The organism is Streptomyces sp. NPDC005492, from assembly GCF_040605995.1.
GTDB lineage: Bacteria > Actinomycetota > Actinomycetes > Streptomycetales > Streptomycetaceae > Streptomyces.
Genome location: NZ_JBEXDX010000010.1, coordinates 169,878 through 227,548 on the forward strand (window position 1 = coordinate 169,878; position 57,671 = coordinate 227,548).

Annotated in this window: 51 protein-coding genes and 2 tRNA genes (2 of these 53 cut by a window edge); 9 read left to right on the forward strand and 44 right to left on the reverse strand. The window is 69.6% G+C overall.

Features of this window, described 5'->3' with window-relative positions; translation table 11 throughout:
• The 4 genes from ABZT04_RS16800 to ABZT04_RS16815 form a co-directional block, all read right to left on the reverse strand.
• Positions 1-35, reverse strand: partial view of an LCP family protein gene (locus tag ABZT04_RS16800; RefSeq protein WP_356057074.1) — the beginning only. The gene continues 1,639 nt to the left of window position 1, outside the view; 35 of the gene's 1,674 nt are visible here — the first part of the coding sequence; its start codon is at positions 33-35; its stop codon lies off the left edge, out of view.
• 16 nt (positions 36-51) lie between these two features.
• Complete coding sequence (nadD, locus tag ABZT04_RS16805; RefSeq protein ID WP_356057076.1) at positions 52-717, reverse strand: nicotinate-nucleotide adenylyltransferase; 666 nt, start codon at positions 715-717, stop codon at positions 52-54.
• A 60-nt stretch (positions 718-777) separates the two neighbouring features.
• Positions 778-933 carry a hypothetical protein gene (locus tag ABZT04_RS16810; protein WP_356057078.1) on the reverse strand — a complete coding sequence of 52 codons (156 nt, stop codon included), beginning with the start codon at positions 931-933 and terminating at the stop codon, positions 778-780.
• Between the two features lie 132 nt (positions 934-1,065).
• Positions 1,066-1,227 (reverse strand): hypothetical protein, encoded by a 162-nt coding sequence (locus tag ABZT04_RS16815; protein ID WP_356057080.1) that lies wholly within the window; start codon positions 1,225-1,227, stop codon positions 1,066-1,068.
• A 101-nt stretch (positions 1,228-1,328) separates the two neighbouring features.
• Between ABZT04_RS16815 and ABZT04_RS16820 the strand changes: the two genes are divergently transcribed.
• On the forward strand, positions 1,329-2,456 hold the full coding sequence (locus tag ABZT04_RS16820) for a M48 family metallopeptidase (RefSeq protein ID WP_356057082.1): 1,128 nt from the start codon (positions 1,329-1,331) through the stop codon (positions 2,454-2,456).
• Positions 2,457-2,487: 31 nt separating this feature from the next.
• Here the strand turns inward: ABZT04_RS16820 and ABZT04_RS16825 are convergent, their stop codons facing one another.
• The 18 genes from ABZT04_RS16825 to ABZT04_RS16910 form a co-directional block, all read right to left on the reverse strand.
• On the reverse strand, positions 2,488-3,567 hold the full coding sequence (locus tag ABZT04_RS16825) for a hypothetical protein (protein WP_356057084.1): 1,080 nt from the start codon (positions 3,565-3,567) through the stop codon (positions 2,488-2,490).
• Positions 3,568-3,656: 89 nt separating this feature from the next.
• The gene (locus ABZT04_RS16830; protein ID WP_356057086.1) at positions 3,657-4,235 is read right to left on the reverse strand and encodes a hypothetical protein; all 579 of its coding nucleotides are present in this window, start codon (positions 4,233-4,235) and stop codon (positions 3,657-3,659) included.
• A 121-nt stretch (positions 4,236-4,356) separates the two neighbouring features.
• Positions 4,357-5,643 carry a glutamate-5-semialdehyde dehydrogenase gene (locus tag ABZT04_RS16835; RefSeq protein ID WP_356057089.1) on the reverse strand — a complete coding sequence of 429 codons (1,287 nt, stop codon included), beginning with the start codon at positions 5,641-5,643 and terminating at the stop codon, positions 4,357-4,359.
• A gap of 70 nt (positions 5,644-5,713) precedes the next feature.
• Positions 5,714-6,181: a hypothetical protein gene (locus ABZT04_RS16840; RefSeq protein ID WP_356057091.1), complete on the reverse strand. Its 468-nt coding sequence runs from the start codon at positions 6,179-6,181 to the stop codon at positions 5,714-5,716.
• Positions 6,182-6,318: 137 nt separating this feature from the next.
• Positions 6,319-7,425, reverse strand: a complete 1,107-nt coding sequence (gene proB, locus ABZT04_RS16845) for a glutamate 5-kinase (RefSeq protein WP_356057093.1) — start codon at positions 7,423-7,425, stop codon at positions 6,319-6,321.
• Between the two features lie 518 nt (positions 7,426-7,943).
• On the reverse strand, positions 7,944-9,146 hold the full coding sequence (locus tag ABZT04_RS16850) for a glycosyltransferase family 2 protein (RefSeq protein WP_356057096.1): 1,203 nt from the start codon (positions 9,144-9,146) through the stop codon (positions 7,944-7,946).
• 186 nt (positions 9,147-9,332) lie between these two features.
• On the reverse strand, positions 9,333-11,411 hold the full coding sequence (locus ABZT04_RS16855) for a hypothetical protein (RefSeq protein ID WP_356057098.1): 2,079 nt from the start codon (positions 11,409-11,411) through the stop codon (positions 9,333-9,335).
• Between the two features lie 59 nt (positions 11,412-11,470).
• A complete protein-coding gene (locus ABZT04_RS16860) occupies positions 11,471-12,964 on the reverse strand; it encodes a bifunctional cytidylyltransferase/SDR family oxidoreductase (RefSeq protein ID WP_356057100.1) in 1,494 nt (497 codons plus the stop codon).
• A gap of 149 nt (positions 12,965-13,113) precedes the next feature.
• Entirely contained in the window at positions 13,114-14,277 is a 1,164-nt protein-coding gene (locus ABZT04_RS16865) for a hypothetical protein (RefSeq protein ID WP_356057102.1), read from the reverse strand.
• Positions 14,278-14,390: 113 nt separating this feature from the next.
• Positions 14,391-15,941, reverse strand: a complete 1,551-nt coding sequence (locus tag ABZT04_RS16870) for an alkaline phosphatase D family protein (RefSeq protein ID WP_356057105.1) — start codon at positions 15,939-15,941, stop codon at positions 14,391-14,393.
• A gap of 196 nt (positions 15,942-16,137) precedes the next feature.
• On the reverse strand, positions 16,138-17,574 hold the full coding sequence (gene obgE / locus ABZT04_RS16875; RefSeq protein WP_356057107.1) for a GTPase ObgE: 1,437 nt from the start codon (positions 17,572-17,574) through the stop codon (positions 16,138-16,140).
• 104 nt (positions 17,575-17,678) lie between these two features.
• Positions 17,679-17,933: a 50S ribosomal protein L27 gene (rpmA, locus tag ABZT04_RS16880; RefSeq protein WP_019063244.1), complete on the reverse strand. Its 255-nt coding sequence runs from the start codon at positions 17,931-17,933 to the stop codon at positions 17,679-17,681.
• A gap of 14 nt (positions 17,934-17,947) precedes the next feature.
• On the reverse strand, positions 17,948-18,268 hold the full coding sequence (rplU, locus tag ABZT04_RS16885) for a 50S ribosomal protein L21 (protein WP_067245664.1): 321 nt from the start codon (positions 18,266-18,268) through the stop codon (positions 17,948-17,950).
• Positions 18,269-18,498: 230 nt separating this feature from the next.
• Complete coding sequence (locus tag ABZT04_RS16890; RefSeq protein ID WP_356057110.1) at positions 18,499-22,449, reverse strand: Rne/Rng family ribonuclease; 3,951 nt, start codon at positions 22,447-22,449, stop codon at positions 18,499-18,501.
• Between the two features lie 264 nt (positions 22,450-22,713).
• Positions 22,714-23,481, reverse strand: coding sequence for a TIGR03936 family radical SAM-associated protein (locus ABZT04_RS16895; RefSeq protein ID WP_356057113.1), 768 nt, complete (start codon positions 23,479-23,481; stop codon positions 22,714-22,716).
• 46 nt (positions 23,482-23,527) lie between these two features.
• On the reverse strand, positions 23,528-24,709 hold the full coding sequence (locus tag ABZT04_RS16900) for a hypothetical protein (protein ID WP_356057116.1): 1,182 nt from the start codon (positions 24,707-24,709) through the stop codon (positions 23,528-23,530).
• Between the two features lie 43 nt (positions 24,710-24,752).
• Entirely contained in the window at positions 24,753-25,232 is a 480-nt protein-coding gene (locus ABZT04_RS16905; RefSeq protein ID WP_356057119.1) for a GNAT family N-acetyltransferase, read from the reverse strand.
• A gap of 19 nt (positions 25,233-25,251) precedes the next feature.
• On the reverse strand, positions 25,252-25,863 hold the full coding sequence (locus ABZT04_RS16910) for a helix-turn-helix domain-containing protein (RefSeq protein ID WP_356057122.1): 612 nt from the start codon (positions 25,861-25,863) through the stop codon (positions 25,252-25,254).
• 121 nt (positions 25,864-25,984) lie between these two features.
• On the opposite strand from ABZT04_RS16910, the gene ABZT04_RS16915 reads away from it, so the two are divergent.
• Positions 25,985-26,533, forward strand: a complete 549-nt coding sequence (locus ABZT04_RS16915) for an isochorismatase family cysteine hydrolase (RefSeq protein ID WP_356057124.1) — start codon at positions 25,985-25,987, stop codon at positions 26,531-26,533.
• A gap of 113 nt (positions 26,534-26,646) precedes the next feature.
• The gene (locus ABZT04_RS16920) at positions 26,647-27,480 is read left to right on the forward strand and encodes a hypothetical protein (RefSeq protein ID WP_356057126.1); all 834 of its coding nucleotides are present in this window, start codon (positions 26,647-26,649) and stop codon (positions 27,478-27,480) included.
• A gap of 23 nt (positions 27,481-27,503) precedes the next feature.
• Here ABZT04_RS16920 and ABZT04_RS16925 read toward each other — a convergent pair whose 3' ends face one another.
• On the reverse strand, positions 27,504-28,241 hold the full coding sequence (locus tag ABZT04_RS16925; RefSeq protein WP_356057130.1) for an NAD(P)H-binding protein: 738 nt from the start codon (positions 28,239-28,241) through the stop codon (positions 27,504-27,506).
• A 168-nt stretch (positions 28,242-28,409) separates the two neighbouring features.
• On the opposite strand from ABZT04_RS16925, the gene ABZT04_RS16930 reads away from it, so the two are divergent.
• Positions 28,410-28,886 (forward strand): Rrf2 family transcriptional regulator, encoded by a 477-nt coding sequence (locus tag ABZT04_RS16930; protein WP_356057260.1) that lies wholly within the window; start codon positions 28,410-28,412, stop codon positions 28,884-28,886.
• Between the two features lie 91 nt (positions 28,887-28,977).
• Positions 28,978-29,673 (forward strand): DUF899 family protein, encoded by a 696-nt coding sequence (locus ABZT04_RS16935; RefSeq protein WP_356057132.1) that lies wholly within the window; start codon positions 28,978-28,980, stop codon positions 29,671-29,673.
• 9 nt (positions 29,674-29,682) lie between these two features.
• Here ABZT04_RS16935 and ABZT04_RS16940 read toward each other — a convergent pair whose 3' ends face one another.
• The 16 genes from ABZT04_RS16940 to ABZT04_RS17015 form a co-directional block, all read right to left on the reverse strand.
• Positions 29,683-31,632 (reverse strand): TIGR03960 family B12-binding radical SAM protein, encoded by a 1,950-nt coding sequence (locus ABZT04_RS16940; protein WP_356057134.1) that lies wholly within the window; start codon positions 31,630-31,632, stop codon positions 29,683-29,685.
• A 70-nt stretch (positions 31,633-31,702) separates the two neighbouring features.
• Positions 31,703-33,214 (reverse strand): CYTH and CHAD domain-containing protein, encoded by a 1,512-nt coding sequence (locus ABZT04_RS16945; RefSeq protein WP_356057136.1) that lies wholly within the window; start codon positions 33,212-33,214, stop codon positions 31,703-31,705.
• A gap of 88 nt (positions 33,215-33,302) precedes the next feature.
• Positions 33,303-34,499, reverse strand: a complete 1,197-nt coding sequence (rodA, locus tag ABZT04_RS16950) for a rod shape-determining protein RodA (RefSeq protein WP_356057138.1) — start codon at positions 34,497-34,499, stop codon at positions 33,303-33,305.
• A complete protein-coding gene (mrdA, locus tag ABZT04_RS16955; RefSeq protein WP_356057140.1) occupies positions 34,496-36,760 on the reverse strand; it encodes a penicillin-binding protein 2 in 2,265 nt (754 codons plus the stop codon). Before mrdA ends, rodA begins: the two co-directional genes overlap by 4 nt.
• A gap of 95 nt (positions 36,761-36,855) precedes the next feature.
• Positions 36,856-37,524: a rod shape-determining protein MreD gene (mreD, locus tag ABZT04_RS16960; protein ID WP_356057142.1), complete on the reverse strand. Its 669-nt coding sequence runs from the start codon at positions 37,522-37,524 to the stop codon at positions 36,856-36,858.
• A gap of 12 nt (positions 37,525-37,536) precedes the next feature.
• Positions 37,537-38,478: a rod shape-determining protein MreC gene (gene mreC / locus ABZT04_RS16965; RefSeq protein ID WP_356057144.1), complete on the reverse strand. Its 942-nt coding sequence runs from the start codon at positions 38,476-38,478 to the stop codon at positions 37,537-37,539.
• A gap of 163 nt (positions 38,479-38,641) precedes the next feature.
• Complete coding sequence (locus ABZT04_RS16970) at positions 38,642-39,661, reverse strand: rod shape-determining protein (RefSeq protein ID WP_033328053.1); 1,020 nt, start codon at positions 39,659-39,661, stop codon at positions 38,642-38,644.
• A 277-nt stretch (positions 39,662-39,938) separates the two neighbouring features.
• Positions 39,939-40,352, reverse strand: a complete 414-nt coding sequence (ndk, locus tag ABZT04_RS16975; RefSeq protein WP_356057146.1) for a nucleoside-diphosphate kinase — start codon at positions 40,350-40,352, stop codon at positions 39,939-39,941.
• An 82-nt stretch (positions 40,353-40,434) separates the two neighbouring features.
• Positions 40,435-40,791 carry a DUF4233 domain-containing protein gene (locus tag ABZT04_RS16980; RefSeq protein ID WP_356057148.1) on the reverse strand — a complete coding sequence of 119 codons (357 nt, stop codon included), beginning with the start codon at positions 40,789-40,791 and terminating at the stop codon, positions 40,435-40,437.
• A 6-nt stretch (positions 40,792-40,797) separates the two neighbouring features.
• Complete coding sequence (locus ABZT04_RS16985; RefSeq protein WP_356057150.1) at positions 40,798-42,285, reverse strand: folylpolyglutamate synthase/dihydrofolate synthase family protein; 1,488 nt, start codon at positions 42,283-42,285, stop codon at positions 40,798-40,800.
• Between the two features lie 108 nt (positions 42,286-42,393).
• Positions 42,394-45,018 (reverse strand): valine--tRNA ligase, encoded by a 2,625-nt coding sequence (locus tag ABZT04_RS16990; RefSeq protein WP_356057152.1) that lies wholly within the window; start codon positions 45,016-45,018, stop codon positions 42,394-42,396.
• Positions 45,019-45,137: 119 nt separating this feature from the next.
• Positions 45,138-46,424 carry an ATP-dependent Clp protease ATP-binding subunit ClpX gene (gene clpX, locus ABZT04_RS16995; RefSeq protein ID WP_019065572.1) on the reverse strand — a complete coding sequence of 429 codons (1,287 nt, stop codon included), beginning with the start codon at positions 46,422-46,424 and terminating at the stop codon, positions 45,138-45,140.
• A gap of 161 nt (positions 46,425-46,585) precedes the next feature.
• Positions 46,586-47,266 carry an ATP-dependent Clp protease proteolytic subunit gene (locus tag ABZT04_RS17000; protein WP_356057155.1) on the reverse strand — a complete coding sequence of 227 codons (681 nt, stop codon included), beginning with the start codon at positions 47,264-47,266 and terminating at the stop codon, positions 46,586-46,588.
• 49 nt (positions 47,267-47,315) lie between these two features.
• Complete coding sequence (locus tag ABZT04_RS17005; protein ID WP_356057262.1) at positions 47,316-47,918, reverse strand: ATP-dependent Clp protease proteolytic subunit; 603 nt, start codon at positions 47,916-47,918, stop codon at positions 47,316-47,318.
• Between the two features lie 240 nt (positions 47,919-48,158).
• Positions 48,159-49,538 (reverse strand): trigger factor, encoded by a 1,380-nt coding sequence (gene tig, locus ABZT04_RS17010; protein ID WP_356057157.1) that lies wholly within the window; start codon positions 49,536-49,538, stop codon positions 48,159-48,161.
• Between the two features lie 204 nt (positions 49,539-49,742).
• Positions 49,743-49,819, reverse strand: a tRNA-Pro gene (locus ABZT04_RS17015).
• A 153-nt stretch (positions 49,820-49,972) separates the two neighbouring features.
• On the opposite strand from ABZT04_RS17015, the gene ABZT04_RS17020 reads away from it, so the two are divergent.
• Positions 49,973-50,046: transfer RNA gene (locus ABZT04_RS17020), tRNA-Gly, on the forward strand.
• Positions 50,047-50,147: 101 nt separating this feature from the next.
• Here the strand turns inward: ABZT04_RS17020 and ABZT04_RS17025 are convergent.
• Positions 50,148-50,342 carry a hypothetical protein gene (locus ABZT04_RS17025; protein ID WP_026151384.1) on the reverse strand — a complete coding sequence of 65 codons (195 nt, stop codon included), beginning with the start codon at positions 50,340-50,342 and terminating at the stop codon, positions 50,148-50,150.
• Between the two features lie 305 nt (positions 50,343-50,647).
• Here ABZT04_RS17025 and ABZT04_RS17030 point away from each other — a divergent pair, with 305 nt between their 5' ends.
• A complete protein-coding gene (locus ABZT04_RS17030; RefSeq protein ID WP_356057159.1) occupies positions 50,648-51,787 on the forward strand; it encodes an acyltransferase family protein in 1,140 nt (379 codons plus the stop codon).
• Here the strand turns inward: ABZT04_RS17030 and ABZT04_RS17035 are convergent.
• Both ABZT04_RS17035 and ABZT04_RS17040 read right to left on the reverse strand, forming a co-directional pair.
• On the reverse strand, positions 51,784-52,239 hold the full coding sequence (locus ABZT04_RS17035) for an HD domain-containing protein (RefSeq protein WP_356057161.1): 456 nt from the start codon (positions 52,237-52,239) through the stop codon (positions 51,784-51,786). The two genes, ABZT04_RS17030 and ABZT04_RS17035, sit on opposite strands and share 4 nt — an antisense overlap.
• Complete coding sequence (locus ABZT04_RS17040; RefSeq protein WP_356057163.1) at positions 52,236-53,417, reverse strand: PP2C family protein-serine/threonine phosphatase; 1,182 nt, start codon at positions 53,415-53,417, stop codon at positions 52,236-52,238. The genes ABZT04_RS17035 and ABZT04_RS17040 overlap by 4 nt, the downstream gene beginning before the upstream one ends.
• 162 nt (positions 53,418-53,579) lie before the next feature.
• Here ABZT04_RS17040 and ABZT04_RS17045 point away from each other — a divergent pair, with 162 nt between their 5' ends.
• Positions 53,580-54,839 (forward strand): GNAT family N-acetyltransferase, encoded by a 1,260-nt coding sequence (locus tag ABZT04_RS17045; protein ID WP_356057165.1) that lies wholly within the window; start codon positions 53,580-53,582, stop codon positions 54,837-54,839.
• A gap of 19 nt (positions 54,840-54,858) precedes the next feature.
• Here ABZT04_RS17045 and ABZT04_RS17050 read toward each other — a convergent pair whose 3' ends face one another.
• Both ABZT04_RS17050 and ABZT04_RS17055 read right to left on the reverse strand, forming a co-directional pair.
• Positions 54,859-55,668, reverse strand: coding sequence for a DNA-formamidopyrimidine glycosylase family protein (locus ABZT04_RS17050; protein WP_356057167.1), 810 nt, complete (start codon positions 55,666-55,668; stop codon positions 54,859-54,861).
• A 67-nt stretch (positions 55,669-55,735) separates the two neighbouring features.
• Positions 55,736-56,221: a ribose-5-phosphate isomerase gene (locus tag ABZT04_RS17055; protein ID WP_356057169.1), complete on the reverse strand. Its 486-nt coding sequence runs from the start codon at positions 56,219-56,221 to the stop codon at positions 55,736-55,738.
• A 203-nt stretch (positions 56,222-56,424) separates the two neighbouring features.
• Between ABZT04_RS17055 and ABZT04_RS17060 the strand changes: the two genes are divergently transcribed.
• Positions 56,425-57,671, forward strand: the 5' portion of a protein-coding gene (locus ABZT04_RS17060) for an amino acid permease (protein ID WP_356057171.1). 184 nt of this gene lie beyond the right edge of the window; the window shows 1,247 of its 1,431 coding nt (coding positions 1-1,247); it begins with the start codon at positions 56,425-56,427; its stop codon lies off the right edge, out of view.

Genomic DNA, 57,671 nt, shown 5'->3' on the forward strand with positions numbered 1-57,671 from the left:
TGGTCGCCGTACCCGCCGTCGTATCGGTCGTTCACCGGTGCCCCTCTCGGCTCACTCGCCGCGGTACAGCTCGCGCTTGTCGATATAGCGCACGACTCCGTCGGGCACCAGGTACCAGACGGGATCGCCCTTGGCGACTCTCGCACGGCAGTCTGTTGAGGAGATGGCGAGCGCGGGAACCTCGACCAGCGAGACGCCGCCCTCCGGAAGACCCGGGTCGGTCAGGGTGTGGCCGGGCCGGGTGACCCCGATGAAGTGCGCGAGAGAGAACAGCTCCGCCGCGTCCCGCCAGGTCAGGATCTGGCCCAGGGCGTCGGCGCCGGTGATGAAGAAGAGGTCCGCGTCCGGGTTGAGCGCACGCAGGTCGCGCAGGGTGTCCGTGGTGTAGGTGGGGCCGCCGCGGTCGATGTCGATGCGGCTCACCGAGAACTGGGGGTTCTCGGCGGTCGCGATCACCGTCATCAGATAGCGGTCCTCGGCGAGCGCGACCTTGCGGTCGGTCTTCTGCCAGGGCTGCCCGGTCGGGACGAACACCACCTCGTCCAGGTGGAACTGCGCGGCGACCTCGCTGGCCGCCACGAGGTGTCCGTGGTGGATCGGGTCGAACGTCCCGCCCATGACGCCGAGCCGGCGCTTGCCGGGGTTCGACGGGCCGTTGTTGCGCGGGCCGTTGACCTTGTGGTGCACCGGACCGGTAGGCATGTCCTGCTCTCCCATGCGTGCAGACCCTACCGGCCCGATATGAAGGCCTCGTGAGCCACCGTGGACCCGGCCGGCCTAGCGGTCACGGTTGAAGCGGGTGGTGATCCACAGCAGGAGCATCAGGACGAGGAACGCGCCGCCACCGGTGATGATCGGCTGGAGACTCTCGTGGTTGCCACCGCCCTCGGCGGCAAGGGTGGCCAACTGGGCAGCAGTGCCGTGGATGCTCATCTTCAGCAGAACCTATCCGGTGTGGGCGGGATAAAGATGTCGGCCCATCGTAAGCGGGCGCCCCGACGGCGATCACGCCGACTCCGCCATTGGGAACCCGACCGGAACGCGACAGGGAACTCGACGGGCGTCTCAGTCGTCCTTCTGTTTGTACCCGCGCAGCAGGAACCACGCGGTCAGGATGCAGCCGAGGAACATCACGACCAGTACGACCTTGAGCAGGTCCCCCGACCCTTGCCGGGGGGCGGCGCTCGCGGCCTCTGCCAGCCAGGCGGCTGCGGAATGGGGCTCCATGCGTTGACTCCTTCGCTGTACTGCCCGTCAACGGTATCTCCGCCTAGGCTGGGCTCTGCTTCGGGGGCACTCAGGGCACTCACACGCACATGGGGGACCACATGTCCGAAGACGGCCACGAGCAGAACGGGCACGAGAACGTGCCGAGCAGGCAGCGCAGGCGCTTCCCGGGGATCTCCTCGCGTGCGTACGAGCACCCGGCCGACCGCTCCGCCCTGGTGGCGCTGCGCAAGCTGAGCGGGTTCGACACCGTGTTCAAGGCGCTCAGCGGGCTGCTGCCCGAGCGCAGTCTGCGGCTGCTGTTCCTGTCCGACTCGGTACGCGTGTCGGACCAGCAGTTCGCGCACCTCAACGACATGCTGCGGGACGCCTGTTACATCCTGGACCTGGAGAAGGTCCCGCCGATGTACGTCACCCAGGACCCGCAGCCCAACGCGATGTGCATCGGCCTGGACGAGCCGATCATCGTCGTCACCACCGGCCTGGTCGAGCTGCTCGACGAGGAGGAGATGCGGGCGGTCGTCGGCCACGAGGTGGGCCACGCCCTCTCCGGCCACTCGGTGTACCGCACGATCCTGCTGTTCCTGACCAGCCTGGCCCTGAAGGTCGCCTGGATCCCGCTGGGCAATCTCGCGATCCTGGCGATCGTGACGGCGCTGCGCGAGTGGTTCCGCAAGTCGGAGCTGTCCGCCGACCGCGCGGGTCTGCTGGTCGGCCAGGACCTGAAGGCCTCGATGCGCGGCCTGATGAAGATCGCGGGCGGCAACCACCTGCACGAGATGAATGTGGACGCGTTCCTCCAGCAGGCCGAGGAGTTCGAGTCGGGCGGCGACCTGCGCGACTCGGTGCTGAAGATCCTCAATGTGCTGCCCCGCTCCCACCCGTTCACCACCGTGCGGGCGGCCGAGCTCAAGAAGTGGGCGGAGTCCCGCGACTACCAGCGGATCATGGACGGCCACTACCCGCGGCGCAGCGAGGACAAGGACACCTCGGTCTCGGACTCGTTCCGCGAGTCGGCGGCGAGCTACGCCGGCAATGTGAAGAGCTCCAAGGACCCGCTGATGAAGCTGGTCAGCGACCTCGCCGGCGGCGCGGGCGACCTGGGCGGCCGGGTGCGGCGCGGTTTCGGCGGCTTCGCGAGTTCGAGCCCGCAGGACGGACCGCCGTCGGAGTCGGCCAACGGCACGGAGCAGCCGCCCACGGACACACCGCCGCGCGACGGGGACTGACCCGCACCGCTCTCACCGATCCACGCCGACCTCACACCTTCGGCTGTGCGCCGGCCGCCAGTGATCCGCACAGGGCCGTGGCGCTGTCGGTCGCGAAGGGGTCCGTGCCGGCCGGGCCGCCTTCCTTGGCGGTCTGGCCGGCGAGCAGCGGGTGCAGATGGGTCACGGAGTCCTCGGCGCAGGACAGGGGCCCGGCCTGGAGGTAGGAGACGACGAGCTGGGCCTGGTGCATGCGCAGGTCGTCGCGGTCGAAGCGGAAGTGCAGCTCGCGGCGGACGGTGAACAGGGAGACCTGAGCCTTGTCGCCGGAGCCCGCCGTGCCGGTCGCCCGGAGCGCGTAGACGAAGGTTCCGTCGGCGGTGACCTCAAGGGTGGCCGAGTCGACCTCGGTGGCCTCCAGGGTGGCCTGGACGCGGATCTTGCGGTCGGCCAGTTGGACGCGTGACGGGTCGAAGCGAACCAGCCATCCGGTGGGCTCGTGCCGGCCGTCGGCGGTCGGGTGCTCGAAACTCTGGTCGAACTGGTCGAGTTGGTCCGGGTCGACGAGGACACGCGCGGGGCGGATCTGTCCGCCAGTGAGCACGGCCGGGTAGAGCGAGGACTCCACGATGTAGTCCTTGGCGGTGCTCAGCGCGGCCACGAGCTGGCTGTCCGAGAAGTGCGCGGTGCGCCGCGCGGCCGGCAGCGGTATGCCCTCTCCGCCGATGCCGAACTGCGCGGCCGGAGAGTGCGCGTAGAGGAACTCGGCGTCGGCCGCCCCCGGCACCCTGCCCTGCGGGGAGAGCGGGATCACGGTCATCCGCAGCGGCTCGGCGGGCTGCTGGGCCGTGGGGGTGGTGTAGGGGTGCCGTACGCCCATGTAGATCGCGGTGCCGAAGGCGACGGCGATCAGCAGGACGAGGATCAGTGCCTGGCGGGAGAGGCCGCGGCGCAGGGCCGGGCGGCGGCGGACGGCGGGCGCGTGGTCGGCCATGCGCTCCTGGGCGGAGAACTCCTGGAGCCGGGCAGCGCGGACGAACGACTCGTCGAATACGACGGATCGATACTCGTCCTCACCACCACCGGGAGCGCCCTCGGGTGTCCCCTCAGGTGGGTCTCCTGGACCGCCCATACTTTCAGAGTAGGTCTCCGGAGCCTCCGGTAAACGCCCTGGTACACGACAAGTTCTGACAGGTTCTCACCGGGCCGGTCAGCGGTCGCTCAGGGTTTGCGCGGGGCGGCCGAGAGCGGTGGCTGGGAGTTGTCGGCGGAAGCGGAGGGTGCCACCGCCGTGCCCTGTTCAACGCCGGTGGAGGCCGGGGGCGGGACGCGGTCCCTGTTGCCCGAGGACGCGCCGCGGTAGACCGCCGAGAAAGCCAGGGCGACCATGCCGATGCCCATCACGAGGGCGAGCAGCCAGGCGACCGGCCGGTGCCAGCGGACCTGTTTGCCGTAGGTCCCCGGGGCGCCGTAGCGGCCCTCGACGAGGTCGGTGTCGTCCAGGTCGTCGAGTTCCGGATCATGGCCGAATTGGCGTCCGTAGGCGTCCTCGAAGAGGTCGTCGCCGCCTGCGGCTCTGCCACGCTGGGCTCGGCGGGCCTCTGCCTCGGAGGCCTCTGCTCTGGCCTGCGCGGCGGCAAGGAGACGCTCGACGGCGGTCGGCTCGTGTACTACGGCCGCCCGTACGAAGGCCTCGTCGAAGACCACGGATGCGAACTCTTCGTCCGACATTCCGCGGTCGTGGTCGTCGTCGGGCTCCCAGCCGTCAGGGAACGGCGTGCCCCCCACGTCCTCCGGCACCTCTCCAGAGTAGACCTGGGGGGTCAATTTGGGCAGACGGTATGGAAATTCATCCGCTGGGTGAGACGTGTCTCCCACCACGAGCCCGTATGCCCGGCGCATATGCCGGACGCCCTGTGCCTCAGCGGCGGATGTGCCCGTCGCCGGTGACGATGTACTTGGTGCTCGTCAGCTCCGGCAGGCCCATCGGGCCCCGGGCGTGCAGCTTCTGGGTGGAGATGCCGATCTCCGCGCCGAAGCCGAACTGGCTGCCGTCCGTGAAGCGGGTGGAGGCGTTCACGGCGACGGTGGTGGAGTCGACCAACTGGGTGAAGCGGCGGGCGGCCTGCTGGGAGGTGGTGACGATCGCCTCGGTGTGGCCGGAGCTCCACAGCCGGATGTGCTGGACGGCCTTGTCGAGCGAGTCGACGACGGCGGCGGCGATGTCGTAGGAGAGGTACTCGGTGTCCCAGTCCTCCGGGGTGGCCTCCACGACGGTGGCCTCGGAGCCCTTGGCGTAGGCCAGGACGCGCTCGTCGGCGTGCACGGTGACGCCGGCCTCCGCGAGGGCGTCCAGGGCGCGCGGCAGGAACTCGGGGGCGATGTCCTGGTGCACGAGGAGGGTCTCGGCGGCGTTGCAGACGCTGGGCCGCTGGGCCTTGGAGTTGATCAGGATGTCGATCGCCATGTCGAGGTCGGCGTCGGCGTCGACGTAGACGTGGCAGTTGCCGACGCCGGTCTCGATCACGGGGACCGTGGACTCGGAGACGACGGTCTGGATGAGGGAGGCGCCGCCGCGGGGAATCAGGACGTCGACGAGACCGCGGGCGCGCATCAGTTCGCGCACGCTCTCGCGGCTCTCGCCGGGCACCAACTGCACGGCGTCGGCGGGCAGTCCGGCGCCGCCGACGGCGTCCCGCAGGACGCGCACGAGGGCGGTGTTGGACTCGTAGGCGGAGGCCGAGCCGCGCAGCAGGACCGCGTTGCCGGACTTGAGGCAGAGCGCGGCGGCGTCCACGGTGACGTTCGGGCGGGCCTCGTAGATGATGCCGACCACGCCGAGGGGGACGCGGACCTGGCGCAGGTCGATGCCGTTCGGGAGGGTCGAGCCGCGGACGACCTCGCCGACCGGGTCGGGCAGCGCGACGACGTCCCGTACGTCGGAGGCGATGGCCCGGACGCGCTCGGGGGTCAGCGTCAGCCGGTCGATGATCGCCTCACTGGTGCCGGCCGCGCGGGCCTTGGCGATGTCCTTGGCGTTGGCCTCGACGATCTCGCTCGTACGGACCTCCAGCGCGTCCGCGATGGCGAGCAGCGCGTCGTCCTTCTCCGCCCGCGGCAGCGGTGCGAGATCGGCGGCGGCGGACTTGGCGCGGTACGCGGCCCGCGTGACCGGGGACATGGAGTCGTACGGCGAGAGCGTGGTCATGAGGGAAGGGTAGTGCGCCCGACGGAGGCGTCCACCGGCTGTCCCAAACCGCGAGACCTCACAAGGGGTCTCAGAACGGGTGGACGCCGACCGGGGTGGCGGGCAGCGGGCCGTATCCCTCGGAGATGCGCTGGTGGTAGGTCTCGCGGTCGATGACCTCAAGACCGACGATCTCCCACGGCGGGAGCTGGGCGGTCTGGCGGTGCTCGCCCCACAGGCGGAGGGCGACGGCGGCCGCGTCGTGCAGGTCGCGGGCCTCTTCCCAGTAGCGGATCTCCGCGTGGTCGTTGGCATAGCGGCTGGTCAGCAGAAAGGGATGGTCGTGGGCGAGCTGTTCCAGGCCGCGCCGCACCTCCTTCAGCGGGGTCTCGCCGCCGGAGACGCTGAGGGTGACATGCCACAGGCGGGGGATGTCCTTGGGTTCCCCGCCCTCGTACCGGGCGCCGGCCGCGACGCTCGTCAGCGCGCGCTCCTCGCCGGGCGCGCGGGAGGTGGCTCCACCGCGGGACGCCGCCGCCCCAGGGCGCACTCGTCTCACGACGGCCTCCTTACGCAGTGGTCGAGCTGCTGTGCTCGCGCGGAATGTGTCCCTGAGACAAAGTTGAGCAGGCCGAAGGCGTCCGCGTGGCGCTTTTACGGAAGGTCCACCGGGGGGAGGCGGACGTTTCGGTTGTTTTACGGGTGCAGGATCACCAGGTCGTCCCTGTGTACGACTTCCCTCTCGTACGACGGTCCCAGCTCCCGTGCCAGTTCCCTGGTGGAGCGGCCGATCAGTTGGGGGATCTCCTTGGCGTCGAAGTTGACCAGGCCCCGGGCGACGGGGTGTCCGGCGCTGTCGCGGAGTTCGACGGGGTCGCCCGCGCTGAACTCCCCTTCCACGGCGGCGATTCCGGCCGGCAGCAGGGACATCCGGCGCTGTACGACCGCGCGCACGGCGCCGTCGTCGAGCGTCAGCGAGCCCTGGGGGGTGGACGCGTGCTGGAGCCAGAGCAGCCGGTCCGCGGAGCGTTTTCCGGTGGCGTGGAAGTAGGTTCCGGTGTCGCCGCCGGTCAGCGCGTCGGCCGCGTGGACCGCGCTGGTGAGCACGACGGGGATGCCCGCGGCGGCTGCGATACGGGCCGCCTCGACCTTGGTGACCATGCCGCCGGTGCCGACGCCGGCCTTGCCCGCGCTGCCGATCTCGACGTGGGCGAGGTCCTGCGGTCCCCGGACCTCCGCTATCCGCGAGGTGCCGGGCCGGCTGGGGTCGCCGTCGTAGACGCCGTCGATGTCGGAGAGCAGGACCAGCAGGTCGGCGTGGACGAGGTGGGCGACGAGGGCGGCGAGCCGGTCGTTGTCGCCGAAGCGGATCTCGTCGGTGGCGACCGTGTCGTTCTCGTTGACGATCGGGAGGGCGCCCATGGCGAGGAGTTTGTCGAGGGTGCGGGAGGCGTTGCGGTGGTGGGAGCGGCGGCTCATGTCGTCGGAGGTCAGCAGTACCTGTCCGACGCGGATGCCGTAGCGGGCGAAGGAGGCGGTGTAGCGGGCCACGAGGAGGCCCTGGCCGACGCTGGCGGCGGCCTGCTGGCGGGCCAGGTCCTTGGGGCGGCGGCGCAGTCCGAGCGGGGCGAGTCCGGCGGCGATGGCGCCGGAGGAGACGAGGACGACCTCTTTCTCTCCCCCGCCGCGGCTCTTGGCGAGGACGTCGACGAGCGCGTCGACCCGGTCGGCGTCCAGACCGCCGGCCGCGGTGGTCAGCGAGGAGGACCCCACCTTGACGACAATCCTGCGGGCTTCGGTCACGGCCTGCCTTGCCCCTGCCACGTGCTGACTTCCCCTCGCGTAGGTCCGGCTGCCCCGCGCGGCAATCTACGCGAACCGGATCGCCCACCGCACATCGGTCCAGGTCCCGGACAGGGGGAATCACGGTAAGGGTGGGGGCTGGTCGCGCCCACGCGGCGGAGCCGCTGATGTCACGGTCCCGCGCCCCCATGTGCGGCTCCGCCGCGCGGGCGCGACCAGCCATGGCGCACCCGCACCGCTCCGGCACCGGCCCCCGTCACGCTGCGCCCATACCCCCTACCGTCCCGTGCTCGACGTCGGGAAGCGGCGCGGCCACCCGACGCCGTCGGACCCGCGTCCGGCCGCCCCTCACCCCGCCGGGCCAGCCCCGTTCTCCGCGCCGGGACCGCCTGACGCCGCCGTGCCCCGCCCCAGCGGGCCATCCGGTCCCAGCGCCCCGGGCACCCGCACGCGACCACGCCGACCCCCGCTCCGATCACCCCACGCAGTCGCTCCCGCCCCCGGCCGGTCGGCTCACCTCACGCCGCCGCGGCCCTCGCCCGGGTCCTCAGCACCCTGCGCATCTTCCGCGCCGCCCGGCGGAACAACGCGCCCGCCGCCCCCTCCCGGTACCCCTCGACCCCCCGGGCCTCCCGGGGCTCGGCGAGGTACAGGGAGTCGGGCAGGGCCGCCGAGTCGGAGCGGAAGTGCGGATACGCCAGGTAGACGCGGCGGCCCCGCTTCTCCACGACCGCGTCGGGACGTTTCTTCGACTTGATGAACTCCACGACGTCCAGGAGGAGTTCGGGGCGCTCGTGGGCCACCAGGTGCAGGCGGAGGCGTTCATCGACCTTGAGGCGGAGGGCCACCTCGGCGGTCCAGTGGGCGGCCATCAGCGGCTTGGCCAGCTCGAACTTGTGGCGTCTGGTCTGCTCGCTGTCCTTGAGGTATTTCGGGCCGAACTGCGGGAGCAGGGTGACCAGGAAGGGTCGGACCATCAGCTTGTCGCGCTCCACGCCCGGCGGGACCATCTCCGCGATGAGGTTCATCAACGCGCGCGCCGAGTCGAAGCGCAGGGTGTAACTCCCGCTCTTCGTCACGTGTTTGCCGTCGTCGCGGCCCACCAGGTAGTAGCAGACGTGGTCGGCGATCACCGAGACGCCGTCGGCCCGCAGATAGGCCTCCATCGTGAACAGGGCGTCCTCGCCGGTGAACAGCGACTCGTCGAACCGCATGCTGTGCCGCTCCAACAGCGCCCGCCGGAACAGCTTCTGGGCGCTCAGCGTGAACTTGATGTTGGAGTGGAAGACGTCGGTGCGCTCCAGCGTCTCGACCCACGCCGCCTTGGGCGGAACCCGGTTGATGCCCTCGACCTTGCCGAGCACCACGTCCGTGCCGTTGCGGTCGGCCATCGCGACCATGCGCTCCAGGGCCTCGGGGGCGAGCCGGTCGTCGGCGTCGAGGAAGAAGACGTAGCGCCCGGTCGCCTTGCCGAGGCCGACGTTGCGCGGGGAGCTGGGGCCGCCGGAGTTCTCCTGGCGGATCACGGTGACCTGGGTCGCGGCGCGGGCGGCGAACTCCTCCAGGTACTCCCCCGTGCCGTCCGTCGAGCCGTCGTCGACGGCGACGACCTCGATACGGGCCGGGTCCAGCGTCTGCGCCTCGACCGAGCGCAGGCACTCGACCAGGTACGGCATCGCCTCGTACGCCCCGATGACCACGGTCACATCAGGCTGCGGCACGGTCGCGTCCCCCTTCGTTCACTGGATCGCCATCTCGAAGACGGGCGAACAGGCGGATGGGTTGTCCTCCGTCAGCAGGGGGTACGCAAAAGAGCCCGGTTTTTGAGGATCACTCCTCGAAAACCGGGCTCTTCTTGACCAAATACTGGCCGAAAGGCGACGTCAGTCAGTCGGCCCCCACGTATGTCAGCCGACGGTCGGGTCCGCCGACAGATGGGCCTCCGCCGGGCTCGTCGTCTCGCCGCTCGCCGCCGCCCGCTCCTGGCCGGCATTGCGGGCCTGGGACTTCAGCGCCAGATTCGCCACCGCGGTGTTGAACTGCTGGATGGACGTGGGCTCGTCCGGGCCGAGCAGGTACTCCTTGAGTTCCTTGCGGTCCTCGGCCAGCGGGTCGGCCTCCGGGGCGCGGACCGCGGCGAGCAACTCGCCCAGTTCCGTTGCCTTGTTGGAGAGGATCACGGCGGCACGCACCGCGGTGTTCTGCCGCTTGAACTCCTCGACGCCCAACTGCGCGGAGTCCGTGACCGCGTACGGCTTGCCGCTCGCGATGAAGTCGGAGACCACGCTGGAGATGTCGGAGACCATCGCATCGGACACGTTGAAGCAGTCGTACAGACGCGGCTCGGCACCCGAGATGACCCGGTGCTCGAAGGTGCCGAAGGAGTTCCAGTACGCGGTGTTCCACTCGGCGCGCAGCCGGGCGATCTCCTCGTACTTGACCAGGTCGACCACGCCGTCGCGGGTCAGCTCGGCCTCGTCGCCCTTGTCGGCGGCGCCGCCGGTCAGTTCGGTGATCCGGGCCTCGATGCGCGCCAGGTCGGCCTTGGCCTTCGTCTGGGCGGCCGCGTCGGCGGTGAAGCGGGGGTCGGTGGCGCGCTGGGCGGCGGCCTTCTCCACCAGGGCGGTGACCTTGCGGTGCGCGGAGCCGGCCGCGGGGCTGACGGTGCCGGTGAAGGGATGCGGCTTGTACAGGACACGGACCGGCGGGTCGGCCTTGAGCAGCTTCTTCACGATGTTCTCGCCCGCGAGGAGGAGCGAGGTGTTGCCCGGGCTGTCGTCCCAGCCCTCCCAGGTCGGCGCGTACAGCACAGTCGGGATACGGCCCTCGGGCACGCCCTGCAAGGGCTGGATCGGGGCGAGTTGGGGGCGGCCGACCTCGACGATGTCGTCGTCGCGGACACCGACGTCGGCGATGGCGTAGCGGTCGCGGCCCGCGCGGCCGGCGGTCCACACCTCGTCGTAGACCTTGCTGTACGGGTTGACGCTGGCCAGCTTGTCGCTGTCGCCGTGGCCGATGAAGACGTGCTTCATGGTGGGGACGCGCAGCAGGTGGATGTTCTTGCCGACGTTGGCCGCGTACAGCGCGACGCGCACGGTCGACAGGTCCATGTTCATCAGGTGCACGCCGCCGGGCACGCAGATGACCGGGGCCTTGGTGGGGGCGAGGTTCTGCAGTATGACGCGCTCGCGGAGCAGGACCAGGGGCCGGGTGTCCAGCTCCTCCATGGTCTCCAGCCACATGTTGACCTGGTACGCCGAGTCCTTGGAGCCGGAGAAGTAGAGCACCGTCTGCGGCTTGTACTCGTGCAGCCAGTCGTCGACGGCTTCGAGGATGACCTCGGGCGTCGGCGGGATCTTCGTACCCCGTATGTACGGCACCAGGGCGAGGACGTAGAGCGTGCCCAGGAACAGGGTGACGCCGATGCCGATGAAGCCGGCGACGGCGGAGTCCATCTGCGCGGAGATCAGCAGGCCGACGACGGCGAAGAGGTCGAGGTGGAGCATCTTCTCGGCGGAGCGCTCCAGCAGGCCGAACGGCGGGGCGTCCGGGATGTTGATGCGCGAGCCCAGGTCGACGTTGCGGGTGGCGACCGGCATCCGACGGCGGTTGCGGATCAGCGTGACGACGGCGCCGTGCGGGGCCTGGAGGCCGTAGAAGGCGATGAAGCAGGCGATCGCGCCGTAGAAGATGAGGTGGTCGGTGAGGTCCATGCGGGCCAGCAGCAGGATCAGCAGGAGCTGGCGGATCAGGAAGCGGATGGAGAGGCCCGCTCTGACCTTGCTGAGGCGGTTGACCAGATAGCTGCCCTGGCGGTGCAGATAGTGGTCGGCGACGTAGGTCACGACGGCCGCGGCCGCGAAGGCGGGGACGCTCGGGATGAGCGCGGCCAGCATGAGGGCGGGGAAGCCCAGCATCATGAGGACGGCGGCGGCGAGCTCGGCCGCGCTGCCCACCCGGGCAACGCGGATGGCGGTGGAAATCACTGATAAACCTGCTCTTGGGGGTTTTGAGTAATTTACCGGGATCTCAGAGTCAGGCTTAATTAAACGCCGTCCTGGACGTCCAGCACCGAGGCCAGGGCGGCCTCGAAGCCGGAGGCCCTGGCCGCGCCAGCCGTCGGGTCCTGCTGGCGGACGTCGATGACATGGCCGGTCAGCTCGGACAGCAGCACGTCGAGGGAGGTGCGGGCGACGGCCTCGGAGGAGAGCAGCGTGCCCGTGGGCTCCTGGCCGAACGCCTTGGTGCGCATCGGGGTGGCCGTGCGCTCCGGGTTGATGCAGTTGACGCGGATGCCGTCGCCGGCCCATTCGTCGGAGAGGGCCTGCGTGAGGTTGACCATCGCGGCCTTGGTCGAGGAGTACAGGCTGTACTCGGCGCGGCCGCGGGTGTAGCTGCTGGAGGTGTAGAGCAGCAGTTGGCCCTTGGTCTCGGCGAGGTACTTGTACGCGGAACGGGCGATCTGCACCGGCGCCAGGTAGTTGACCTTCAGCGCCTCCTCGATCGTCGCGTTGTCCGTCTCGGCCAGCTTGCCGATGCGCAGCACGCCCGCGGTGTTGATGACGTAGTCGATGCGCCCGGTCTCGGCGTACGCCTTGGACAGCGCGTCGTCGACCTCCTCGGGGTTCTCGACGTGCGTGCCGGTGGTGGAGCGGCCCAGCGCGTACACCGTGGCGCCGTAGCCCTCGGCGACCTCGGCGATGTCCTTGCCGATGCCGTACGAGCCGCCGAAGACGACCAGGGTCTTGCCGGTGAGCAGGTGGCGGTAGGCCTCCTCGTCGACCTGCTCGGGCGCGGCCGTGGAGGCGAGCTGGAAGAGCTTGTCGGCGATGAAGACGTCGACGGGCTGGGTGACCTTCATGTTGTACTCGTCGCCCGCGACGACGTGGATCGGCACGTCCGGCAGGTACTTGAGCACGACCGAACAGTCGTCGGTGGCCTGGAAGTTGGGGTCCCCCGCGGCGACCTCGTAGGCGCGGCGGATCGTGGACAGCTTGAACGCCTGGGGCGTCTGGCCGCGGCGCAGCCGGGAGCGGTCCGGGATCTCGGTGATGAACTCGCCGTCTTCGCCGTGCGTGCGGGTCACGATGATGGTGTCCGCGGACGGGATGGCCACGTCGACGGCCTGGAAGCGCTCCAGGGCGACCACGCAGTCGTCGATCACGCGCCGCGAGAGCAGCGGGCGCACGGCGTCGTGGAAGAGGACGTTGCGGTCCTCGCCCTCGGCCAGGCCCTCACCGAGCGCGGCGATGGCGCGCTCGGTGGTCTCGTTGCGCGTGGAGCCGCCCTCGATGATCCGGGTGACCTTCTTGAAGCCGGCCTTGGCGACGATCTTCTCGATGTCGGAGACATAGCCCGGCGCCATCAGCACGATGATGTCGTCGATCGAGTCGGCGTTCTCGAAGGTGGTCAGGGTGTGCTCGATGACTGCCTTGCCGGCGATCTTCAGCAGCTGCTTGGGGATCGAGAGACCCACGCGCTGGCCGGTGCCACCGGCCAGGATCACTGCGGTGGTGCGGGGCTTGGCTATGTGCGACACAGGTGACCTTGACCTACCTCGGGACAATGGGGAACTCGCAAATGGTCCCACTCACGGTTACCGCAGTGCAAGGCGAGTGACCTCCGCCGCATATGTACGCGTCATCTGTCATTCATCTTGTACTGCTGGTAACCGTGCGCGGGCACCACTCAGCGACGCCGCAGCTTCTTCAGACAACGGTGACCGAGAACGCGGACGAGTTCCTTCGACGACGTCTGGTGGACGGTCCGCGCCTTCGCCGGCGCGGTGTGCCGCACCGGCGCGGCGGCCACCGCCGCGAGCGCCCCGTACAGCGCCTGGGCGGCCACCTCGGGCGCGATCCGCGGCGCCGCGGGCGCCTTCTCCGCGGCCTGCGGTACGGCCGACAGGAGCGCGGTGTCGCCGACGATCCGCACGCCCGTGGCGGCGATGGTCGCGGCCATCTCGGCGCCGAGCGTGCCCGCCGCCTCGACGGCCCACCGGGGCGTGGTGATCTTCACATCCTGCGGGGTGGGGCTGCACGCATTCTTCATATGCATGACCGCGCCGTTGCGCACGAGCTTGGAATACAGCTCGTCGGGGAGCCCATTGCCGCGGAATTCCACATTGAGCTTCCGCAGCATTTCGGTCTCGGCGAGGGTGAGGGAACGGTTGGCCGCGTCCGGCACCGGCTGGAGCAGCTGCGTGGGCAGTCCGAGCAGCGCCTCGAAGGTGCGCAGCAGCCCGTCCCGGTCGCTGTCGTCGACCACCACGACGGTGACCCGCTCGGGACCCACGGCCCGTACCCACCGCTCCACCAGCCGGTCGTGCCGGTGGCGCCGCCAGAAACTGGGGTTGGGCTGCTCGTAGGGCGCCTTGCGGAGCATGTGCTCCAGCCAGTTGCCGTAGCCCATGCGCAGGCCGTTCTGCACGTACTGCTGCCACTGCGAAGGCATGATCTTCGCCAGAGGGCGCACGGTGATCAGGATGTGCACGCGCTCGCCGCCGAGCTGCTCCACGATCCGGGCGATCGTCTCGTCGTCCTCGGCGTCGGCGAAGAACTCGCTGCTGATCACCGAGGTGCGGCCCCCGGTGGCGCGGACCGCGTCCAGGAGCCGTGTCCAGTGCTTGTCGGTGGGCACGGTGTCGCCCATCATCGCGGGCCGGGCGCAGGCGGCGAGGGCCGCCTCCATCGGGTGTCTGCTGTGCGCGGGGAAGTCGACGCCGTGCTCGGGCATCGTGTCCTTCGCGGCGAACAGCGCGCCCTGGATGGCGGTGGTCCCGGTCTTGTGCGGTCCGATGTGCAGCAGCCGGGTCCCGACGGGCAACGCTTCCTTAATGCAATCCGTCTCCATGGTTAACGGACGGTAAGAGTTGTTCCTGAGTCCGACCTGAGAGGAGCCTGGGACACAGATGAGTCCCAGGCTCCGTTCACACGCGCTTCATACCAAGACGCGTCGAAGAGGTGTCATACGACCCGGACGCCGGGGTCGTCCGACTCCACCCGGAGTGCGGCATAGGTACTCGGCGTCGCCGTGGGCTTCAGCACGGTGTCCACGACCCTGACCTTCGCGTCGATGCCGTCCCGGCGGATGTCGAACAGGTGGTAGCCGCGGTGGGCGTCGATCACCTTCCAGTGCGGGTTGTCCGCCATCAGCGGGTCCCACTGGGCGTGGAAGGCGGCCTGGTCCTGGTCGCCGTTGCTGGAGATGGAGGTGCCGACGAACTCGGCGCCGACGACGTCGGCGTCCGGGTCGGCGAAGTCCTCCTTGAGGTCGCTGATCATCGTGAGATGCCGGTCGCCACTGAGCACCACGGGGTTGCGGACGCTCCCGAAGTCCTCCAACAGGGCGTTGCGTTCGACCTGGTAGCCGTCCCAGGCGTCGTAGAACCACTGCTTGCCCGCGCCGAGCAGGGTGTCCGTCTCGGCCATCATGATCTGCGAGGCGATGACGTTCCAGCGGGCCGGCGAGTGGCGCAGCCCGTGCAGCAGCCACTCCTTCTGCTCGGCGCCCATCATCGTCATCGCCGGGTCCTCGGCGCCGGCCTGCGTGGTGGCCTGGTCGCTGCGGAACTGCCGGGTGTCCAGCACGTTGAGCCGCATCAGCCGGCCGAACTCCAGGCGCCGGTACATCTGGATGTGCGGCCCGCTCGGAACGGCGCTCGCGCGCACCGGCATGTGCTCGTAGTACGCCTGGAAGGCCGCCGTCAGCCGGGCCACGAACGCGTCGTGCGACTGCTGGGCCGGGTCCTGCGGGACCTCGCCCGCCCAGTCGTTGTCCACCTCGTGGTCGTCGAAGGTCACCACCCAGGGGGTGTTGGCGTGCATCGCCAGCAGGTCCGGGTCGCTGCGGTACTGCGCGTACCGGTTGCGGTACTGGACCAGGCTGTACGGCTCACCGGTCCCCTCGTGCCGGCGCGGGCCCGCGTTCGACGGCGCCGACTCGTAGATGTAGTCGCCGCCGAAGAGCACGAAGTCGGGGTCCTGGTCCAGCATGTCGGCGTACGGCGTGAAGTAGCCGTTCTGCCAGTTCTGGCAGGAGGCGAGCGCGACGCGCAGCCGGCCGCCGGAACTGTTCGCGTGCGGCGCGGTGCGGGTGCGGCCGGTGGCGGAGATCTGTCCGTCGGTGCGGAAGCGGTACCAGTAGTCACGGCCCGGGCGCAGTCCCCGTACATCCACGTGAACGCTGTGCCCGTACTCGGGCCGGGCCGCCGCGATTCCCCGGCGCACGCTCTTTCTGAAACGGGCGTCCTCGGCGAGTTCCCACTCCACGGGGACCACCCGCTCGGGCATCCCGCCGCCGTTCAGCGGGTCGGGGGCGAGGCGCGTCCACAGCACGATGCCGTCGGGGAGCGGGTCGCCGGAGGCGATGCCGAGGCTGAACACCCCGTCGGGCAGCGGGGTTTCGGCTGCTCGGGCGGAGGTCGGCAGCCACAGTTGGGCGGAGGCGGCGGCCCCGAGCACCGCCGCGCCGGCCGCGAGAAAACGTCGTCGATCGGGTGATACGGCTCCGGTCATCGTGAACTCCCTTGCGACGTTGGCCTCTTGGGTTCCTTGAAGCCTCACAGTGCGCGGAGTCCCACCCGTTGAACAGTAAGTATCGCGTCCATGACAAATGAGCACACAGCAAGAAACCCGTTGCTCGAAGAGCAACGGGTCTCAGCCAGTTTTGGTCACGCCTGACGGACGATCAGCACGCCGGACGCAGGACGGCTCAGAAGGGCTTGAAGTCGTCGAACTCCTGCGCCGCCTCGTCCCGCTCGGCCTGCTTGTCGCGGCGGCGTTGTGTCGCCGGCCGCGGCTCGTCGAGCCGGTGGTCCTCGCCGCGCCGACCCAGCATCTCCGCGCCGGCCATGACGGTCGGCTCCCAGTCGAAGACGACCGCGTTGCCCTCGGGACCGATCGCAACGCCGTCGCCGGAGCGTGCGCCCACCTTCATCAACTCCGCCTCCACACCGAGGCGGTTGAGCCGGTCGGCGAGATAGCCGACGGCCTCGTCGTTGTTGAAGTCGGTCTGGCGGACCCAGCGTTCGGGCTTCTCACCGCGCACGCGGAAGAGACCGTCCTCCTCCTGTACGACCGTGAATCCGCTGTCGTCGACCGCCTTCGGGCGGATGACGATCCGGGTCGCCTCCTCCTTCGGCTTCGCGGCGCGCGCCTCGGCGATCAACTCCGCGAGCGCAAAGGACAGTTCACGCAGTCCGATGTGCGCGACCGCGGACACCTCGAAGACGCGGTAGCCGCGCGCCTCCAGGTCAGGGCGCACCATCTCGGCGAGGTCCTTGCCGTCCGGTACGTCGATCTTGTTCAGGACGACCATGCGCGGCCGCTTGTCGAGCCCGCCGTACTGCTTCAGCTCCTCCTCGATGGTGTCGAGGTCGGAGATCGGGTCGCGCTCGGACTCCAGCGTCGCGGTGTCGAGGATGTGCACGAGGACGCTGCACCGCTCGACGTGGCGCAGGAACTCCAGGCCGAGGCCCTTGCCCTGGCTGGCGCCGGGGATGAGACCGGGCACGTCGGCGATCGTGTAGACCGTCTCGCCGGCCGTGACCACACCGAGGTTCGGGACCAGGGTCGTGAAGGGGTAGTCGGCGATCTTCGGCTTGGCCGCGCTCATCACGGAGATCAGCGAGGACTTGCCGGCGCTCGGGTAGCCCACCAGTGCCACGTCGGCGACCGTCTTCAGCTCCAGCACGATGTCCTGGAGGTCACCGGGGACGCCGAGCAGCGCGAAGCCGGGGGCCTTGCGGCGGGCCGAGGCCAGCGCCGCGTTGCCGAGGCCGCCCCGGCCGCCCTGCGCGGCGATGTACGAGGTGCCGTGGCCGACCAGGTCGGCGAGCACATTGCCCGCGCCGTCGAGCACGACCGTGCCGTCCGGCACCGGCAGGACCAGGTCCTGGCCGTCCTTGCCGGAGCGGTTGCCGCCCTCGCCGGGCTTGCCGTTGGTGGCCTTGCGGTGCGGGGAGTGGTGGTAGTCGAGCAGGGTGGTCACGGACTGGTCGACGACGAGGATGACATCCCCGCCCCGTCCGCCGTTGCCACCGTCCGGGCCGCCGAGCGGCTTGAACTTCTCACGGTGGACGGAGGCACAGCCGTGGCCTCCGTTACCCGCGGCGACATGCAGCTCGACGCGGTCCACGAAGGTGGTCATGGGATGTGCCTCCAGTTACGTACGGGGTTTCTTTGTACTAACACGCGAAAGGCGGACCCGCTTCCCACCAGGGGAAGTGAGGTCCGCCTCGCGAAAGCTTCCGATCAGGCGACCGGAACGATGTTCACGACCTTGCGGCCACGGTGGGTACCGAACTCCACCGCACCGGCGTTCAGCGCGAACAGCGTGTCGTCGCCGCCACGGCCGACGCCCGAACCGGGGTGGAAGTGGGTGCCGCGCTGGCGGACCAGGATCTCACCCGCGTTGACGACCTGACCGCCGAAGCGCTTCACGCCGAGCCGCTGGGCATTGGAGTCGCGACCGTTCCGAGTGGACGATGCGCCCTTCTTGTGTGCCATCTCTCCTCAGTCCCTTACTTCGCAGCCGCGGGGATCTCAGTGACCTTGATCGCCGTGTACTGCTGGCGGTGGCCCTGACGACGGCGGTAACCGGTCTTGTTCTTGTAGCGAAGGATGTCGATCTTGACGCCCTTGTGGTGGTCCACGACCTCGGCCTGGACCTTGATGCCGGCCAGGACCCACGGGTCGCTGGTCACAGCGTCGCCGTCGACAACGAGCAGGGTCGAGAGCTCGACCGTGTCGCCAACCTGGGCAGTGGAAATCTTGTCAACCTCAACGATGTCGCCGACAGCAACCTTGTGCTGGCGACCACCGCTGCGCACGATGGCGTACACGCGGATCTCACTCTCTCGCTCGGGAACGGCACCCCCGCAGTCCAGCCGCCCTGCAGAGCAGACGGCCTCTCCCGGTGGAACACACCCGGGAGGAAGAGGTTTACGGGGATGTGGCGTGTCACCTGTGGACACGCCGACGGTCAAGGCTACGGGGCCACGGCCGAACAGGTCAAACCGGGCCCCTGAGGGTGTGCGACCGGTCACAGGGACCGGTCGCACACCCCCGGGTTTCAGTCCTCGTCGGTGGAGGCGCTGACGGCGGACGACGACGTCCGCTCCGCCGCCGCGGTCTTCTTCGACGTGGTCTTGGCGGCCTTCTTGGCCGTCGTCTTCTTCGCGGCCGTCTTCTTGGCCGCGGTCTTGGTCGCCGCCGTCTTCTTGGCGGCCGCCTTCTTCGCCGGGGCCTTCTTGGCGGCCTTGCGAGCGGCCGTCTTCTTGGCGGGAGCCTCCGCCTCCGCCTCGGCTGCGGGGGCCTCCTCCGTCACGGCCGACGGTACGACCACGACGGCCGCCTCCTCGGACGCGGTGGGCGCGGTGGCCTTGCGCACGGCACGACGCCGGGGGCGGGCCGGAGCCGCGCTCTCGGCGGGCGCCTCGGGCTGCTCGACGGGGGCGGGTGCCTCGACGACCGGAGCGGCGGCCTCGGTGACCGTCACCACGGCGGCTTCCTCGGACCCGGCCGGTGAACCGGCGGGCGCGGTCGCCTTGCGGGTCGCCCGGCGCCGCGTACGGCCCTTGGGCGCCGCGTCTTCGACCGCGGGGGCCTCGACGGCGGCCGGGGTCTCGACCACCGGGTCCTCCACGGCGACGGGCTCGGCCTGCGCGACGGCTGCCGGCTCGGCCTCCACGGGGGCCTCGCGCTCCTCACGGGTCTCGCGCGGCTGCCGCGACTCCGCCTTCGGCGCACCGGCCGGAGCCGACGCCCGACGGCTCGTCCGGCGCCGCGAACGCCCGCCACGGGTGGCCGCGGCCTCCGCCTCGGCGGCGCTGCTGTACAGATCCTCGTCGGGCCGGAAAGTATCCATCAGCGGCTTCGCCGCGGGGGTCTCCGCGAACGGCACCGGCATGGCGACCTCGGCCGCCACCTCCGCCTCGGTCTCGACCTCGTCGTGCTCGTGCTCGTGGGTGTCGTGGGCGTCCTGCCCGGCCCCGTCACCCCCGCGCCCGCGCCGCTTGCGCTTGCCGCCGCCACCGACCGAGGTCGGCTGCTCCATGTGCACGATCACGCCACGGCCGTTGCAGTGGACGCAGGTCTCGGAGAAGGACTCCAACAGGCCCTGTCCGACACGCTTGCGGGTCATCTGCACCAGGCCAAGCGAGGTGACCTCGGCGACCTGGTGCTTCGTACGGTCGCGGCCCAGGCACTCCAGCAGGCGCCGTAGCACCAGGTCGCGGTTGGACTCCAGGACCATGTCGATGAAGTCGATGACGACGATGCCGCCCAGGTCGCGCAGCCGGAGCTGGCGCACGATCTCCTCGGCCGCCTCCAGGTTGTTCCTGGTCACGGTCTCTTCGAGGTTGCCGCCCTGACCGGTGAACTTGCCGGTGTTGACGTCGATCACGATCATCGCTTCGGTCTTGTCGATGACCAGCGAACCGCCGCTGGGCAGCCAGACCTTGCGGTCCAGCGCCTTCATGAGCTGCTCGTCGATGCGGTACGTCGCGAAGACGTCGACCTCGGAGGTCCACTTGGACAGCCGGTCGGCGAGGTCGGGGGCGACGTGCGAGACATAGCCGTGGATGGTGTCCCACGCCTCGTCACCGCTGACGATGACCTTGGTGAAGTCCTCGTTGAAGATGTCGCGCACGACGCGGACGGTCATGTCCGGCTCGCCGTACAGCAGCGACGGCGCGTTCGAGCCGCCGTTCTTCGACTTCTTCTGGATGTCCTCCCACTGCCCCTGGAGCCGCTCGACGTCACGGCTCAGCTCGTCCTCGCTCGCACCCTCGGCGGCGGTGCGCACGATGACGCCCGCGTCCTCGGGGACGATCTTCTTGAGGATGGTCTTCAGCCGGGCCCGCTCGGTGTCGGGCAGCTTGCGGCTGATACCGGTCATCGAGCCCTCGGGGACGTACACGAGGTAGCGCCCGGGAAGGGAGACCTGGCTGGTCAGCCGCGCGCCCTTGTGCCCGATCGGGTCCTTGGTGACCTGCACGAGCACGGACTGCCCGGACTTCAGGGCGGACTCGATACGGCGCGGCCCGTTGGCCATGCCGAGCGCCTCGAAGTTGACCTCACCGGCGTACAGGACGGCGTTGCGCCCCTTGCCGATGTCGATGAACGCGGCCTCCATGGAGGGCAGTACGTTCTGGACCTTGCCCAGGTAGACGTTGCCGACGTACGAGGTCGACTGCTCCTTGTTGACGTAGTGCTCGACGAGCACACCGTCCTCCAGGACGCCGATCTGCGTGCGCTCACCGCTCTGCCGGACGACCATCACACGCTCGACGGCCTCACGGCGGGCCAGGAACTCCGCCTCGGTGATGATCGGGACGCGTCGGCGCCCCTGCTCGCGGCCTTCACGGCGGCGCTGCTTCTTGGCTTCGAGGCGCGTCGAGCCCTTGATGGACTGCACCTCGTCGCTGGGGTGGTCGTCCTTCTTGGCGCGCGGCTCACGGACCTTGACGACGGTGCGCTCGGGGTCGTCGGCCGACGAGGACGTCTCGGCCTCGCCGCCCGAGTCGGCGCGACGGCGACGGCGACGCCGACGACGGCTGCTGCTGGACCCGGAACCGCCCTGGTCGTCGTCCGCCTCCTCGGCGTCCTCCTCGACCTGCTCGGCGGTGTCCGCTGCTTCCTCATCGGCCCGCGCCGCCTGATCGGCGGCGTACTCCTCGCCGTCCTCGCCCTCGTCCTCACCGGTGGCGGACTCGCCCCGGCGACGACGCCGGCCACCGCGGCGACGGCGGCGGCGCGAACCGGTCTCCTCGGCCTCGTCGTCGGCGGAGTCCTCGGCGGCCTCGTCGGCCTCCTCCGGCTCTTCCTCCACGACGGCCTCGGCCACGGCCGGAGCCTCGGGCTCCGGCTCGGAGGCGGCACCCCGGCGACGCCGACGGCGTCGACCGCCGCTCTCCTCCTCGACGACCTCCACGGCGACCGGCTCGGCGACGACGACCTCTTCCTCGTCGTCGTCAGCTGCCTCGGCGGCAGCGGCGGCGGCCCGCTCAGGGGTCTGGAACATCGGCTCGGTGAAGACGGGCGCCCGGAACACGGCCACGGCGGGCCGGGCGGGGCGGCGCGGGCCGTCCTCCTCCTCGGCGCCGTTGCCCTTCTTGGGCGCGGGCGCGGAGAACCCTCCGGCCGCGGTCCGCACGGCGCGGCGCCGACGACGCGGCCCGGAGTCCTCGGCGGGAGCGTCGGCGGTGGTGTTCGTCTCCGCGGTCTCCGCGGGGGTCTCGTCGTGCACAGGGGCCTCCTCGCCCACGGGCGTCCCGGCAGGCGCGGACACACGGCGCGTGGCGCGACGACGGCTCCGGCGCGGGGCGGCATCCTCATCGGACGCCGCGGGCGCGGCACCTTCGGTCAGTTCTTCGGACTCGGGGGTCACCGAGGGCGCCTCGGCGGCCTCCGGCGCACCGGTGGGCGCGGCGGCACGACGGCTCGCACGCCGACGCGTACGAGCGGCAGGAGCGGCCTCTTCAGCCTCTACTTCCGCTTCTACGACGGCGGGCGCCTCAGCGGTCTCCCGCACCGGCTCGACCACGGCCTCAGGGGCGACGGTCTCGGGCGCGGTCACCCGGCGGGTGGCGCGACGGCGGGTGCGGGGCGGAGCGGCATCGTCCTCGGCCACGACGGGCGCGGCCTCCTCGACGGCGTCGGGCGCGGCGGCGGCAACGGCCGGCACCACGATCTCGGCAGCCTCGGGCGCCTCAGCGGCCTCGGGCGCACCGGCGGGCGCGGACACCCGCCGGGTCGCACGCCGACGCGTACGAGCGGCAGGAGCGGCCTCTTCGGCCTCTGCTTCCGCCTCTACGACGGCGGGCGCCTCGGCCGCGACCGGCTCGGGGGTCTCGTCGACAGCCTCGGCCGGTATGGCCGGAGCGCCGCTTTCGACCGCGCCCTCGGCGGCGGTCGGCGGTCCCGCGGGGCGAGACGCGGCGCGGCGCCTGCGGCGCGGCGGCAGCGTGTCGCTGGGGGTGTTCAGTTCGGAACCCTCAGTGGGTTCGGTCGGTTCGAGCATGCGGGCGTTTCTCCCGTCAGGCTCCCGGGCGCCGCGCCTGGTCCGGCTTGGATGCCGGTGACGTCCGCGGCTCGCGCGTTGCGCGGTGCCGCCGTCCGGGGCGCGGGCGCCGCACGGGAGCTCTCTGTGTCCTGTCTCGCCGGTTCCGTACGCCCAGTTGCGGACGGCCTGGCGAAAGTCTTGTGGTCGGTGCGCTGCCCGACCCAGGTGGCTCCCGAGTCCGAGGGCGGCGCTTACGACGTCCGTCCCTACGCGGAACCTTCCCTACGCCGGCGCCTTCGCGGCGGCAGCTTCGGCGACCGTGGGATTCCCGGTCACTGCTGCCTCGCGGTCGGGCGCGAGCGGGTCGGTCACCGTGCCGGTCTCTTCATCGAACAGCCCCTGCGCCAGCCTGGTCACCGCTGCGGCGACCGGCGGCGCCAGGTCGGCCACGGCGCGAAGACCGGACAGGACGTCGTCGGGTCGAACGGCAGGCGTCACGTGCCGAACAACCAGCCGCAGTATCGCACAGGCCTGGTCGGTAGGCCTATCAGGCTGTGGACCGAGCGTCTCAAGAGCGGCTACGGCGGGGCGGGCGTCGAAGGTGCGCATGCCGTTCTTGGCCATGCGCTGGACCTCGACGCTCTCGGCCGCGTTGAACGCGGCCACCGCGCGCTCGGCGTCCTCGGGCGCCACCCCGTCGAGCCGCAGCTCCCACACGGAAGCCGTGAGCCGGTCGGCGAGCCCGGAGGTCCGGGCCACGACCGCGTCGACGATGTCGAGCCCGACGGGCATCGACTCGTCGAGCAGCTCGCGCAGCTTGTCGGGGTCGCGCTCGGCGGTGAGCGCGATCTCCAGATATTCCGCCTCACTGCCCGTGCCGGTGGGTGCGGCATTGGCGTACGACACCTTCGGGTGCGGTGTGAACCCCGCCGAGTACGCCATGGGCACCTCGGCGCGGCGCAGCGCACGCTCGAAGGCGCGCTGGAAGTCTCGGTGGCTGGTGAACCGGAGGCGGCCGCGCTTGGTGTAGCGCAGTCGGATGCGCTGCACCGCGGGTGCGGGCGGCGGGCCTTCGGGCTGTCGCTTGCCCAGTGTCCTAGTCCTTCGTGAGAACGGTCGTACTTCTACCAAGAGTACGTGTCTCGTCGCCCGTCGGTTCCCGTCGCTCCACCGGCAGCGGCTGTCGCGGCTCGCCGAAAACCATCCGCCGGAAGTCGGCACGGGCCTGCCGGGCGGACTCGCGCGCGGCGGCCAGCGCCTGCCGGGTGACCCGCCCCACACCGCGCGCGGCCTCGGCGGCGGGCCGCAGCACCAGGTCCCGTACGAGGTGCCCGACCGGGGTGAGAACGGTCCGGTACACCCAGCTCACCGGCGCCACGAAGATCCACCGGAAGAGGGTCCCCAGCGCCCGCCCCACGGCGAGCGAGACATGCCCCGCGATCCGCCAGGCATGCCCGAGCGCGTCCCGGACCTCCCGCCCTACGACGAGCAGGACCCGCCCGACCGGTGTCAGCACCCAGCGCCAGAGAGCGACGGCAGGCAGCACGAGCAGAATCCGAGCCGCCCAGTACAGGACGACACCAACACCCGTAACGGCGGTCTTCAAAAGCCACGACAACCCTCGCCCGCACCAGGCGATGGCACGGCCGACCGGCGTGAGCACCCAGCGCCAGAGAGCGACCGCGGGCAGGACCAGCAGAATCCGAGCCGCCCAGTACAGGGCGAGACCGACACCGGTGCCGACCGCCTTCACGAGCCACCGCACACCCCGCCCGACCGGCGCGAGCACCCACGCGTACAACCACTGGGCCGGTACGACGAGCAGATACCGCCCCAGCCAGGCCACACCGGCGGCCACCCTGTCGACGACCCACACGCACGCGTGCCCGACGGGAGTGAGCACGCGCGCGTACGCCCACACCAGCCCGGCCCGGACGCCATGACCGACCGGAGTCAGCACGGACACGTACAACCAGCCGAGGGGCACGAGAACAAGAACGTAGGTGAGCCATCCGACCGCCTTGGCGACGGGCACGACGACATACCGCCACAGCGCGACCCACGGCCACACGAACACCGCGCGCGCCAACGGCCCCAGCACCGTGCGGTACAGGAACCGCCCGCCGACCACCAGCGCGTCCCACACCAACCGCACCGGCACGACCAGCACGAGCACGACGATCCGCACGGGAACACGGATCGCGACGGCGAGACACCCTTCGGGCGGCTGAACCGGGGGCCGCACGGACGGCTTCTCGAAGTTCACAGGGGCGTCCATACCTGCCAAGACGCCACAACGCCCCATCCGGATCCATTCGCGGTCAAGGGTAGGGGTCGGTACGGGCGACATCGGTGTGCAGCAGACGCGGTGAGGAGACGAAGCCGCGTCGGGCGTACGCCGGGATCGCCCGGGGTGAGGAATGCACGGTGACGCGTTCGAGGCCGAGTTCACGGGCGCGGGCCAGCACCGCCTCCACGAGCCGCCCGCCGACACCGCCGTCCCGCTCGCCGGGGATCACGTACACGCACTGCAGATCGCCGCTGGCCCGCCGCAGGGCACGCGGACTTGGCACCCGCTGCACGACGGCCAGCCACGCCATCCCGATGATCACGCCACCCCGTACGACGACCACGCACCGGTGCGAACCGGCGTTCTCCGCCGCCCAGTTCACGAGATGCCGTACGAACTCCTGGCGGGTGGTGATGGGTTGGTGCCCGCTCTCCAGTACCCACCGCCACCGCAACCCGGCGACGACGTCCAGCTCGGCGGGTTCGGCGGGGCGGATCGTGAGGTCGTCCACCCGTGCAGTGTGCGGGAGTTCAGCGATCGTCGGCAGGGGGCGTCAGCAGCGCGTCGACGATCTCCCGCAGGGGCGCGGCCAGTTGCTCGGCGCTCGCGTCACGCAGCGGTTGCAGACCCACGGCGGACCGCACAACGGCGACGCCGACACCCAGCGCGACGAGGAGTTGGGCCCGCAGCAGCCGTTCGTCGTCCTCCTCCGCCGGTGCCGCGCCGGACGCCTGGAGGATCTGGCGGCCGAACTCGTCCAGGGCCTTCCGGCGCAGGGCGTCCACGCGCTCGTCCCCGGAGTCGCGGAGCAGCAGCAGGACGGGGTGTTCGCCGAACTCCGGCCAGGCACCGGCGGACAGTTGGCGGCTGAGCGCCTCGGCGAGGCCGGCCCGGTCGTTTGGGAAATGCTCATCACGCCCCAGGAACCGGGGAGTTGAGGCGAGGGCCGCCTTGAACAGGCCCTCCTTCGAGTCGAAGTACCGCTTGATGAGCGCGAGGTTGACCCCGACGTCGGCGGCGACATCGCGCAGCGTGGTGCGGTCGTAGCCGAGCCGGGTGAACCGGCTGCTCGCGGCCTCCAGCAGCGCCTGCCGGGTCGCCGCCGCGTCCCGCCGACGACGCCCGTCGGCCTCGCTCGTCATCACCGGCGATCTCCTTCCGACAGGTCAAGTAATCATTCGTTGACATGACTACAGGGCATGGCTACGTTGAGCAAGTAATCACCTGATGACTTAGCTCAGCAGCCCCGATGAAAGGACAACGGTGCCCCAGCAGGCCCTCCTCGTCATGGACGTCCAGCGCGTCATCGTCGACCGCTATCCCGACCCGGCCTATCTGCCGCGTCTGCGCGAGGCGATCGGCACGGCCCGTACGGGCGGCGTCCCCGTGATCTACGTGACCGTCGGATTCCGCCCCGGTGCCCCGGAGATCAGCGCCCGCAACAAGATGTTCGGCAGGCTCGCGGGCTCCCCCGCGTCGGCCGCCGGCCAGGCCAACGACATCCACCCGGACGTGGCCCCCGAGCCCGGCGACATCCTCGTCACCAAGCGCCGCGTCAGCGCGTTCGCCGGCAGCGACCTCGACATGGTCCTGCGGGCGAAAGACATCGACCACCTGGTCCTGACCGGCATCGCCACCAGCGGAGTCGTCCTGTCCACTCTCCGCCAGGCGGCCGACCTGGACTTCACCCTCACCGTCCTGTCCGACGGCTGCCTCGACAACGACCCGGAGGTGCACCGGGTCCTCACGGAGAAGGTGTTCCCGACGCAGGCGGAGGTCACGACGGTGGCGGACTGGGTCGCCGCACGCTGAGACCCGCCCACTCCCTATATTGAGAGCCGGGTATTCGGGGGGCCGGGGTCAACACCCGTGCCATCAGGGGGGATTGAGCACTCGTGCGACGAGGAAGAACGCGAAGGGCGACGGTGTCCGCGGCACTCTGCGCCGTAGCCGTACTGCTGCTGGGCGCCTGCGGAACGCAGGTCGCCGGTGGTGCGGACGGAGCGACGCCGACCGCGTCGCTCCCCTGGACCACGGAGCAGCCCTCCGCGGTCACCGCGGCCCGACTCGGCACGGACCAGCGCACGTTGACCCTCGACGTCCAACTGCCCGACGGCAAGGGCCCGTGCGTGCGGGCCCTCAAGGCGGTACTCACCGAACCGACGAAGAACAACGTGTGGGTCCAGGTCACCTTCTCCTCACCGGATGGGGACAGACGCTCCGGATGCACCGGGGAGCGCACGGGCTCGACGCGGGTCCGGCTGCGTGAACCCCTGGGCAGCCAGGAACTGGTCGTCGACCACGACGTGGTATTCACCGCCGACGGTGCCAAGCCGCCCGCGCTACGGCTCTGCGGAGAGCTCGGCTGCCACCCGGCGGCCACCGGCTGCACCAGCGCCTCCTACGAGCAGGCACTGAAGGCGGCCGACGCCCCCGAGCACACCTACCTCGACTCGGAGCACTGCGAGGGCAAGTGGCTGGTCCTCGACTTCTCCTGGCGCACGGGCCCGGTCTGCGGCGACACGACCGCGTCACCGTCCGGCTGCTCCTCGCAACTGGGCGACCGGTGGTTCTTCCGCGCGAAGCCCTCGGGTTGGTCCCCGATCACGGCGACTGCGAGCGGCGGCTGCGCGGCCGTACACCGTGCGGAGCCCGCGTTCCCGACCTCGCTGTGCGAGTCGCTGGCCCCGCTTCCTTCTTCACTGCACCCGAGTTACCCACCGGCGTCGGCGTCGGCCACCCAGAGCCAACAGCCGTAGCCCGCCCCGGACTTCGGCTCGGCTCAGGCCAGCCAGTCCGTGTAGTGGGTGGCCGTGACGCAGGCGCCGTCTCCGGCCTGCGGGATGAGGACGTCACCGGGGACGGCGGCGAACATGCCGGCCGTGTCGTCGGTGACCACGGTGGCCGTGCCGCCCTTGGCGGTCAGGGTGAGCCGGCCGAGTTCGTCGAGGGGGTAGACGTCCGGGCCCGCGATGTTGAGGACGCCGTTCAGCGGGCTGCCGACGGCGACCTCGGCGACGACGGCGGCGACCTCCGCGGCGGCGATCGGCTGGACCGGCGTACGCGGCAGGCGGACGGTGTCGCCGTCGGTGGTCATGGCCAGGGTGGCGTCCATGAACTCCATGAACTGCGTGGCGCGGACGATGGAGTACGGCACCGACCCGGCCTTGAGGATGTCCTCCTGGAGGACCTTCGCCCGGTAGTAGTCAAGCCCCGGCACCTGGTCCACACCGACGATGGACAGGATGACGAAGTGGCCGACCCCGCCCTTCTCGCTGGCGGCGACCAGGTTGTCCATCGACGCCTGGAAGAAGCCGAGGGAGGCGTCGTCGAAGGTCGGTGAGTTCGTCAGATTGACGACGACGTCGACGCCCGCGACGGCCGCCTCCAGCCCCTCACCACTGATGATGTCCACGCCCGTGGACTGGGAGTGCGGCACGGCCTGATGCCCGGCCGCGTTCAGGTTCTTCACGACCTGCGACCCGATCAGCCCGGTTCCACCGATGACTGCGATCTTCATGGCACACGCCTTCCATAGACGACTGGTGTCCGATATGTACCGCCGGACGGTTCCGTCGGCACCTCGGCCACGAAACTCGGACACTTCCTATCCGAGTTCTCTCCGAGATAATACCCGGACAACAGATGTCCGAGTCAACGGCTGTCCGGGTAAAATGAGCGGGTGAAGATGTCCGGCGGAGTCGAGTGGGCCCTGCACTGCTGCGTTGTCCTGACCTCGACGGAGGATCCGGTACCGGCCGCGCGCCTGGCCCAGTTCCACGACGTGTCGCCGACCTACCTCGCCAAGCAGCTCCAGGCCCTCTCCCGCGCCGGCCTGGTGCGATCGGTACAGGGGAAGTCGGGCGGCTACGTCCTGACCCGCTCCCCCGCGTCGATCACCGTGCTCGAGGTCGTCGAGGCGATCGACGGCCCCGACCCGGCCTTCGTCTGCACGGAGATCCGCCAACGCGGCCCGATGGCCACCCCGCGTGAGGCCTGCACCAAACCCTGCCCGATCTCCCGCACCATGGCCGCCGCCGAGTCGGCCCGCCGCGACGCCCTGCGCTCGGTCACGATCGCCGACCTGGCCGCCGACGTGGAGTCCGACTCCGGGGAGGGGACGCTGACGGTGGTGGGGGGTTGGCTGACCTCTCCCGACGGGTAGGACGGTTTCCCCCTCGGAACCGATGAGTTCCGGAGCCCGGCACGGTCTGTCTCCCCACAAGGCAAGCCACGCCCGAACTCTGCGAGGAACCATGACCGCCGACGCACTACCCCCCGTCGTCGATGCCGCGACCTGGGAAGGCCGGCTCACCACGCTCCGCGCCCGGGAGAAGGCCGCGACACGGGAGCTCGACGCCATCGCCGCCGAACGCCGCCGTCTGCCGATGGTCGAGATGCCCGACTACACCCTCGACGGCGAGAACGGCCCCGTCCGTCTGGCGGACGTCTTCGAAGGCAAGCGGCAACTGATCGTCTACAACCACATGTGGTTCACCGGCAAGGAATGGCAGTGCCCCGGCTGTACGGGGTTCACCTCGCAGTACACCCGCCTGGAGTTCCTGGACAACTACGACGCGCGCTTCGTCATCGTCACCCAGGGCCCGATCGACGAGGCGCTCGCCTACAAGCAGCGGGTCGGCAACCGCATGCCCTGGTACTCGACCGCGAACAGCTCGTTCGGCGCCGATGTGGGCGCACCCCCCGCCGGCGGCTTCGCGGTCAACGTCTTCCTGCGCGACGGCGACACCGTCTACCGCACCTGGCACACCGACGGCCGCGGCACCGAACAGCTCAGCCACACCTTCGCCCTGATCGACCTCCTGCCGTACGGCCGCCAGGAGGAATGGCAGGACTCACCGGCCAACTGGCCCCAGTCGCCGACCTACAGCCGCTGGGCGACATCGAAGGACATCGCCACGCTCTACGGCCCCTCGGACCCCGTCGGCTGAGCGCCCCCCTCAGTGCCCGTGCCCACTCCCCGCAGGCTGCTTCACCGTCAACGGCAGCAGCTTCTTGCCGGTCGGCCCGATCTGGATCGACGTGTCCATCTGCGGGCACACCCCGCAGTCGAAGCACGGCGTCCACCGGCAGTCCTCGACCTCCGTCTCGTCGAGGGCGTCCTGCCAGTCCTCCCAGAGCCAGTCCTTGTCGAGGCCGGAGTCGAGGTGGTCCCAGGGGAGGACCTCCTCGTAGGTCTTCTCGCGGGTGGTGTACCAGTCGACGTCCACGCCGAAGGCCGGCAGCGTCTTCTCCGCGCAGCGCATCCAGCGGTCGTAGGAGAAGTGCTCGCGCCAGCCGTCGAAGCGGCCGCCGTCCTCGTAGACCGCGCGGATGACCGCGCCGATGCGGCGGTCGCCCCGGGAGAGGAGGCCCTCGACGATGCCGGGCTTGCCGTCGTGGTAGCGGAAGCCGATCGAGCGGCCGTACTTCTTGTCGCCTCGGATCTTGTCGCGGAGCTTGGTGAGGCGGGCGTCCGTCTCCTCCGCCGAGAGCTGCGGAGCCCACTGGAAGGGGGTGTGGGGCTTGGGGACGAAGCCGCCGATCGAGACCGTGCAGCGGATGTCGTTCTGGCCGGAGACCTTGCGGCCCTCGGCGATCACGTTCATCGCCATGTCGGCGATCTGGAGGACGTCCTCGTCGGTCTCGGTCGGCAGGCCGCACATGAAGTACAGCTTCACCTGGCGCCAGCCGTTGCCGTAGGCCGTGGAGACGGTCCTGATCAGGTCCTCTTCCGAGACCATCTTGTTGATGACCTTGCGCATACGCTCGCTGCCGCCCTCGGGGGCGAAGGTCAGGCCCGAGCGGCGGCCGTTGCGCGTCAGTTCGTTCGCCAGGTCGACGTTGAAGGCGTCCACCCGGGTGGAGGGGAGGGAGAGGCCGATCTTGTCTTCCTCGTAGCGGTCGGCCAGGCCCTTCGCGATGTCGCCGATCTCCGAGTGGTCCGCGGAGGAGAGGGACAGGAGACCCACCTCCTCGAAGCCCGTGGCCTTCAGGCCCTTCTCGACCATCTCGCCGATGCCGGTGATCGAGCGCTCGCGCACCGGGCGGGTGATCATGCCCGCCTGGCAGAAGCGGCAGCCGCGGGTGCAGCCGCGGAAGATCTCCACCGACATTCGTTCGTGGACCGTCTCGGCCAGGGGGACCAACGGCTGCTTGGGGTACGGCCATTCGTCCAGGTCCATGACCGTGTGCTTCGACACCCGCCACGGGACGCCCGACCTGTTGGGGACCACGCGGGCGATACGGGCATCGGGGAGGTACTCGACGTCGTAGAACGCCGGGATGTAGACCGAGCCCGTCTTCGCGAGGCGGAAGAGGACCTCCTCGCGGCCGCCCGGGCGGCCCTCCGCCTTCCACCCTCGGATGATCTTCGTCATGTCGAGGACGGCCTGCTCGCCGTCGCCGATGATCACCGCGTCGACGAAGTCCGCGATCGGCTCGGGGTTGAAGGCCGCGTGGCCGCCCGCCAGCACGATCGGGTCGTCGAGCGTGCGGTCCTTGGACTCCAGCGGGATGCCGGCCAGGTCCAGGGCCGTCAGCATGTTCGTGTAGCCGAGTTCGGTGGAGAAGCTCAACCCGAACACGTCGAAGGCGCCGACCGGGCGGTGACTGTCGACCGTGAACTGCGGGACGCGGTGCTCCCGCATCAGCGCCTCCAGGTCCGGCCACACGCTGTAGGTGCGCTCGGCGAGGACGCCCTCCTGCTCGTTCAGGACCTCGTAGAGGATCATGACGCCCTGGTTGGGCAGGCCGACCTCGTACGCGTCCGGGTACATCAGCGCCCAGCGGACATCGCACGACTCCCACGGCTTGACCGTGGAGTTGAGCTCGCCGCCGACGTACTGGATCGGCTTCTGCACATGCGGGAGCAAGGCTTCGAGCTGCGGGAAAACCGACTCGGCAGGCATCGCGGGAACCTTCGTGAGCAGACAGGGGTGACCATCAAGACTAACGCGATCCCGTGCCGCCCCCGCACGCTCAGACCGACGCCTCCGCCACGATCCCCTTCCACACCTCCGGCAGCGCCGCCTCCACCCCGGCCGCCCGCTGCTCCTCCCGTCCGTACAGCACGCCGTACGTGAACGAGCTCTCCCCCGCCGCGTGCGCCACGGCGGACAGCTCGCGCAGGGTCAGGCGGACCATGACGCTGTCCTGGTGGTCGCCGAGCAGGCTGGTCAGGGACTTCATGGACTTGGCGAGGGTGCGGGCCGAGTCGCCGAGCGCCGGGGTGGCCGCCTCCGCCGCGTACCGGGTGCGCTTGGCCTTCTTGCGGGCCTCGTGCAGGGCGACGTCCCGGTCCGTGCCCGGCTCGGCGGTGGCGAGCGCCTGCTCGACGAGCGCGGAGACCTTGCCCAGATCCTTGCGTACGGCCTTGCCGATCACCTTGGCCGGCCCGCCGGCGGCGTCCGGCAGGAGGGGAGGCTCGGCGACCAGCGCGTCCAGGGTGTCGAGGAGCGCGAGATAGCGCTTGGAGTCCAGGACGCCGGTCAGCCGGCGTCGCGAGCCGCCCCGGCGGGCGCCCGCCCAGGTGCGCATACGGGTGCGGATCGGGCCGGAGACCAGGGTGCGGGGCAGTTCGGCGAGGACCGACGTCAGGCGCTCGGTCATCACCTCGCGGTCGCGGTCCACCCCCAACTCGCTTGCCAGCCACTTCAGTTCCTCGCCGATCGGGTCGGTGACCGTGCGGTCGAGGACCTTGCCGTAGGAGCGGAAGGCGCTGCGCAGGCGGCGGGTGGCGATGCGCATGCGGTGCACGGAGTCGTGGGCGTCCTGCCGTACGGCGGGGTCGAGTTCGAGGATCGCGTCCCGCTGGGCGCGGATGTACACGAGGACGTGGTCGCCGGCGGTGCGGGGTTCCTCGGGGGCGGGGGGTGTCTTGCGCTGCTTCTTTTTCGGAGCGGTCTCCGAGAGCGCTCTGGCCAGCTTGGAAGCGGACGACGACGGTCGTACGCCCGCCTTGCGCAGGCGTTTCTCCACCTTGTCGAGGAAGGCCGGGTCGCCGTCGTCGGCGAGTTCGACTTCCATCTCGGTCCACTGGGCGGTGCCGCCGCCTTCGGTGAGCCGTTCGGCGTGTACGGCGTCCACGCTGACCTCGGCGAGCAACGTGCCCTGGGCGTCCACGAGATGGCGTACGTCACGGTCGGAGCGCAGGCGGACGACGGGCACCAGCTCGGCCTCGCGGGCCCGGGACCGGACCAGTCCGGCGAGGGCGCGGGGCACGGTGTCGGAGAGCGGTTCCCGGATCTCGTCGCGGACGCCGGGCTCGACCGGCAGCTTCAGGTGCCAGCCCGCGTCGGAGCCACCGGTGCGGCGGCGCAGGGTGATCGAGGCCGCCGCGAGGCGTTCGTCGGCCGTGTCGTAGTAGACGGCGTCCAGACTCGCGACGCCTTTGTCGATGACGGTCTTGACCCCTGCGACGCCGGTCAGATCGGGCAGGCCGCTTTCGTCGGACTCGTACTTACGCTCGATCTCGCGCTTTGTGTCCGCCATGACCTGAATCTAGTTGCTGACCGGCCGGGATGGCAGAGGGCGTCCCCCATGAACCGCGGGGAAACCCGGGCGAGTGTGCGGGTAGCGGTCAGGCGGACATGGGTCGCTGGACCCGGATCGACTGGAGCAGACCCACCGCGACCCACACCGCGAACATCGAGGTGCCGCCGTAGGAGACGAAGGGCAGCGGGAGGCCGGTGACGGGCATGATGCCGAGGGTCATGCCGACGTTCTCGAAGGCCTGGAAGGCGAACCAGGCGACTATCCCGGCGGCGACGATCGTGCCGTACAGCTCGGTCGAGTCGCGGGCGATGCGGCAGGCGCGCCACAGCACCACGCCGACCAGCAGGAGGATCAGGCCCGCGCCCAAGAAGCCCAACTCCTCGCCCGCGACCGTGAAGACGAAGTCCGTCTGCTGTTCGGGGACGAACTGACCGGTCGTCTGGGAGCCGTGGAAGAGGCCCTCGCCGGTGAGGCCGCCGGAGCCGATCGCGATACGGGCCTGGTTGGTGTTGTAGCCGACGCCGGCCGGGTCGAGGCTCGGGTTGGCGAAGGCGGCGAAGCGGGCGATCTGGTACTCGTCCAGGATGTGCAGTTGCCACACCGCGACCGCGCCGATCGCGCCCACGCCCAGCAGGCCGAAGATCCAGCGGTTGGAGGCGCCGGAGGCCAGCAGCACACCGAGCACGATGATGACCATGACCATGACCGACCCGAGGTCGGGCATCAGCATCACGATCATCATCGGGACGGCGGCAAGGCCCAGGGCCTGGAGGACCGTGCGGTGGTCGGGGTAGGGCTTGTCGCCCGCGTCGACCCGCGCGGCGAGCACCATCGCCATGCCCAGGATGATCGTGATCTTCACGAACTCCGAGGGCTGGAGCGAGAAGCCGCCGCCGAGCACGATCCAGGAGTGCGCGCCGTTGACCGTGGAGCCCAGCGGGGTGAGCACCAGCAGGATGCCGAACACCGAGGCGCCGTAGAGGAACGGGACGACGACCCGCAGGGTGCGGTGGCCGACCCAGATCACGCCGATCATCAGGGCGATGCCGATGCCGGTGTTCATCAGGTGCCGGATCAGGAAGTAGTACGGGTCGCCCTGGTTGATCTCGGTGCGGTTGCGGGTCGCCGAGAAGACCAGCAGCGAACCGATCAGGGACAGCCCGATCGCGGAGAACAGTATCGGCCAGTCCAGCCGGCGGGCCAGCGAGTCACGGGCGAAGACCCGCGTCCAGCCGGCCCGCTCGGGACCGTATCCGGAGACCGAGAAGCTGTTGCCGGTCATGTGAGCATCCTCCGGCTTCCCCTTCTGCGCGGGCGCCTGCGGGTGTTGCGGTCGGTGGCGGACGGCGAGGGCGAGGTGGCCGGCGGCTGGGTCTCGTCCGCGGCCGTGGCGCCCTCCTCGGTCGCCTTCTGCTGCTGCTTCTCCAGCTCCTTGGCCGGGTCGGCGGTGATCTTCGGGGAGGCGATGGTGCCGTCGGCGCGGACCTTCGGGAGGCTCGTCTGCGGGGTGGGCAGCAGGGCCTTCTTCTTGTCGATGGAGCCGTCGGCCTGGACGCCGTACATCGCGTTGTAGATGTTGCGCACGGCCTCACCCGAGGCGCCCGAACCGGTACCGGCCTGAGCGATCGTCATGACGACCGTGTAGTCCTTGGTGTACGTCGAGAACCACGAGGTGGTCTGCTTGCCGTAGACCTCGGCCGTACCCGTCTTGGCGTGCAGCTCGATCTTGTCCTGCGGCCAGCCCTGGAACTTCCAGGCGGCGGTACCGCTGGTGACCACGCCCGCGAGGGCCTTGTCGATGCCCTTGTGCGTGGCCGCGCTGATCGGCAGCTTGGCCTTGACCTTGGGCTTGATCTCCTGGACGGTCTTGCCGTCGGCGCTGACGATGGCCTTGCCGATGGTGGGGACGTACTCGGTGCCGCCGTTGGCGAGGGCGCCGTAGATCATGGCCTCCTGGATCGGCGTGACGAGGGTGTCGCCCTGGCCGATGGAGTAGTTGATCGAGTCGCCCTCACGCATCTTGTTGCCCTCGAGGCAGTTCTCGTAGGCGATCTTCTGGACGTACGTGCCGTCCTTCTTCCCGGTCTTGCACCAGTAGGCCTTGTTGGCCTGGTAGGTCTCCTGCTTCCACTTGCGGTCCGGGACGCGGCCGGTGACCTCGTTCGGGATGTCGATGCCGGTGGGCTTGCCGAGGCCGAACTGGTGGGCCGCCTTGTAGAAGTAGTCCTTCGGCTGGCCCTTCTTCGGGTTGATGCCGCCGTCCTTCTTCCACTGGGCGTCGGCGAGGCCGTAGAAGACGGTGTCGCAGGAGACCTCCAGCGCGCGGCCCAGGGAGATGGGGCCGAAGTTCTCGCCCTCGAAGTTCTTGAAGACCTGGCCGCCCACCGAGTACGAACTGGTGCAGGGGTAGCCGCCGTCCCACTCGTAGCCGGCCTCGACCGCGGCGGCCGTGGAGACCACCTTGAACGTCGAACCGGGCGCCGACTGACCCTGTATGGCCCGGTTCAGCAGCGGGTAGTCGGAGTTCTTGCCGGTGAGGGCCTTGTAGTCCTTGGCGGAGATGCCGCCGACCCAGACGTTCGGGTCGTACGTCGGCGCGGAGGCCATGGCGACGATCCGGCCGGTCTTGGCCTCCATCACGATGACGGCACCGGAGTCGGCCTTGTAGTTCTCGCCTGTGATCTTGTCGAACTGCTGGCGGGCAGCCTTCATCGCCTTGTCGAGCTGGTACTCGGCGACGCGCTGCACCCGGGCGTCGATGCTGGTGACGAGGTTCGAACCGGGCTGCGACGCATCCGACTTGGCCTTGCCGATCACCCGGCCGAGGTTGTCGACCTCGTAGCGGGTGACGCCGGCCTTGCCGCGCAGCTCCTTGTCGTACTGGCGCTCAAGGCCCGAGCGGCCGACCTGGTCGGAGCGGAGATACGGCGAGTCGGTGTTCTGGGCCTGGGTGATCTCGTCGTCGGTGACCGGCGAGAGATAGCCGAGGACCTGGGCCGCGTTGGCGTCGCCGGGGGCGGCGTAGCGGCGGACGGCCTCGGGCTCGGCGGTGATGCCGGGGAAGTCCTCGGAGCGCTCGCGGATCTGGAGGGCCTGCTTGGCGGTGGCCTCGTCGGTGATCGGGATCGGCTGGTACGGCGAGCCGTTCCAGCAGGGCTGCGGGGTCTTGGCGTCGCACAGCCGGACCTTCTGGATCACGTCCTCGGGCTTCACGCCCAGCACGCCGGCCAGCTTGGTGAGGACGGCCTTGCCGTCGTCCGCCTGCTTCAGCAGGTCGGTGCGGGAGGCGGAGACCACCAGCCGGGTCTCGTTGTCGGCGAGGGGCACACCGCGCGCGTCCAGTATCGAACCGCGCACCGCGGGATCGACGACCTGCTGGACGTGGTTGCCGGACGCTTCCTTCTGGTATGCGGCGCCCTCACGGATCTGGAGGTACCAGAGGCGCCCGCCGAGGGTGCCGAGGAGGGAGAGGACGAGGATCTGGATGACGACGAGCCTGATCTGGACCCGTGGAGTCCGTCCGGTCTCCGGGATGTTGGTCATGCGTGCTGCCGCCCCCTCTCAGTACGTGTGCGAGTCGGTGCGTGTATGAGTCATATACGACGTGGCTGTGAGCCCGTACGCCAACTCCCCTGTCCTCAAAGCCGCTTGACCCCCTTGATGCGCCCGGCGCGGGCCACCCGCGCGCGGGCCGTCTTCATCCGGAGTCCGCCGCGCTGGCCGCCGATCTTCAGGCCGGTGCCCGAGGCGAGCCAACCCGAGGAGATGTCGGCCGACTTGGCGGCGTTGGTCTCGGCGAGCGGGTCGTTGTCGACGCGCCGGGCCAGCGCCATGACGCCGGGGACGACGAACGGGGCGAGCAGCAGGTCGTAGAGGGCGGCCGTGAACAGCAGGCTGCCGAGGCCCACATGGCGGGCGGTGGTGTCGCCGACGAGGGCGCCGACACCGGCGTAGAGGAGGGTGGCGCCGATGGCGGCGGCGACCACGACGGCCATCGGGCCGGTCGCCGACTTGAGGCGGCCGTTCTCCGGTTTGGTGAGGCCCGCGAGGTAGCCGATCACGCAGAGCACGAGCGCGTAGCGGCCGGCCGCGTGGTCGGCGGGCGGGGCGAGGTCGGCGAGGAGTCCGGCACCGAAGCCGATGAGTGCGCCCGTGACATGGCCGTAGACCATGGCGAGGCCGAGGACGGTGAGGAGCAGCAGGTCGGGGACGGCGCCGGGGAGGTGGAGGCGGGCGAGGACGCTCACCTGGATCACGAGGGCGACGACGACCAGCGGCACGGAGAGCAGGATCCGGTTGACACGCATGGGGAGGAGCTCCTACTGCTGTTGCTGGCCGTCGACCGGCGCGTTCGCGGACGGGGTGACCGTGACGGTCACCGTCGGGGTCGGGGTCGGCTTGGGTTTCGCGGGCAGGACCGTGTCGCGCGGGTCCTTCTTCGGGGCCTCCACGACCACGCCGACGATGTCGAGTTTGGTGAAGTTGACGTACGGCGTGACGTACAGCGTGCGGGTCAGGCCGCCGCTGGAGGGGTCCACGCGGGAGACGGTACCGACCGGGACACCGGGCACGAACGGCTTGTCGGCCTGCGAGCCGAAGGTGATGAGCCGGTCGCCCTTCCGCACCTCGGCCTTGCCGTTGAGGAGTTCGACGCGCAGCGGGCCGTCGCCCTCGCCGGAGGCGAAGCCGAGTTCGTCGTTGCCCTCCATGCGGGTGCCGACGGTGAAGTCGGGGTCGTTGGCGAGCAGGACGGTGGAGGCGTCGGGGCCGACGGTCGTGACGCGGCCGACCAGTCCGTCGCCGTTGAGGACGGTCATGTCGCGCTTGATGCCGTCGTTGGCGCCGATGTCGATGGTGATCGTCCAGGAGAAGCTCTGGGCGGCTCCTATCGCGATGACCTGGGCGCCCTTGATGCCGTACTGGCCCTCGCCGGCCACCTTCAGAATCTTGTCGAGCTGGGTCAGGCGGCTGCGGTTGCGGTCGTCGCTGCCGAGCTTCGCCTTGAGGGCCGCGTTCTCCTTCTCCAGGAGCGCGAGCCGGTCGTGCCGCGCACCGGAGTCACGGACCGCGGAGACCGCGTCACCGACCGGGTTGACGGCGGACGACACGCCGTTCTCGATCGGGCCGAACACGGTGGCCGCGGCCCGGCGGGCGCCCTCGACCGGCGAGTCCTGCCCTCCCCGGATGTCCACCGTGATCAACGCGAACGCGACGGCGATCAGCAGCACCAGGAGCAGCCGGCTCTCTCGTGTGTCCCTCACGTGCGGCGGCCGTGCCTTCCTCATAGAAATGTGCAGAGGTTCGGGTATGCAGGTGTTGTGCGTGCGGATGGCTACAGAGACTTATGACGGAGCCTATGCCTCCGTATCAACGATCCGCCGCACGAGAGGGGATCATCCCGTACGGCGGAATCGAAGCGTTACGTCATCTGCGCGGCTGGGCGTCCAGGACCTGCTGGAGCGCCTCGAACTCCTCGACGCACTTGCCGGAGCCGAGCGCCACGCTGTCCAGCGGGTCCTCGGCGATGTGGATCGGCATACCGGTCTCCCGGCGCAGCCGCTCGTCCAGACCGCGCAGCAGGGCTCCGCCGCCGGTCAGAACGATTCCGCGGTCCATGACGTCGCCGGACAGCTCCGGCGGGCACTTGTCGAGGGTCGTCTTCACCGCGTCGACGATCGCGTTGACGGGCTCTTCGATCGCCTTGCGGACTTCGGCGGCGGAGATCACGACGGTCTTGGGCAGACCGGAGACCAGGTCCCGGCCGCGGATTTCGGTGTGCTGGTCGTCGTCGAGGTCGTACGCGGAACCGATCGTGATCTTGATCTGCTCAGCCGTCCGCTCACCGAGGAGGAGCGAGTACTCCTTCTTGATGTGCTGGATGATCGCGTTGTCCAACTCGTCGCCCGCGACGCGGATGGACTGGGCGGTGACGATGCCACCGAGCGAGATGACCGCGACCTCCGTGGTGCCGCCGCCGATGTCCACCACCATGTTGCCCGTGGCCTCGTGGACCGGCAGGCCGGAACCGATGGCCGCGGCCATGGGCTCCTCGATGATGTGCACCTGGCGGGCGCCGGCCTGGGACGACGCCTCGATGACGGCACGGCGCTCGACGCCGGTGATGCCCGAGGGCACACAGACGACGACACGGGGGCGGGCGAGGTAGCGCCGCTTGTGGATCTTCAGGATGAAGTAGCGGAGCATGCGCTCGGTGATCTCGAAGTCGGCGATGACACCGTCCTTCAGCGGGCGCACGGCAACGATGTTGCCCGGCGTCCGCCCGATCATCTTCTTGGCTTCGGAGCCGACCGCGAGAATGCCACCGGTGTTGGTGTTGATCGCGACGACGGACGGCTCGTTGAGTACGATCCCGCGACCCCTGACGTACACCAGCGTGTTGGCGGTCCCGAGGTCGACAGCCATGTCACGGCCGATGAACGACATTGAGTTCCCCATCAGGATTCGTCTGGCCTTCCCGGGAGCTTTTGAGGGCTTTTCAGGTCGGCGAAGTGGGTGCTGTGACGTGAAGGCTTCCATCGTAGACGCGCCTGCACGAACACTGCGCGAGGGTCTTCGCCATTGTCAGCATGCGAGGTGTCGCCTCGCTTGTGGAGACGGCCCATCGGGGGCATGCGTTCCCCCGATCGGCACGCATATGCCAAGAGACGGCCGGAAATAACGCGGCCGCCCCTGGTCAGACATGTGGGTTACTGATGGAGATTCAGACGCGCCCGGGGAAGAAGATCTTCACCTCGCGTTCGGCGGACTCCTCCGAGTCCGAGGCGTGGATCAGGTTCTCCCGGACGATGACCCCGAAGTCGCCGCGGATCGAGCCCGGCGCGGCGGCGATCGGGTCGGTCGGACCGGCCAGGGCGCGCACACCCTCGATGACCCGCTCACCCTCGACGATCAGGGCGACGACCGGACCGGAGGCCATGAACTCCACCAGCGGCTCGTAGAAGACCTTGCCCTTGTGCTCGCCGTAGTGCTGCTCCAGGGTGTCCTGGTCCAGGGTGCGCAGCTCCAGCGCGGTGATCTGCCAGCCGGCCTTGCGCTCGATGCGGCTGATGATCTCGCCGGTCAGGCCACGACGGACGGCGTCGGGCTTGAGCAGGACGAGGGTGCGCTGGGTCACGACGGGGCTCCTTCGGATCATGATGGTGCGTGCGGGGCGTCTCACGACAAAGCCGAGGCTACAGGGCGTGTCCGTGCGCCCATTACGCAACGTCAGGTGTAGTGGAGGCGGCCTGCGCGGCGAACCTCGCCTTGGCCTCGTCGATCTTCCGGCCGTAGTGCACCGACGCCCACCACAGGGCCGCGAAGATCGCCCCGAGGAAGAACATGGACGGCACCACGAAGCCCGCCGCGATCAGCGCGATCTGCAGCGCCCAGCCGAGCGCGATGCCGGCCGGCCGGGTCACCACCCCGCACAGCGCGACGGACAGGAACATGGCGATCCCGCAGACCGTCCACACGGTGGACGTGGCCAGGTCGGGGTCCTTCATGGCGACCAGACCGGCGAAGCCGATCACGAAGAACTCGCCGATCAGCGTCGAGGAACAGAGCGTACGCACGGAAAGTCAGCCCCTCCCCAGGAGCAGTCGGGCCTCGCCGACGGTGATGACGGAACCGGTGACGAGCACCCCGCCGCCCGCGAACTCGCCCTCCTCCTCGGCCAGCGTGATCGCGGCGTCCAGGGCGTCGGGCAGCCGCGGCTCGACCTGCACCCGCTCGTCGCCGAACACCTCGACGGCGATGGCGGCCAGCTCGTCCACGTCCATCGAGCGGTGACTGGAGTTCTGGGTGATGACGACCTCGGCGAACATCGGCTCGAAGGCTTCGAGCAGCCCGCGTACGTTCTTGTCGCCGCTGGCCGCGACCACGCCGATCAGCCGGCTGAAGTCGAAGGCCTCCGCCACCGCTTCGGCGGTGGCACGGGCGCCCGCCGGGTTGTGCGCCGCGTCGAGCACCACCGTGGGCGACCGCCGTACGACCTCCAGCCGCCCCGGTGAGGTGACGGACGCGAACGCCTTGCGAACCGTGTCGATCGCGAGCGGATCGGGCCGCTGCGCACCCACACCGAAGAACGCCTCCACGGCGGCGAGCGCCACGGCCGCGTTGTGCGCCTGGTACGGCCCGTGCAGCGGGAGATAGATCTCCTCGTACTCCCCGCCCAGACCCCGCAGGTTGAGGAGCTGCCCGCCGACCGCGACCTGCCGGGACACGACCCCGAACTCCAGCCCCTCCCGGGCCACGGTCGCGTCGACCTCCACCGCCCTCTTCAGCAGCACCTGCGCCGCGTCCACCGGCTGCTGCGCCAGGATCACGGTCGCGTCCTGCTTGATGATCCCGGCCTTCTCGGCCGCGATCTCACCGGTCGTCCCGCCGAGCCGGTCGGTGTGGTCGAGATCGATCGGGGTGACTACGGCGACATCGGCGTCGATGACGTTGGTGGCGTCCCAACTGCCGCCCATCCCCACCTCCACCACGGCCACGTCGACGGGCGCGTCCGCGAACGCGGCGTACGCCATCCCCGTCAGCACCTCGAAGAACGACAGCCGGAACTCCTGCTGCGCGTCGACCATCTCGATGTACGGCTTGATGTCGTTGTACGTCTCGATGAACCGCTCGGCGGAGATCGGGGCGCCGTCGAGGCTGATGCGCTCGGTGATCGACTGGACGTGCGGGGAGGTGTATCTGCCGGTCCGCAGTTCGAAGGCGCCGAGCAGTGCCTCGATCATGCGGGCGGTGGACGTCTTGCCGTTCGTCCCCGTGATGTGGATCGAGGGGTACGACCGCTGCGGGTCGCCGAGCACGTCCATCAGCGCGGCGATACGGCTGACCGACGGCTCCAGCTTCGTCTCGCCCCACCGGGTGGCCAGCTCCGCCTCGACCTCGCGCAGGGCCTTGTCCAGCGCGGGGTCCTCGGGGCGTCCGGGGACGTCCGCCTCGGGGGCGCCGGTGCCCTGGGCGCGGAGGGTGCGGCTGCCGGCCTCGATCACCGCGAGGTCGGGGTCGCGGTCGGTCTCGGCTTCGATGATCTCGTCGAAGGGGTCGCTGTCGGTCACAGGGCCCAGTTTAGGGGTGCGGCCTGGGAAGGGGACGGCTGGTCCTGTCGGACGGGCGCGGGGAACGTGGTGGCTGGTCGCGCAGAGTTCCCCGCGCCCGTCAGGGCCTTACGCCTCCGGCAGGCCGTCCAGTTGATTCTTGATGCGCTCGATGTCCTCGTCCGCCTTGGACAGTCGGCCGCGGATCTTGTCCACGACGTTGTCCGGGGCCTTCGCCAGGAACGCCTCGTTGCCGAGCTTGGCCGTCGCCTGGGCCTTCTCCTTCTCGGCGGCGGCGAGGTCCTTGGCCAACCGCTTCCGCTCCGCCGCGATGTCGATCGTGCCGGAGAGGTCGAGGGCGACCGTGGCACCCCCGACCGGCAGGGTGGCCGTCGCCGCGAAGGCGTCGCCCTCCGGCTGCAGACGGAGGAGCTGGCGGATGGCCGCCTCGTGCGGGGCGAGCGCCGTGCCGTCCAGCGTGAGGCGGGCCGGGACGCGCTGGCCGGGCTGGAGACCCTGGTCGGCACGGAAACGGCGGACCTCGGTGATGACCTGCTGGAGCGTCTCGATCTCACGCTCGGCGGCGGGGTCCCGGAAGCCGCTGTCGGTGGGCCAGTCGGCGATGACGATCGACTCGCCACCGGTGAGGGTGGTCCAGAGCGTCTCCGTGACGAAGGGGACGATCGGGTGCAGCAACTTCAGGGTGACGTCGAGGACTTCGCCGAGGACGCGCTTGGAGACCTCGCCCGCCTCACCGCCCGCGATGAACGTCGTCTTGGACAACTCGACGTACCAGTCGAAGACTTCGTCCCACGCGAAGTGGAACAGCGCGTCGGAGAGCTTCGCGAACTGGTAGTCCTCGTAGAGCGCGTCGACTTCGGCGACCGTGGAGTTGAGGCGGGACAGGATCCAGCGGTCGGTCGCCGACAGGCGTGCGGCGTCCGGGAGTTCGCCCTCGACCGTCGCACCGTTCATCAGCGCGAAACGGGTCGCGTTCCAGAGCTTGTTGGCGAAGTTGCGGGAGCCCTGGACCCAGTCCTCGCCGATCGGGACGTCGACGCCCGGGTTGGCGCCGCGCGCCAGGGTGAAACGCAGCGCGTCGGAGCCGTACTTGTCCATCCAGTCGAGCGGATTGACCGCGTTCCCGAAGGACTTGGACATCTTCTTGCCGAACTGGTCGCGGACCATGCCGTGCAGGGCGATGGTGTGGAACGGCGGGGTGCCGTCCATCGCGTAGAGGCCGAACATCATCATCCGGGCGACCCAGAAGAAGAGGATGTCGTAGCCGGTGACCAGGACGGAGTTCGGGTAGAACTTCGCGAGCGACTCGGTCTGTTCGGGCCAGCCGAGGGTGGAGAAGGGCCACAGACCGGAGGAGAACCAGGTGTCGAGGACGTCGGTGTCCTGGTGCCAGCCCTCGCCGGTGGGCGCCTCGTCGTCGGGCCCGACGCAGACGACCTCGCCGTTCGGGCCGTACCAGACGGGGATGCGGTGGCCCCACCACAACTGCCGTGAGATGCACCAGTCGTGGAGGTTGTCGACCCAGTCGAAGTAGCGCTTCTCCATCTCCTGGGGGTGGATCTTGACCCGGCCGTCACGGACCGCGTCGCCGGCCGCCTTCGCGAGCGGGGCGACCTTGACCCACCACTGCATGGACAGCCTGGGCTCGATGGTCGTCTTGCAGCGCGAGCAGTGGCCGACCGAGTGGACGTACGGCCGCTTCTCGGCGACGATCCGGCCCTCGGCGCGCAGCGCGGCGACGATGGCGGAGCGGGCCTCGAAGCGGTCCAGGCCCTGGAAGGGGCCGTGCGCCGTGATGACCGCGTGCTCGTCCAGGACCGTGATGGCGGGCAGGTTGTGACGCTGGCCGATCTCGAAGTCGTTCGGGTCGTGGGCCGGGGTGACCTTGACGGCACCCGTGCCGAACTCGGGGTCGACGTGCTCGTCGGCGACGACCGGGATGGAGCGGCCGGTCAGCGGCAGCTTGATGAGCTTGCCGACGAGGTGCTTGTAGCGCTCGTCCTCGGGGTGAACGGCGACGGCCGTGTCACCGAGCATGGTCTCGGCGCGGGTGGTGGCGACGACGATCGTCTCGTCACCCTCCCCGTACTTCATGGAGACGAGCTCGCCGTCGTCGTCCTGGTACTCGACCTCGATGTCCGAGATGGCCGTCAGACAGCGCGGGCACCAGTTGATGATGCGCTCGGCGCGGTAGATCAACTCATCGTCGTAGAGCCGCTTGAAGATGGTCTGGACGGCCTGCGAGAGGCCCTCGTCCATGGTGAAGCGCTCGCGCGACCACGCGACGCCGTCGCCGAGGCGGCGCATCTGGCCGGAGATCTGGCCGCCGGACTCGCCCTTCCACTGCCAGACCCGCTCGACGAAGGCCTCGCGGCCCAGGTCGTGGCGGGACTTGCCCTCCTTGCCCAACTCCCGCTCGACGACGTTCTGGGTGGCGATGCCGGCGTGGTCCATGCCGGGCTGCCACAGCGTCTCGAAGCCCTGCATGCGCTTGCGGCGCGTGAGGGCGTCGATGAGCGTGTGCTCGAAGGCGTGCCCCAGATGCAGGCTGCCCGTGACGTTCGGCGGCGGGATGACGATCGTGTACGGCGGCTTCTCGCTCTTCGCGTCCGCCTCGAAGTAACCCCGCTCTACCCAGCGCTCGTACAGCGGCCCCTCTACATCGGCCGGCGCGTACTGGGTCGGCAGTTCGGAGTCGGGCGCTGGTGGCTGCTGCTGAGCGTTCTCGGTCACGGGCCCAGTTTAGGGGTGCCGTGGGGGTGTCCTGAAACGCGTTTGTTCTGCGATGCATCTGAAGGGGCCCCGGTCAGTTGGAACTGACCGGGGCCCCTTCGTCGTGAACCGGGTTGCCGCTACGCGGTCTTCTGCTCGCCCGGCCCGCGGCCCCGCGCATCCCGCGGGATCAGGGTCGGGTTGACGTTGGAGAGGACGACGTCCGCCGTGATGACGACGCGGGCCACGTCCTTGCGGGACGGGACTTCGTACATGACGCCCTGGAGGACTTCCTCCATGATGGCGCGCAGGCCGCGGGCGCCGGTCTGGCGGAGGATGGCCTGGTCGGCGATGGCTTCGAGGGCCTCGCGCTCGAAGTCCAGCTCCACACCGTCGAGTTCGAAGAGGCGCTGGTACTGCTTCACCAGTGCGTTGCGCGGCTCGATGAGGATCTGGAGCAGGGCCTCGCGGTCCAGGTTGTGGACCGAGGTGATGACGGGGAGGCGGCCGATGAACTCGGGGATCATGCCGAACTTGACCAGGTCCTCGGGCATGACGTCCTCGAACTGGTCCTTGGACTGCAGCTCCCGCTTGGAGCGGATCGTCGCCCCGAAGCCGATGCCCTTGGCGCCGGCCCTGGACTCGATGAGCTTCTCCAGGCCCGCGAAGGCACCGCCCACGATGAACAGCACGTTCGTCGTGTCGATCTGGATGAACTCCTGGTGGGGGTGTTTACGGCCGCCCTGCGGCGGGACCGAGGCCGTGGTGCCCTCCAGGATCTTCAGCAGGGCCTGCTGGACGCCCTCGCCGGAGACATCGCGGGTGATCGACGGGTTCTCGCTCTTGCGAGCCACCTTGTCGATCTCGTCGATGTAGATGATGCCCGTCTCGGCCTTCTTGACGTCGTAGTCGGCGGCCTGGATGAGCTTCAGCAGGATGTTCTCGACGTCCTCGCCGACATAGCCCGCCTCCGTGAGCGCGGTCGCGTCGGCGATCGCGAACGGGACGTTCAGCATGCGGGCCAGGGTCTGGGCGAGGAGGGTCTTGCCCGAGCCGGTGGGGCCGAGCAGGAGGATGTTGGACTTCGCCAGCTCGATGGCGTCCTCGCGGCTCTGGCCGCCGCCGTTCTCCCCGGCCTGGACGCGCTTGTAGTGGTTGTACACCGCGACCGAGAGTGCCTTCTTCGCCGACTCCTGCCCGACGACGTAGCCCTCGAGGAATTCGTAGATCTCGCGGGGCTTGGGAAGTTCCTCCCAGCGCACCTCGCTCGTCTCCGCGAGTTCTTCCTCGATGATCTCGTTGCAGAGGTCGATGCACTCGTCGCAGATGTACACACCGGGCCCTGCGATGAGCTTCTTGACCTGCTTCTGGCTCTTGCCGCAGAACGAGCACTTGAGCAGATCGCCGCCGTCACCGATGCGTGCCACGGTGTGCTTCCCCTTCGCCTGGGAGCCGCCTGGGTACAGCGACTCCTGGTGCTGCCTTATGTCCGACGGTACCTTGCCGGGCCCCCCGTTCGGGCCCCCCTTGGCACGGTTCACTTCCACGTGGACCGTGCCAAGAGGCGGTAGACGATACAGAGTCCGCGTCAGCGGACGTCGGCGTTGTTCATCTTCCGGGTGGAGATGATCTGGTCGATCAGGCCGTACGACAGGGCGTCCTCGGCCGTGAGGATCTTGTCGCGCTCGATGTCCTCGCGGATCTTGTCCAGCGGGGTGGTCGAGTGCTTGGCCAGCATGTCCTCCAGCTGACCGCGCATGCGGAGGATCTCGTTGGCCGCGATCTCCAGGTCGGAGACCTGGCCCCGGCCCGTCTCGCTGTAGGGCTGGTGGATCAGCACGCGCGCGTTCGGCAGGGCCATGCGCTTGCCGGGGGTGCCGGCGGCCAGCAGGACGGCGGCGGCGGAGGCGGCCTGGCCCATGCAGACCGTCTGGACGTCCGGCTTCACGAACTGCATCGTGTCGTAGATCGCCGTCAGCGCGGTGAAGGAGCCGCCGGGGCTGTTGATGTAGATCGAGATGTCCCGGTCGGGGTCCATCGACTCCAGGCACAGGAGCTGCGCCATGACGTCGTTCGCGGACGCGTCGTCGATCTGGACACCGAGGAAGATCACGCGCTCCTCGAAGAGCTTCGCGTACGGGTCGTACTCGCGCACGCCCTGCGAGGTGCGCTCCACGAAGCGCGGGATCACATAACGGGACTCGGCGGCGGGAGCCGTGTATTCGGCGCGTGCGCGGTCGTACAGGCCGTTGCCGGGGATGTCGTTCACTGTCTCTCTCCTGGGGGCTGTGGCGGTCGGCTGGGGGCTGTCTCGGGGCTCAGGCCCCGGTACCGCCGCCGCCCGGCATACCGGCGGCCGTGGGAATCACGTCGTCGATGAGGCCGTACTCCTTGGCCTCGAGCGCGTCGAACCAGCGGTCGCGGTCCGAGTCGCGGGTGATCTGCTCGATGGTCTGGCCCGTGTGCTGGGACGTGAGCTCGGCCATGCGCTTCTTGGTGTGCAGCAGCCGCTCCGCGTGGATCTTGATGTCGGAGGCCGAACCGGCCAGGCCCGCGGAGGGCTGGTGGATCAGGATCTCGGCGTTCGGGAGGGCGAAGCGCTTGCCCGGGGTGCCCGCGCTGAGGAGGAACTGGCCCATGGAGGCGGCGAGGCCCATGGCGATGGTCACCACGTCGTTCTTGATGAACTGCATGGTGTCGTAGATCGCCATGCCGGCCGTGATCGAGCCGCCGGGGCTGTTGATGTAGAGGTAGATGTCCTTGTCGGGGTCAGCGGCAAGGAGCAGGAGCTGCGCGGTGATCTTGTTCGCGATGTCGTCGTCGACCGCCTGGCCGAGGAAGATGATCCGCTCGCCGAGCAGTCGGTTGTAGACCTGGTCGCCGAGGCCACCGATGGAGGGCTCGCCGGCGGCTGTAGGCATCAGATTCGTCACGTATCCACCTGCTCGTCTTTACGACGGCGCCGGGCCGTCTCACGTGTACTGCCGGGGGCAATGGGGACTCCCCTGCCCTCGTATTCATGGACCCTAACGCGCGGGTCCCTTCGGGGAATCCCGCAAAGGGAACTGTTCGCTGTCAGCGCATGTACTGCGCTGATGAGACCCCGGGTAAGGGCAAGGGCCCCGGGACGCGATGTCCCCGGGGCCCTTGTGCGTGCGTGCTTACGCCTCGGTCGGCTCCTCGGCGGCGGCCTCGGCCGTCTCCGTGGCCGTCTCGGCGGCGTCGTCTTCCTCGTCCTCCAGGTCGACGATCTCGCCGTTGGTGTCCTTCACCGTGGCGGCCTCGACCACGACGGCCAGGGCCTTGCCGCGGGCGACCTCGCCGACCAGGAGCGGAACCTGGCCGCCCTCGACGACCGCCTGGGCGAACTGGTCGGGGGACATGCCGGAGGAGGCCGCGCGCCGCATGAGGTGCTCGGTGAGCTCCTCCTGGTTGACGTTCAGCTTCTCCTTGTTGACGAGCTCGTCGAGGACGAACTGCGTCTTGATGCCCTTGACCGCGGCTTCCTTGGTCTCGGCGTCGAACTCCTCGGCCGTCTTGCCCTGGATCTCCAGGTACTTGTCGAGGTCGAGGCCCATCTGACCGAGCTGGTGGTGCTCCAGGTTGTGCTTGCGGGTGTTGATCTCGTCCTCGAGGAGCTTCTCGGGGACGGGCACCTCGACGAGCTCCAGCAGCTTCTCCAGGACGCGCTCCTGGGCCTGCGTGGCCTGGTCGTACTGCTTCATGTTCTCGAGGCGCTTGCGGCTGTCGGCGCGCAGCTCCTCCAGGGTGTCGAACTCCGAGGCGAGCTGGGCGAACTCGTCGTCCAGTGCGGGCAGTTCGCGGGCGGCGACCTGGGTGACCTTGACGGTGACCTGGGCCTCCTGGCCGGCCCCGGAGCCGCCCTTGAGCTCGGAGGCGAAGGTTGCCTCGCCGCCGGCCTCCAGGCCGGTGACGGCCTCGTCCACGCCGTCGAGCAGCTCGCCGGAGCCGATGGTGTAGGAGACGCCCTCGGCGACGCCGTCCTCCAGGACCTCGCCGTCGACCTTGGCCTCCAGGTCGAGGGTGACGACGTCACCGTCGGCGGCGGCGCGCTCGACCGGGGAGGTCGAGGCGAAGCGCTCGCGGAGCTGCTCGACCGACTTGTCGATGTCCTCTTCGCTGACCTCTACGGCGTCGACCTCGACCTCGATGCCGGAGTAGTCCGGGATCTCGATGGTCGGGCGGATGTCGACCTCGGCGGTGAAGTTCAGCGTCTCGCCGTCCTTCAGCTCCGTGATGTCGACCTCGGGCTGGCCGAGCGGGTTGAGCTCCGCCTCGTTGACCGCGTCGGTGTAGAACTTCGGAAGCGCGTCGTTGACCGCCTCCTCCAGGACCGCACCGCGGCCGAACCGCTGGTCGATGACGCGCGCCGGGATCTTGCCCTTCCGGAAGCCCTTCACCGTGACCTGCTGGTTGATCTTCTTGTACGCCGCGTCGAGGCTGTCCTTGAGCTCCTCGAAGGGCACCTCGATGCTGAGCCGAACCCGGGTCGGGTTCAGGGTCTCCACGGCGCTCTTCACGGTTCGGTCTCCTTGGGGGCTGACTTCTTGGGTTGCGGACCCAGACAGGTCCGGCGGTTTCTGGTCGCCCGGAGGACTTCAGAGTGTGAGACACACGGGCGCGCAGCTTGCATAGTAGCCGCAGCGACTGGACGCCCCAAAAGGCGATCTCACGAGGTACTCGCGAGTCCTCGCGTGGTAGGCCGGTCCCGAAGGTCCGGCAGGTGGTCGGGGTGGCGGGATTTGAACCCACGGCCTTCCGCTCCCAAAGCGGACGCGCTACCAAGCTGCGCCACACCCCGTCTGGTGCGAGACGTAGGGTACATGCCCGCAGGCAGTGGGGCCGCCGCATTTCCCGAGCGCCGGGGTGCGGGGAATCGGGGTGTGCGCCAAAGGCACCCGACCCGCTACGATGCTCTCTGTGCCGCGGTCTTCTGACCTGCGGCGCGTCATGTGCGGGCGTAGCTCAATGGTAGAGCACTAGTCTTCCAAACTAGCTACGCGGGTTCGATTCCCGTCGCCCGCTCCACACGACTCAGGGCCAGGTCGGAGGATCGATCCTCCGACCTGGCTCTGGTCGTTTCCGGGGCCGTGAAGCCGTGGCCGTGCGCCGTCGCGCACGCCCCTCCATCAGAAGCTGATCGAGTTGATCGTCTCCGCCAGCGAGTTGATGAACCGGTTGATGGACGGTGCCATGCCGGTCGAGGCGAGGAAGAAGCCGAAGAGGATCGCGACTATGGCTGGGCCCGCCTTGATCGATCCCCCTCGGATCAACACCACCAGGATGATCGCCAACAGCAGCACCACAGACAGTGAAATGGCCACAACTGATCACACCCTCGGTCGGTCCGCAATCCCGGCCCGGGGACGCCGTGCCGCGCACCCCCGCCAGAACCATCGTGCCACCAACGCGGCCCACCTATGCGGCGGGTGACGCATCGTTGGCCTCAAAGGTTCGGAACAGGTTCGTTCGCAGCCCGTTCGAATTATTGGCAGCAGCACACGAACAGCCGTTCCTGGCAAGCTCTTTTGCTCCTTTTGATCGGGATGAATCATGACATCGTGCGCAGATTTCGGACGCGTGCCCGATGGTTTTACCGATTCCCACGGGCAACGCTAGGGTGCCTCAAATGTTCCACGCTGCCACGCCTCCCGGCCAGAACGAACAGAGCAAACAGAACGAAAAGAACGAACAGCCCAAACAGCGCGACGCGTTTTTCGACAACGCGAAGTACCTGGCGATCCTGCTGGTCGCCATGGGGCACTCCTGGGAGCCGCTCAAGGGCGACAGCAGAGTGCTTCAGGGCCTGTACATGGTCGTGTACAGCTTCCACATGCCGGCCTTCATCATCATCTCCGGCTATTTCTCCCGGAGTTTCGACTTCCGCCCCGACCGCCTGAAGCGGCTCCTCACCGGTGTCGCGGTGCCGTACATCCTCTTCGAGATCGCGTACTCGCTCTTCTCCCGGTACGCCAACGACGACCCGCACCAGAAGATCACCCTCCTCGACCCGCTGTATCTCACCTGGTTCCTCTGCGCGTTGTTCATCTGGCGGCTGACCACCCCGATCTGGAAACTGGTCCGCCACCCGCTGCCCCTCGCCCTCGGCATCGCGATGCTCGCGTCCTGCACCCCGGACCTGACCGACGACTTCGACCTGCAGCGGCTGGCGCAGTTCCTGCCGTACTTCGTGCTCGGCCTGGTCCTGAAGCCCGAGCACTTCCGGCTGGTGCGCCGCCGCGAGGTGCGGATGCTGGCGGTGCCGTTGTTCGTGGGCGCCGTGCTGTTCGGCTGGTGGGCGGTGCCGCGGATGAACGCCGGCTGGTTCTACCACCACGACTCCGCGCAGGAGTTCGGCGCGCCCTGGTGGGCCGGGCCGGTGATGATGCTCCTGATGTTCGCCTGCTCGGTGCTGCTGACCGCGGGCTTCTACTCCTGGGTGCCGAGCCGGAAGACCTGGTTCACGGCGCTCGGCGCGGGCACGCTGTACGGCTATCTGCTGCACGGCTTCCTGATCAAGGGGGCCGGTTACGCGGGCCTGTTCGACCACGCCTGGCTGCACCGGCCCTACGGCGTCGCCCTGGTGACCACCCTCGCGGCGACCGCCGTCACCCTGCTGTGCACCCCGCCCGTACGACGCGTGTTCCGCTTCGTCATCGAGCCGGACATGGAGTGGGCGTTCAAGCGTGACGCGGCCGAACTGGCGCGCGGCCGCGAGCAGTTCGGGCAGCCGGGGCCGCAACCCGTGCTGGAGAACGCCGGCGTCTAGTCGGGGATCCCCAGACCGAGAAGTGCGCGCATCCGTGCGTACTTCTCGGTCAGTCGCGTCCGGGTCGGTCCGTCGAGGACCGCGAGGCGGGCCGGGTCCGCGTTGTGCGCCAGGTCCGCCTCCTTCACCAGGAGCGCGCCGGGGGTCGCGAGAATGCGCCGGGCGTACGCCTCCGGGGGCTCCCCGGCCCGCTTGGTGACCGCGCGCACGATGTCCTTCGTACGACGGCTCAGCGCGGCCTCCTCCAGCCACCGCTCGGTGAGCGCGTCGTCCTCCACGGAGTCGTGCAGCCAGGCCGCCGCGATCTGGTCCGCGTCCCCGCCCCGCGCGCGGACGCCCTCCGCGACGGCCCGCAGATGCTCGGCGTAGGGGCGGCCCGCCTTGTCGGTCTGGCCCTCGTGGGCGGCGCGGGCGAGGGCCTCGACCTCGGTCGGGGTGAGGAGCGCGGTCACCGGGGCAGCGCCGCCGCAGTGGGGCCCTCGCGGCAGACCAGCAGCAGGGCGCGGTCGTCGTTGACGTCCTTGGCCACCGCCTCGATCAGATGCCAGGCGGCGCCGTGGAAGCCGCCGGCGACATAGCGGTCGGCCTCGCCGGTGAGGCGGTCGATGCCCTCGACGATGTCGCGTTCGGAGGTCTCCACCAGGCCGTCCGTGAACAGCATCAGCACGTCTCCGGGCCGCAGCGTTCCCTTCACGGGGTCGAACTGGGCGCCGTCGTACACACCCAGCAGCGGCCCTTCCGCCGCCTTCTCCTCCCAGCGTCCGCTGCCCGCGCTGAGCTGGAGGCCCGGCGGATGGCCGGCGGAGAAGAGTTCGTAGTCCCCGGAGTCGAGGTCCAGGACGAGGTGGATCGAGGTCGCGAAGCCCTCGTCCCAGTCCTGGCGGAGCAGATAGCCGTTGGCGGCGGGCAGGAAGGCGTGCGGGGGCAGGGAGCCCAGCAGGCCGCCGAAGGCGCCCGACAGCAGCAGGGCGCGGGAGCCCGCGTCCATGCCCTTGCCGGAGACATCGGTGAGGACGACCTCCATCGTCCGGCCGCCGTTGGTCCGGGCCGCGACGACGAAGTCGCCGGAGAACGACTGGCCGCCGGCCGGCCGCAGCGCCATCTCCCGGTGCCAGCCGTGCGGCAGTTGAGGCAGTTTGCTCTGCACCCGGATCCGCTCACGCAGGTCGAACAGCATGGTGCCGCCGCGCCGCCAGGGCACGCCCACCCGGCTGCGGAACTGGGCGATCAGCAGCCCGAAGAAACCGCACGCGGCCACCACGAGCACCACGCCCGGGGTCACCCGCGACGGGCCCTCGGTGTACGGGCCGAGCTTCACCGACTCGACGATCAATCCGGTGGCCGCCGCCGCGTACAGGCCGAGCAGGCTCGCGGGCCGCAGCAGCAGACCGCCCGCGACGATCGGCAGGACCAGCGCGGCCGGTGAGAACCACACCGCGTTGGCGAGGGTCATGCTCACGATCACCGGGATGGTGAGCAGCAGCCCGGCCAGGGCGACCCAGTCCGAGCCGTCGCCGCGGAAGTAGTCGACGGCACTTCTGCGCAGGCCGGTGCGGACCCGGTGAACCAGCTTCTTCAACCGGGCCGTGAACGTGTCGGCCTCCGCGCGCCGCTCTCGTCCTGCTGCCATTAGTTCGGGACCCTATCCATCCGACCAGCCGCTTGGCACGGGAGGTCCCACTTGTCCCCCCTGCGAGGTTCAACTTCACAGTGAACTTCACCGGAGGCGCTCGCGCTGGCGCCGAGCGGAAATTCCCTGGCTCGTCCTCTATCTCGCTGGTAGTCATGGTCCATGGGGACAGATGCGAGGAACACGCCTGCCGGGCGGACCGAGTTGCGGGTGCTGCGCAAGGACGAGTGGAACACCTGGTACGACACCCTGCTCACCGCCTTCGGTGGCGCCCCGGAGCCGCCCGAGGAGCGTGCGCTGTGGGACCGGCTCACCGAGGTCGACCGCTCCATCGGCGTCTGGGACGGGGACACTTGTGTGGCGACGGCGGGCGCCTTCAGCTTCCGGATCACCGTCCCCGGCGGCGCCTGTGTTCCCGCGGCCGGCGTCACGATGGTCAGTGTGGCCGCCACGCACCGGCGGCGGGGCATCCTCACGTCCATGATGCGGCGGCAGTTGGACGACGTACGGTCCTGGGGCGAACCGCTGGCCGTGCTGACGGCCTCCGAGCCCGCGATCTACGGCCGGTTCGGGTACGGCGCCGCGACCATGCGGACGCTCGTCGAGATCGACACCACCCGGGTGCGGCTGACGACGCCGCCGGGTACGGAGGACGTACGACTGCGCTACGCCGACCCCGTCGCCGTACGCGACCAGTGCGAGGCGGTGTACGCGCGGCGGGTGGCCGGGCGGCCAGGGATGCTCGCGCGGCGGCCCGGGTGGGAGGACCTGCCGCTGCTGGACCCGGAGAGCGAGCGGCAGGGCGGGTCGCCGCTCCAGTGCGTGGTCGCGGAGCGCGAGGGTGAACTCGTGGGCTACGCGCGCTACTTCGTGAAGTCCGAGTGGGAGATCCAGGGCCCGAAGGGCGAGGTCGTGGTGCGTGATGTGGAGGCGCTGGACCCGGTGGCGTACGCGGCGCTGTGGCGGTTCCTCTTCGGCATCGACCTGACCGACAGGGTCAGGTTGCGCAGCCGTGCCGTCGACGACCCCTGGCAGCATCTCGTCTCCGACATCCGCCGGTGCTCCATCCGGCAGGTGGACTCGCTGCACGTACGCCTGGTGGAGCTGGGGGCCGCGCTGGAGGCGCGCACGTATCAGACGCCCCTGGACGTGGTGTTCGAGGTCGAGGACGCCTTCTGCCCCTGGAACGAGGGACGTTGGCGGCTCACCGGCGACGCGAAGGGCGCGTCCTGCAAGCGCACCGAGGATCCGGCCGATCTCGCCCTGTCCGTACGGGAGTTGGGCGCCGCGTATCTCGGCGGGATCTCCCTCGCGTCGCTCGCGGGCGCCGGTCGGGTGCGGGAGCTGCGGACGGGGGCACTGGCGGAGGCGTCACTGGCGTTCGGCTCGACGGTGGCGCCCTGGCTGCCGCACGGGTTCTAGCCCTGCCGTCGTAACCGCCCTACGGCTTCTGGCAGTCGGGGCACCAGAACAGGTTGCGGGCGGCGAGGTCGGCGGTGCGGATCTCGGCGCCACAGATGTGGCAGGGGCGGTTGGCCCGGCGGTAGACGTAGACCTCGCCGCCGTGGTCGTCCACGCGGGGCGGGCGGCCCATCGCCTCGGGGGTGTGTGCGGGGCGGACGGTGTCGATGCGGTTGTCGCGGACGCCCTCGCGCATCAGCGCGACGAGGTCGGCCCAGATCGCGTCCCACTCGGCGGGCGTGATGTCCTTGCCCGCACGGTACGGGTCGATGCCGTGCCGGAAGAGCACCTCGGCGCGGTAGACGTTGCCGACCCCGGCGATGACCTTCTGGTCCATCAGCAGGGCCGCGATCGTCGTACGGCTGCGGGAGATACGCCGGTACGCGAGGGCCGGATCGGAGTCCGGGCGCAGCGGGTCGGGGCCGAGGCGGTCGTGTATCGCGTCCTTCTCGGTGTCCGTGATCAGGGCGCAGGTCGTGGGGCCGCGCAGATCGACGTACGACGTGTCGTTGGCGAGGCGCAGGCGGACGGTGTCCGTGGGTGGGGGCGCGGGGGCGTCGCCGAAGGTCACCTTGCCGAAGAGGCCGAGGTGGATGTGGATCCAGTCGGCGTCCCGGAAACCTAGGAACAGATGCTTGCCGTGGGCCTGGGTGCGGGTGAGTTCCGTGCCGTTCAGCAGCGCGGCGGCGTCGCTGAACTTGCCCTGGGGGCTGGTGACTTGAGCACGGCGCCCGGCGAAGCGGTCGCCGTAGTCCAGCGCGAGCCGGTGAATCGTGTGCCCCTCTGGCACGTGACGCGTTCCTTTCCCACCGGCCCACCCGTCTCGGTCGCTTGACGGGTGGGCCCCGAAAGACGTCCTACTGCTGCGGGTGGTGCGCCGGAATGTCCGGCAGCTCGCCCGTCGTCTCGTACGCCGTCAGCATGTCGATCCGGCGAATGTGCCGCGGGTCCTCGGAGAACGGCGTCGCCAGGAACGTCTCGACGAACTTCACCGCCTCGTCCCGCGTGTGCATGCGCGCACCGACCGCGACGACGTTCGCGTTGTTGTGCTGCCGGCCGAGCGACGCGGTCTCCTCGCTCCAGGCGAGGGCCGCACGGACGCCCTTCACCTTGTTCGCCGCGATCTGCTCGCCGTTGCCGGAGCCGCCGATCACGATGCCGAGGGCCTCGGGGTCGGCGGCCGTGCGCTCGGCGGCGCGGAGGCAGAAGGGCGGGTAGTCGTCCTGGGCGTCGAAGATGTGCGGTCCGCAGTCGACGGGCTCATGACCCGCCTCCTTCAGCCACTCGACGAGGTGGTTCTTGAGTTCGAAGCCCGCATGGTCGGAGCCGAGATACACGCGCATGGGACGAGTGTGACATGCCTGTTTCCGGGAAGCAGCTCCGGGGCCCAGCCCCGTTAAAAACAGGAAACGCCTCGCAACCTCAAGGAAACCTCAAGTAACGATCTGGATTCAAAGGTTCATGAATTCCTTCACCTCCGATTCACTGGACCGACCCGTACACCGCTCGTACGGGCAGCCCCAACCGGCGTAAAGGAACTTCCCCCATGACTGATGGTTCCGGCCTCCAGGCAGGACTCAAGAACCGGCATCTGTCGATGATCGCGATCGGTGGCGTCATCGGCGCCGGTCTGTTCGTCGGTTCCAGCTCGGGCATCGCGACCGCGGGACCCGGCATCCTGCTCTCCTACGCGCTCGTCGGCACGCTCGTGGTGCTGGTGATGCGGATGCTCGGCGAGATGTCGGCCGCGAACCCCACGTCCGGCTCGTTCTCCGCGCACGCCGACCGCGCGCTCGGCCGCTGGGCCGGTTTCTCGATCGGCTGGCTGTACTGGTTCTTCTGGGTCGTCGTGCTCGCCGTGGAGGCGACCGCCGGCGCCAAGATCCTCGAAGGGTGGATACCCGCCGTACCGCAGTGGGGCTGGGCGCTCCTCGTGATGGTGGTGCTGACCGCCACCAACCTGGTCTCCGTCGGCTCCTACGGCGAGTTCGAGTTCTGGTTCGCCGGGATCAAGGTCGTGGCGATCGGCGCGTTCATCGTCGTCGGCGCGCTGGCGATCTTCGGCGTGCTGCCCGGCGCCCACACGGACAAGGCGGGCATCGGCAACCTCACCGACCACGGCGGCTTCCTGCCGAACGGCCCCGGCGCGATCCTGACCGGTGTCCTCCTGGTCGTCTTCTCCTTCATGGGCAGCGAGATCGCCACGCTGGCCGCCGGTGAGTCCGAGGACCCGCAGCGCGCGGTCACCAAGTCGACCAACAGCATCATCTGGCGCATCGGCGTCTTCTACCTCGGCTCGATCCTCGTCGTGGTCTGCCTGCTCCCCTGGAACGACCCGTCGATCAAGGAGCAGGGCTCCTACGTCGCCGCCCTCGACTCCCTCGGTATCGCGCACGCCGGCCAGATCATGAACTTCATCGTGCTGACCTCGGTGCTGTCCTGCCTCAACTCCGGTCTGTACACGGCTTCCCGCATGGCCTTCTCGCTCGGCGGCCGCGGTGACGCGCCGAAGGCGTTCGCCCGTACCACCTCGCGCGGGGTCCCGATGGCGGCGATCATCGCCTCTGTCGTCTTCGGCTTCGTCGCCGTGTTCTTCAACTACGCCTTCCCCGACACCGTGTTCCTCTTCCTCGTCAACTCCTCCGGTGCGGTGGCCCTGTTCGTGTGGCTGGTGATCTGCGCGTCCCAGCTCCGCATGCGGCGGATCATCGAGCGCGAGTCGCCGGAGAAGCTCGTCGTACGGATGTGGCTGTACCCGTATCTGACCTGGGCGACGATCGCCCTGATCGTGTT

Coding starts and splice junctions, on each gene's coding strand:
- nadD (WP_356057076.1), bottom strand. CDS start 717: ATGGGAGAGCAGGACATGCCTACCGGTCCGGTGCACCACAAGGTCAAC.
- ABZT04_RS16810 (WP_356057078.1), bottom strand. CDS start 933: ATGAGCATCCACGGCACTGCTGCCCAGTTGGCCACCCTTGCCGCCGAG.
- ABZT04_RS16815 (WP_356057080.1), bottom strand. CDS start 1,227: ATGGAGCCCCATTCCGCAGCCGCCTGGCTGGCAGAGGCCGCGAGCGCC.
- ABZT04_RS16820 (WP_356057082.1), top strand. CDS start 1,329: ATGTCCGAAGACGGCCACGAGCAGAACGGGCACGAGAACGTGCCGAGC.
- ABZT04_RS16825 (WP_356057084.1), bottom strand. CDS start 3,567: ATGGGCGGTCCAGGAGACCCACCTGAGGGGACACCCGAGGGCGCTCCC.
- ABZT04_RS16835 (WP_356057089.1), bottom strand. CDS start 5,643: ATGACCACGCTCTCGCCGTACGACTCCATGTCCCCGGTCACGCGGGCC.
- ABZT04_RS16865 (WP_356057102.1), bottom strand. CDS start 14,277: ATGGAGACGGATTGCATTAAGGAAGCGTTGCCCGTCGGGACCCGGCTG.
- ABZT04_RS16870 (WP_356057105.1), bottom strand. CDS start 15,941: ATGACCGGAGCCGTATCACCCGATCGACGACGTTTTCTCGCGGCCGGC.
- obgE (WP_356057107.1), bottom strand. CDS start 17,574: ATGACCACCTTCGTGGACCGCGTCGAGCTGCATGTCGCCGCGGGTAAC.
- rpmA (WP_019063244.1), bottom strand. CDS start 17,933: ATGGCACACAAGAAGGGCGCATCGTCCACTCGGAACGGTCGCGACTCC.
- ABZT04_RS16890 (WP_356057110.1), bottom strand. CDS start 22,449: ATGCTCGAACCGACCGAACCCACTGAGGGTTCCGAACTGAACACCCCC.
- ABZT04_RS16900 (WP_356057116.1), bottom strand. CDS start 24,709: ATGGACGCCCCTGTGAACTTCGAGAAGCCGTCCGTGCGGCCCCCGGTT.
- ABZT04_RS16910 (WP_356057122.1), bottom strand. CDS start 25,863: ATGACGAGCGAGGCCGACGGGCGTCGTCGGCGGGACGCGGCGGCGACC.
- ABZT04_RS16925 (WP_356057130.1), bottom strand. CDS start 28,241: ATGAAGATCGCAGTCATCGGTGGAACCGGGCTGATCGGGTCGCAGGTC.
- ABZT04_RS16930 (WP_356057260.1), top strand. CDS start 28,410: ATGTCCGGCGGAGTCGAGTGGGCCCTGCACTGCTGCGTTGTCCTGACC.
- ABZT04_RS16935 (WP_356057132.1), top strand. CDS start 28,978: ATGACCGCCGACGCACTACCCCCCGTCGTCGATGCCGCGACCTGGGAA.
- ABZT04_RS16940 (WP_356057134.1), bottom strand. CDS start 31,632: ATGCCTGCCGAGTCGGTTTTCCCGCAGCTCGAAGCCTTGCTCCCGCAT.
- ABZT04_RS16945 (WP_356057136.1), bottom strand. CDS start 33,214: ATGGCGGACACAAAGCGCGAGATCGAGCGTAAGTACGAGTCCGACGAA.
- rodA (WP_356057138.1), bottom strand. CDS start 34,499: ATGACCGGCAACAGCTTCTCGGTCTCCGGATACGGTCCCGAGCGGGCC.
- mrdA (WP_356057140.1), bottom strand. CDS start 36,760: ATGACCAACATCCCGGAGACCGGACGGACTCCACGGGTCCAGATCAGG.
- mreD (WP_356057142.1), bottom strand. CDS start 37,524: ATGCGTGTCAACCGGATCCTGCTCTCCGTGCCGCTGGTCGTCGTCGCC.
- ABZT04_RS16970 (WP_033328053.1), bottom strand. CDS start 39,661: ATGTCGTTCATCGGCCGTGACATGGCTGTCGACCTCGGGACCGCCAAC.
- ABZT04_RS17005 (WP_356057262.1), bottom strand. CDS start 47,918: ATGCCTACAGCCGCCGGCGAGCCCTCCATCGGTGGCCTCGGCGACCAG.
- ABZT04_RS17030 (WP_356057159.1), top strand. CDS start 50,648: ATGTTCCACGCTGCCACGCCTCCCGGCCAGAACGAACAGAGCAAACAG.
- ABZT04_RS17040 (WP_356057163.1), bottom strand. CDS start 53,417: ATGGCAGCAGGACGAGAGCGGCGCGCGGAGGCCGACACGTTCACGGCC.
- ABZT04_RS17045 (WP_356057165.1), top strand. CDS start 53,580: ATGGGGACAGATGCGAGGAACACGCCTGCCGGGCGGACCGAGTTGCGG.
- ABZT04_RS17055 (WP_356057169.1), bottom strand. CDS start 56,221: ATGCGCGTGTATCTCGGCTCCGACCATGCGGGCTTCGAACTCAAGAAC.